The 57671-nt window shown below is 74.1% G+C and carries 43 protein-coding genes (2 of these 43 only partly in view); 23 read left to right on the top strand and 20 right to left on the bottom strand.

The features are described from left to right. The 10 genes from ABZ873_RS00880 to ABZ873_RS00925 all read left to right on the top strand — a co-directional run. Positions 1-108: the final stretch of a cytochrome P450 gene (locus ABZ873_RS00880; protein ID WP_360863506.1), read on the top strand. It extends 1107 nt beyond the left edge of the window; only the last 108 of its 1215 coding nucleotides appear in the window; its start codon lies off the left edge, out of view; its stop codon occupies positions 106-108. A 15-nt stretch (positions 109-123) separates the two neighbouring features. Continuing rightward, entirely contained in the window at positions 124-4065 is a 3942-nt protein-coding gene (locus tag ABZ873_RS00885; RefSeq protein ID WP_360863508.1) for an amino acid adenylation domain-containing protein, read from the top strand. Beyond that, positions 4065-4733 carry a 4'-phosphopantetheinyl transferase superfamily protein gene (locus ABZ873_RS00890; RefSeq protein ID WP_360863509.1) on the top strand — a complete coding sequence of 223 codons (669 nt, stop codon included), beginning with the start codon at positions 4065-4067 and terminating at the stop codon, positions 4731-4733. The genes ABZ873_RS00885 and ABZ873_RS00890 overlap by 1 nt, the downstream gene beginning before the upstream one ends. 12 nt (positions 4734-4745) lie before the next feature. Next, the gene (locus ABZ873_RS00895; RefSeq protein WP_360863511.1) at positions 4746-5807 is read left to right on the top strand and encodes a winged helix DNA-binding domain-containing protein; all 1062 of its coding nucleotides are present in this window, start codon (positions 4746-4748) and stop codon (positions 5805-5807) included. A gap of 90 nt (positions 5808-5897) precedes the next feature. Further along, a complete protein-coding gene (locus ABZ873_RS00900; protein WP_360863513.1) occupies positions 5898-7172 on the top strand; it encodes an MFS transporter in 1275 nt (424 codons plus the stop codon). A gap of 211 nt (positions 7173-7383) precedes the next feature. Continuing rightward, on the top strand, positions 7384-11469 hold the full coding sequence (locus ABZ873_RS00905) for an amino acid adenylation domain-containing protein (protein WP_360863515.1): 4086 nt from the start codon (positions 7384-7386) through the stop codon (positions 11467-11469). Next, positions 11462-14818 carry an amino acid adenylation domain-containing protein gene (locus tag ABZ873_RS00910; protein WP_360863517.1) on the top strand — a complete coding sequence of 1119 codons (3357 nt, stop codon included), beginning with the start codon at positions 11462-11464 and terminating at the stop codon, positions 14816-14818. The genes ABZ873_RS00905 and ABZ873_RS00910 overlap by 8 nt, the downstream gene beginning before the upstream one ends. Continuing rightward, complete coding sequence (locus ABZ873_RS00915; protein WP_360863519.1) at positions 14818-16221, top strand: condensation domain-containing protein; 1404 nt, start codon at positions 14818-14820, stop codon at positions 16219-16221. The genes ABZ873_RS00910 and ABZ873_RS00915 overlap by 1 nt, the downstream gene beginning before the upstream one ends. 85 nt (positions 16222-16306) lie before the next feature. Continuing rightward, on the top strand, positions 16307-17497 hold the full coding sequence (locus ABZ873_RS00920; protein WP_360863521.1) for an acyl-CoA dehydrogenase family protein: 1191 nt from the start codon (positions 16307-16309) through the stop codon (positions 17495-17497). Further along, a complete protein-coding gene (locus ABZ873_RS00925) occupies positions 17494-18624 on the top strand; it encodes an acyl-CoA dehydrogenase family protein (RefSeq protein WP_360863523.1) in 1131 nt (376 codons plus the stop codon). Before ABZ873_RS00920 ends, ABZ873_RS00925 begins: the two co-directional genes overlap by 4 nt. A 64-nt stretch (positions 18625-18688) precedes the next feature. Here the strand turns inward: ABZ873_RS00925 and ABZ873_RS00930 are convergent, their stop codons facing one another. The 6 genes from ABZ873_RS00930 to ABZ873_RS00955 form a co-directional block, all read right to left on the bottom strand. Next, on the bottom strand, positions 18689-19270 hold the full coding sequence (locus ABZ873_RS00930; protein ID WP_360863525.1) for a GNAT family N-acetyltransferase: 582 nt from the start codon (positions 19268-19270) through the stop codon (positions 18689-18691). Positions 19271-19330: 60 nt separating this feature from the next. Then, positions 19331-20410, bottom strand: a complete 1080-nt coding sequence (locus ABZ873_RS00935) for a GntG family PLP-dependent aldolase (RefSeq protein ID WP_360863527.1) — start codon at positions 20408-20410, stop codon at positions 19331-19333. After that, positions 20407-21096: a DUF2461 domain-containing protein gene (locus tag ABZ873_RS00940; protein ID WP_360863529.1), complete on the bottom strand. Its 690-nt coding sequence runs from the start codon at positions 21094-21096 to the stop codon at positions 20407-20409. The genes ABZ873_RS00935 and ABZ873_RS00940 overlap by 4 nt, the downstream gene beginning before the upstream one ends. Further along, on the bottom strand, positions 21093-22493 hold the full coding sequence (glyA, locus tag ABZ873_RS00945) for a serine hydroxymethyltransferase (protein ID WP_360863531.1): 1401 nt from the start codon (positions 22491-22493) through the stop codon (positions 21093-21095). Before glyA ends, ABZ873_RS00940 begins: the two co-directional genes overlap by 4 nt. Then, the gene (locus ABZ873_RS00950; protein ID WP_360863533.1) at positions 22490-25834 is read right to left on the bottom strand and encodes an amino acid adenylation domain-containing protein; all 3345 of its coding nucleotides are present in this window, start codon (positions 25832-25834) and stop codon (positions 22490-22492) included. Before ABZ873_RS00950 ends, glyA begins: the two co-directional genes overlap by 4 nt. Positions 25835-25923: 89 nt before the next feature. Further along, positions 25924-27783, bottom strand: a complete 1860-nt coding sequence (locus ABZ873_RS00955; protein WP_360863535.1) for a BTAD domain-containing putative transcriptional regulator — start codon at positions 27781-27783, stop codon at positions 25924-25926. A 211-nt stretch (positions 27784-27994) separates the two neighbouring features. Between ABZ873_RS00955 and ABZ873_RS00960 the strand changes: the two genes are divergently transcribed. Further along, a complete protein-coding gene (locus ABZ873_RS00960) occupies positions 27995-28201 on the top strand; it encodes a hypothetical protein (protein WP_360863536.1) in 207 nt (68 codons plus the stop codon). Between the two features lie 107 nt (positions 28202-28308). On the opposite strand, the gene ABZ873_RS00965 is transcribed toward ABZ873_RS00960, so the two are convergent. Beyond that, positions 28309-31353 (bottom strand): BTAD domain-containing putative transcriptional regulator, encoded by a 3045-nt coding sequence (locus tag ABZ873_RS00965; protein WP_360863538.1) that lies wholly within the window; start codon positions 31351-31353, stop codon positions 28309-28311. A gap of 141 nt (positions 31354-31494) precedes the next feature. Next, complete coding sequence (locus ABZ873_RS00970; protein WP_360863540.1) at positions 31495-31965, bottom strand: helix-turn-helix domain-containing protein; 471 nt, start codon at positions 31963-31965, stop codon at positions 31495-31497. A 386-nt stretch (positions 31966-32351) separates the two neighbouring features. Here ABZ873_RS00970 and ABZ873_RS00975 point away from each other — a divergent pair, with 386 nt between their 5' ends. Then, positions 32352-33854 (top strand): FUSC family protein, encoded by a 1503-nt coding sequence (locus tag ABZ873_RS00975; RefSeq protein ID WP_360863542.1) that lies wholly within the window; start codon positions 32352-32354, stop codon positions 33852-33854. Here the strand turns inward: ABZ873_RS00975 and ABZ873_RS00980 are convergent. Next, positions 33844-36159: an ATP-binding domain-containing protein gene (locus tag ABZ873_RS00980; RefSeq protein ID WP_360863544.1), complete on the bottom strand. Its 2316-nt coding sequence runs from the start codon at positions 36157-36159 to the stop codon at positions 33844-33846. The two genes, ABZ873_RS00975 and ABZ873_RS00980, sit on opposite strands and share 11 nt — an antisense overlap. A 162-nt stretch (positions 36160-36321) precedes the next feature. Between ABZ873_RS00980 and ABZ873_RS00985 the strand changes: the two genes are divergently transcribed. From ABZ873_RS00985 to ABZ873_RS00995, 3 genes are all read left to right on the top strand, one after another. Continuing rightward, positions 36322-36909: a GNAT family N-acetyltransferase gene (locus ABZ873_RS00985; protein ID WP_360863545.1), complete on the top strand. Its 588-nt coding sequence runs from the start codon at positions 36322-36324 to the stop codon at positions 36907-36909. 215 nt (positions 36910-37124) lie between these two features. Continuing rightward, positions 37125-38261 carry a nitric oxide synthase oxygenase gene (locus tag ABZ873_RS00990; protein WP_360863547.1) on the top strand — a complete coding sequence of 379 codons (1137 nt, stop codon included), beginning with the start codon at positions 37125-37127 and terminating at the stop codon, positions 38259-38261. Between the two features lie 54 nt (positions 38262-38315). Further along, complete coding sequence (locus tag ABZ873_RS00995) at positions 38316-39395, top strand: lactonase family protein (RefSeq protein ID WP_360863549.1); 1080 nt, start codon at positions 38316-38318, stop codon at positions 39393-39395. 86 nt (positions 39396-39481) lie between these two features. Here the strand turns inward: ABZ873_RS00995 and ABZ873_RS01000 are convergent, their stop codons facing one another. The 3 genes from ABZ873_RS01000 to ABZ873_RS01010 form a co-directional block, all read right to left on the bottom strand. Beyond that, positions 39482-40396: a hypothetical protein gene (locus ABZ873_RS01000; protein WP_360863551.1), complete on the bottom strand. Its 915-nt coding sequence runs from the start codon at positions 40394-40396 to the stop codon at positions 39482-39484. Positions 40397-40492: 96 nt separating this feature from the next. After that, on the bottom strand, positions 40493-41179 hold the full coding sequence (locus ABZ873_RS01005) for a uracil-DNA glycosylase (RefSeq protein ID WP_360863553.1): 687 nt from the start codon (positions 41177-41179) through the stop codon (positions 40493-40495). Between the two features lie 11 nt (positions 41180-41190). Next, positions 41191-42282, bottom strand: a complete 1092-nt coding sequence (locus ABZ873_RS01010; protein ID WP_360863555.1) for an exo-alpha-sialidase — start codon at positions 42280-42282, stop codon at positions 41191-41193. A gap of 246 nt (positions 42283-42528) precedes the next feature. On the opposite strand from ABZ873_RS01010, the gene ABZ873_RS01015 reads away from it, so the two are divergent. The 3 genes from ABZ873_RS01015 to ABZ873_RS01025 all read left to right on the top strand — a co-directional run bounded on the left by ABZ873_RS01015 (position 42529) and on the right by ABZ873_RS01025 (position 45479). Further along, positions 42529-43881: a wax ester/triacylglycerol synthase family O-acyltransferase gene (locus ABZ873_RS01015; RefSeq protein WP_360863556.1), complete on the top strand. Its 1353-nt coding sequence runs from the start codon at positions 42529-42531 to the stop codon at positions 43879-43881. Positions 43882-43959: 78 nt separating this feature from the next. Continuing rightward, positions 43960-45060 (top strand): NADH:flavin oxidoreductase/NADH oxidase, encoded by a 1101-nt coding sequence (locus ABZ873_RS01020; RefSeq protein ID WP_360863558.1) that lies wholly within the window; start codon positions 43960-43962, stop codon positions 45058-45060. A 65-nt stretch (positions 45061-45125) separates the two neighbouring features. Next, positions 45126-45479 carry a helix-turn-helix transcriptional regulator gene (locus tag ABZ873_RS01025; protein ID WP_360863560.1) on the top strand — a complete coding sequence of 118 codons (354 nt, stop codon included), beginning with the start codon at positions 45126-45128 and terminating at the stop codon, positions 45477-45479. A 34-nt stretch (positions 45480-45513) separates the two neighbouring features. On the opposite strand, the gene ABZ873_RS01030 is transcribed toward ABZ873_RS01025, so the two are convergent. Continuing rightward, complete coding sequence (locus ABZ873_RS01030; RefSeq protein WP_360863562.1) at positions 45514-46905, bottom strand: FAD-dependent oxidoreductase; 1392 nt, start codon at positions 46903-46905, stop codon at positions 45514-45516. A gap of 52 nt (positions 46906-46957) precedes the next feature. Continuing rightward, a complete protein-coding gene (locus ABZ873_RS01035; RefSeq protein ID WP_360863633.1) occupies positions 46958-47674 on the bottom strand; it encodes a DUF305 domain-containing protein in 717 nt (238 codons plus the stop codon). A 109-nt stretch (positions 47675-47783) separates the two neighbouring features. On the opposite strand from ABZ873_RS01035, the gene ABZ873_RS01040 reads away from it, so the two are divergent. After that, entirely contained in the window at positions 47784-49265 is a 1482-nt protein-coding gene (locus ABZ873_RS01040) for a hypothetical protein (protein ID WP_360863564.1), read from the top strand. A gap of 20 nt (positions 49266-49285) precedes the next feature. Here the strand turns inward: ABZ873_RS01040 and ABZ873_RS01045 are convergent, their stop codons facing one another. The 4 genes from ABZ873_RS01045 to ABZ873_RS01060 form a co-directional block, all read right to left on the bottom strand. Then, positions 49286-49924 (bottom strand): helix-turn-helix domain-containing protein, encoded by a 639-nt coding sequence (locus ABZ873_RS01045; RefSeq protein WP_360863566.1) that lies wholly within the window; start codon positions 49922-49924, stop codon positions 49286-49288. Between the two features lie 163 nt (positions 49925-50087). Continuing rightward, entirely contained in the window at positions 50088-50735 is a 648-nt protein-coding gene (locus ABZ873_RS01050) for a phosphatase PAP2 family protein (protein ID WP_360863568.1), read from the bottom strand. Between the two features lie 46 nt (positions 50736-50781). Next, entirely contained in the window at positions 50782-51720 is a 939-nt protein-coding gene (locus ABZ873_RS01055; RefSeq protein WP_360863570.1) for a M56 family metallopeptidase, read from the bottom strand. 97 nt (positions 51721-51817) lie between these two features. Then, on the bottom strand, positions 51818-52342 hold the full coding sequence (locus tag ABZ873_RS01060; protein WP_360863572.1) for a DUF5134 domain-containing protein: 525 nt from the start codon (positions 52340-52342) through the stop codon (positions 51818-51820). 130 nt (positions 52343-52472) lie between these two features. Between ABZ873_RS01060 and ABZ873_RS01065 the strand changes: the two genes are divergently transcribed. After that, positions 52473-53012 (top strand): GNAT family N-acetyltransferase, encoded by a 540-nt coding sequence (locus ABZ873_RS01065; protein WP_360863574.1) that lies wholly within the window; start codon positions 52473-52475, stop codon positions 53010-53012. 58 nt (positions 53013-53070) lie between these two features. Here the strand turns inward: ABZ873_RS01065 and ABZ873_RS01070 are convergent, their stop codons facing one another. After that, positions 53071-53763 carry a glycerophosphodiester phosphodiesterase family protein gene (locus ABZ873_RS01070; protein ID WP_360863575.1) on the bottom strand — a complete coding sequence of 231 codons (693 nt, stop codon included), beginning with the start codon at positions 53761-53763 and terminating at the stop codon, positions 53071-53073. Between the two features lie 418 nt (positions 53764-54181). Here ABZ873_RS01070 and ABZ873_RS01075 point away from each other — a divergent pair, with 418 nt between their 5' ends. Genes ABZ873_RS01075 through ABZ873_RS01085 form a run of 3 tightly spaced genes read left to right on the top strand, consistent with a single transcriptional unit; the run spans position 54182 to position 57449 of the window. Next, entirely contained in the window at positions 54182-55588 is a 1407-nt protein-coding gene (locus tag ABZ873_RS01075; RefSeq protein ID WP_360863577.1) for a DUF6421 family protein, read from the top strand. A gap of 26 nt (positions 55589-55614) precedes the next feature. Next, positions 55615-56376: an SDR family NAD(P)-dependent oxidoreductase gene (locus ABZ873_RS01080; protein ID WP_360863579.1), complete on the top strand. Its 762-nt coding sequence runs from the start codon at positions 55615-55617 to the stop codon at positions 56374-56376. Next, positions 56373-57449 (top strand): low specificity L-threonine aldolase, encoded by a 1077-nt coding sequence (locus ABZ873_RS01085; RefSeq protein WP_360863580.1) that lies wholly within the window; start codon positions 56373-56375, stop codon positions 57447-57449. The genes ABZ873_RS01080 and ABZ873_RS01085 overlap by 4 nt, the downstream gene beginning before the upstream one ends. Before the next feature lie 109 nt (positions 57450-57558). Here the strand turns inward: ABZ873_RS01085 and ABZ873_RS01090 are convergent, their stop codons facing one another. Then, positions 57559-57671, bottom strand: partial view of a lysophospholipid acyltransferase family protein gene (locus ABZ873_RS01090; RefSeq protein ID WP_360863582.1) — the 3' end only. The gene runs 610 nt beyond the window's last position; the window shows 113 of its 723 coding nt (coding positions 611-723); the start codon falls outside the window, past its right edge; it ends in the stop codon at positions 57559-57561.

A 57671-nucleotide genomic window follows, 5' to 3' on the forward strand; every position in this document is an offset into this window, starting at 1 on the left:
GACGGCTTCGAGCTGGCCGGGCCGGTCTCGTTCAACTCCTCCAACTTCACCTGGGGGATCAACAGTCTCCCCGTGCGGCTGCTGCGCAGCCGAGCCTTCGCGAAATAAGAAAGGGCCCGCACTGTGACCACCGCACTCGTCGACTTCAACCGCACGGACGCCGCGTTCCCCGCCACCGGGTACCCGCAGCTCCTCGCCGCACAGGCCGCCCGTACGCCTGAGGCCACCGCCCTCGCGCAGGGCGACCGCACCTGGACCTATGCCGAACTGGAGGCCGCCACCAACCGCCTGGCGCACGCGCTGATCGCCCGCGGGGCCGCGCCCGGCACCCGGATCGGGCTCTGCTACCCGCGCGGCGCCGACTACGTCCTCGGCTCCCTCGCCGTCCTCAAGGCGGGCGCGGCCATCGTCGCCCTGGACCCCGTCAACCCCGACGACCGGCTCGCCGCGATGATCGCCGACGCCGGCCCGCTGCTGGTGCTCACCCCCGCCGAACTGGCCCGCCGGATACCCGAGGGCATCGAGCGGGCCGAGGTCGCCACCGCCGGCCGGGGCCTGCCCGACAGTGCGCCCCCGGCCGTGACCGGCCCCGACACCATCAGCCACCTCATCTACACCTCCGGCTCCACCGGCACCCCCAAGGCCGTCCTGGAACGCCACGGAGCCCTCACCAACCTGGTGCACTGGACCACCCGCGCCTACGGGGTCCGCCCCGGCGACCGCGCCTCCTGGATGTCCACCCCCGGCTTCGCCGTCCAGATCATGGAGTGGCTGGCCTACCTGCCCGCCGGGGCCGCGATCCACATCCCCGAGGCCGGGCAGGCCCAGACCCCGGAGCAGATCCGCGACTGGCTCGCCGCCGAGGGCATCACCCACACCATGCTGGTCGCCGCCCTGGCCGAGCCCGTATGGGGCCTGGAGTGGCCCGCCGGGAGCGCCCTGCGGATCATGGTGACCACCGCCGAGCGCGTCCACAGCTGGCCGCCCGTCGACACCTCCTTCCGGGTCGTCATGACCTACGGCACCACCGAGACCACCAACGTCCTGTCCTGCCTGGACCTCGGGGCGGGCATCGACCACACCAGCCAGGCCACCCCCGAGGAGGTCCGCGCCTGCCGCCAGGTCCCCGTCGGCGTGCCCATCGCCAACCTGCGCGTCCACCTCCTCGACGAGGACGGCCACCCGGTCCCCGAGGGCGAGGTCGGCCGCCTCCATGTCTCCGGCGCCGGCGTCGCCGCCGGATACCACGGCCGCCCCGAGCTGACCGCCGCGAAGTTCCTCCCCAACTTCCTGCCCGGCGACCCGCACCCCGTGCTCTACGACACCGGCGACCTCGCCCGCCGCCGCGAGGACGGGGCCGTCGAACTGCTGGGCCGCTCCGACTCCCAGGTGAAGATCCGCGGCTTCCGCGTCGAACTCGGCGAGGTCGAGACCCACGTCGCCCGGCTGGAGGGCATCGCCGAGGCCGTCGTCACCGCCCAGGAGCGCGGCCCCGGCGACAAGCGCCTGATCGCCTACGTCTCCCCGGCCGCCGGGGCCGGACAGCCCGACCCGGCCGCGGTGCGCGCCGAAGTCGCCCGTACGCTGCCCTACTACATGGTCCCCGGCTCCGTCGTCGTCCTGCCCGCCCTGCCCCGGCTCGCCAACGGGAAGGTCGACCGGCGCGCACTGCCGCAGCCCCCCGAGGGCCGCGAGGCGGTCGGCGCCGGCTACGAGGCCCCGCGCAACGAGATCGAGGACGGACTCGGCCGGCTGTGGGCCGAGGCGTTCCGCACCGAGGCCGTCGGCATCCACGACAACTTCTTCGAGCTGGGCGGGCATTCGCTGCTGGCCTTCCAGCTCATCGACGAGATCCGCCGCCGCTACGGCGTCGAGCTGAGCCTGTCCGACCTCTCCACCTGCCCCACCGTCGCCGAGCTGGCCACCCTCGTCACCACCGGCCGTAGTGGTGCCCGCGGCTCCTTCGGCGGGCTCCCCGCGATCGTGCCCGACCCCGCCGCCCGCTTCGAGCCCTTCCCGCTGACCGAGAGCCAGCAGGCGCTGTGGATCGGCCGCGGGGGCCTCGTGGAACTGGGCAACGTCGGCTGCCACGGCTACTTCGAATGGGAGAGCGCGCGGCTCGACGTACCCCGCTTCACCCGGGCCTGGCACCGGCTCGTCGAACGCCACGACGCCCTGCGCACCCGGGTCCTGCCCGACGGCACCCAGCAGGTCTTCGCGGAGATCCCCGCCTACGAGATCCCCGTCACCGACCTCGGCGGCCTCGACGAGCCGGCCCGCCGGGCCGAACTGGCCGACCTGCGCGAGCGGCTGTCCCACCAGGTGCTCGACGCCGACGCCTGGCCGCTGTTCGACGTCCGGATCAGCCTGCTCGGCGGTGGCCGCGCTCGCATCCACCTCTGCCTGGACTTCCTCGTCGCCGACGCCTGGAGCTACTTCCAGGTGCTCATCCCCGACCTGGTCGGCTACTACGTGGAACCGGACGCCGAGCTCCCCCCGCTGGAGCTGACCTTCCGGGACTACGTGCTCGCCGTCGGCAACACCCTGCGCGACAGCGAGATCTACCGGCGCTCCGAGTGGTACTGGCGCGACCGCCTCGCCACCCTCCCGCCCGCCCCCCAGCTCCCGGAGCGCCCCGCCGACGCTCCCGAGCTGCCCGTCCGGTTCGAACGGCGCAGCCATGTCGTCGCCCCCGAACTGTGGGCCCGCATCCAGGAGCGGGCGCACGCCCGCGAGGTCACCCCCTCCGGGGTGCTCGCCGCGGCCTACGCCGAGATCCTGGGCCGGGCCAGCGGCCAGGCCCGGTTCACCATCAACCTCCCGCTCTTCAACCGCCTCCCGCTGCACCCGCAGGTCAACTCCCTGCTCGCGGACACCACCACCACGCTGCTGCTCGCCGTCGAACAGACGGAGCACACCTTCGCCGGACGCGCCCAGGCCGTCCAGCGCCGCCTGTGGGCCGACCTGGAACACCGCTATTTCAGCGGGGTGCAGGTGCTGCGCGAGCTGACCAAGCTGCGCGGCTCCCTCGCCCCGGCCATGCCCGTCGTCATGACCAGCCTGGCCGGACACCCGCCGCAGTACGAGGAGACCGAGCTCGGCGCGCCCGTCTACGGCATCTCCCAGACCCCTCAGGTCTCCCTGGACTTCCAGGTCTTCGAGAAGCCCGACGGCCTCACCTTCAACTGGGACCACCTGCCCGCCGTCTACCCCGACGGGCTCATCGACACCATGTTCGCGGAGTTCACCGCACTGCTGGAGGCCCTGGCCGAGGACGCCGCGTGGGAGCGGCCCTCCGCGCCGCCCGGCCAGCGGGACGAGGCGCCCGCCCCGGCCGGGGAGCGGGACACCGGCGACGCCTGGGAGCGGTACTGGGCCGGGATCCGGCGCACCGGCCGCGGCGGCGACGTCATCTGGGACGCGGACAGCGGCGAGGAGTTCCACTGGCTGCTCGGCCAGGCCCGGCGCCACTTCGACAGCGGGCTCCCACTCATCGACCTGGGCTGCGGCAACGGCCGCTACAGCCGCGAACTCGCCCCGCACTTCCCGTCCGTGGTCGGCGTCGACGTCTCCGCCAGCGCCATCGAGCACGCCCGGCGCGAGGCGGAAGGCGTGGCGAACGTCGACTACCTGGCGATCGACATGACCGACGCCGCACAGGCCGCCGCTCTGGGGGAGGGGCCGTACAACATCTTCGTCCGCGGCGTCTTCCACGTCCTGGACACCGAGGCCCGCGCCCGGCTCGCCACCGTCGCCGCGCGGCTGCTGGGCAGTGAGGGCACGCTGATCGTCCACGAGCCCGACTACTCCAGCAACTCCTTCGGCTACCTCGGCTTCGTGGGCGGCAAGCGCGGCCGCGCCGAGGACCTGGTGGGCCCGCTGGAGGCGGCCGGCGTACGGCACTCGCACCGCTTCACCCGGCCCGAGCTGGCCGAGGCGTTCGGCGCGGAGGACTGGGAGGTGGTCGAGGACGAGGCGATCGAACTGCACGCCATCGACCCCCGCTCCGACTCCGACGCCCTGCGGCTGCCCGGCTACTACGCCGTGCTCCGCCGCAGGCGCTGATGGCGGTACCGGACCGGGCCGGCCTCGCCCTGGCCGGGCCGTCCGGAGCGGTGCTGGCCGCGGCCGGGGACGTACGGGAGCTGCTGACCCGTACCGAACGGGACCGGGCCGACGCCCTCCGGTCGGCCCGCGACCGGGCGGACTTCCTGGCCGCGCACGCCCTGGTCCGGCTCTGCGCCGGGCGGCTCCTCGGCCGCCCGGCGCGGGGCCTCACCGTCGTGCAGCGCTGCGAGGGCTGCGGCGGCCCGCACGGCAGGCCGCGGCTGGCCGAGGCCCCCGGCACCGGGATCAGCCTCGCGCACAGCCGCGGCTGGGTCGCGGCGGCCGCCGCGCACGGCCCGGTGGGCGTGGACGTCGAGGCATGGGAGGGAGAGGAGGAGCAGCCGCCGGACTGGCGGACGGTGGAGGCCGCCTGCACCGCGGAGGAACTGGCCGCCGTACGGGCGGACCCGCACCCCCGGCGCGCCTTCCTGCGCCAGTGGGTGCGCAAGGAGTCCCTGGTCAAGGTCGGGGCGGGCACGCTGGACGAGGCGGCCCGCCTCGACCTTCCCGTGTACGGGCGCCGACCGCCGCACTGGCGCGGCTGGCAGCTGCTGGACTGGGAGGGAAAGGGGGCCGTCGGATGTGTGGCGGCCCGCGAGGAGATGCGGCTGCGGCTGCTCGGCTGAAAGACTGGGAACGTGGAACGACGTACGACCGAACGGCTGCTCAGGGCACGCGCACAGGCGATCGGGGGCGGGGTCCGGGAGGACTCCGTCGCGGCCGTCCTCGACCGGGTGCTGGCCGTCCAGGCACAGGACCTGCCCGCGGCCGAACTGGGCCTGCGGGTACGGGCCCACGGGCTGACCCGCGAGGCGGTCCGCCACGCCACCGACACCGAACGCAGCGCCGTACGCGGCTGGTTCATGCGCGGCACCCTCCAGCTCGTACCCGCCGCCGACGCCCGCTGGCTGCTCGCCCTCTTCGGACCGCTCCACCTCGCCGCCGGCACCCGGCGGCTGCGCGAACTGGGCCTGGACGAGGCCCTGTGCGCCCGCGCGGAACGCCTCATCGCCGACGCCGTCGCCGACGAGGGCCCGCTCACCCGCGCCCAGCTCACCGCACGGCTCACCACCCTCGGGGTGGAGCCGAAGGGGCAGTCCGCCTTCCACCTGATCCGCCGCGCCGCACTGGCCGGGATCATCTGCCACGGACCGCAGCGCGAGGACGAGGCCACCTTCGTGCTCCTCGACGACTGGCTGCCCGCCACCGGCCCGCTGCCCTTCACCGGGGCCGCCGCCGAACGCGAACTCGCCCGCCGCTACCGGCTGGCCCACGGCCCCGCCGACGCCCAGGACTTCCTGCACTGGTCCGGCCTGCGCACCGGCTCCGGGAAGAGCGCCTGGGCGGCCCTGCCGCAGGCCGTCCCCGAGGACGCGCCCCCGCCCGGGGAGCCCGACGTACGCCTGCTGCCGGCCTACGACAACTACCTCGTCGGCTACCGCACCCGCGACCTGTCGGTACCCTCGGAGCACGAGCGCCGGGTCTGGCCCGGCGGCGGGCAGATCCGGGCCACCGTCCTCGTCGACGGGCTGGCCGTCGGCACCTGGTCGGGCGGCCGCCGGGGCACTCCGGTCACCGTCGAGCCCTTCCCCGGGGCCGCGCCCCCGAGCCCCGCCGAGGCCGCCGGGATCGCCCGCGAGAGCGCCGACATCGCACGCTTCTCCAGCGGATCTCATCGCCTGTCTACACAGGCCCTATAGTCCCCGGATTCATAACCGGCCGCTAACTCCCGGTGCCTACCGTCAATGCCGTCCCGACAATTCCCTACCCAATCAGAAAAGGGCGTCGACATGGCACTCGGTCGGCATTCCGATTTCAATCGCCTGTGGTTCGGGCAGACCGTCAGCAACTTCGGCGACAAGATCTCCCTCCTGGCCCTGCCGACCCTCGCGGTCGTGGTGCTGGACGGCGGAGCCTTCGAGGTCGGCGTGCTCGGCGCGCTGCGCTTCCTCCCGTTCCTGCTGCTCGCCCCGTTCGCGGGGCTCGTGGCCGACCGGGTCTCGCGGCGCACCGTCATGATCGTCGCCGACCTGGGCCGCTTCCTGGCCCTGGCGACGATCCCGCTGGCATTCGCCCTCGATTCCGTCAGCATGGTCCACGTCTATCTCGTGGCCGCCCTCACCGGTGTCCTCACCACCTTCTTCGAGGTCTCCTACCAGTCCTGGCTGCCGCAGCTCATCGGCACCGAGAACCTCATCGAAGGAAACACCAAACTCCAGATCAGCCGAAGCGTCGCGGAAGCGGTCGGCGCCGGAGCCGGCGGCGCGCTCATCCAGCTGCTCGGCGCGGCCCGCGCCATCACCGCCGACGCCTTCACCTTCCTGATCTCGCTGCTCGCCCTCCTCGTCATCCGCCACCGGGACACCCGCGAGCGGACCGAAGAGCGCAAGGCGTCCGCCAAGGCCGAGATGAAGGAGGGCATGAGGACCCTCTTCGGCAACCCGGTCCTGCGCGGCCTGTTCACCGCCAACGTCGTGGTCAACCTCGGTGCCGCGATGGGTGACGCCCTCCTGATCGTCTACGCCTACAAGGTGCTGGACCTCAGCCCCGGCCAGGTCGGTATCGCCTTCGCCGTCATGTCGGTCTTCGTCATCGTCGGCGCCGTGCTCTCCGAGGTCGTCTCCAAGAGCCTGTCCGTGGGCCGCCTGCTGGTGATCACCGCCGTGGTCCTCGGCGCCGGCTACATCCTGGTCCCGACGGGCGGCGCGATCGGCGGCTTCGTCGGACTGATCGTGGTCCAGGCCGTCATCGGCTTCGTCTCCCCGATGTTCGACATCCACGTCCTCAGCCTCGTCCAGGGGGTCACCCCGAACGAGCAGATGGGCCGCGTCAGCGGCACCGCCCTCTCCGCGGTCTACGGCGCCCTGTCCCTCGGCTACTTCGCGGGCGGCGCGCTCGGTGAGGGCATCGGCCTGACCGGCGGCCTCGCGGTGGCCGGTGCCGTGACCGTCGTCGGAGGACTGACCCTGCTGGCCGGACCGGTGGCCAAGATCAAGGAAATGCCCGCCGGCGACCCCGCAGAGGAGGGATCCCCGGCCCCCGACGAGGCCAGGATCACCGCCTGAGGCTCCGGCCCCACGGGAGCGGATGCCCCCCGACCGGCATCCGCTCCCGGCACACGCCACCGCCCCGCATCCCGCATCCCGCGCACGCCCCTGCCCGTACGCCCCCCACGCACGCCCCGCGCACCGACGCACCGCCCCCGCACGCCCCGCGCCGCGCTCCCGCGGCGCGTCCTGCCGTACTCCCTCTCCCGAAGACGCACGGAGGCTCAAGGTGAGCGAGTCCCTCGCCGAACGCATAGCCGCACTGCCGAAGTCCCGCCGGGCACTGTTCCAGGCCCTGACGGGCCGGTCCGGCGGGCGCGCCGCCGTACGGGAGGACCCCGAGCCGGCACCCCGTGACCCCGCCGCCCCGCCCGTACTCTCCTTCGCGCAGCGCCGCCTGTGGTTCATCGACCAACTCCAGCCCGGCAGCCCCGCCTACAACGTGCCGGTCGCCACCCGCATCAGAGGCCCGCTCGACGTTCCCGCCCTGCACGCCGCGCTCCAGGACATCGTCGACCGCCACGAGGTCCTGCGCACCGTCTACACCTACCGCGAGGGCGCCTCCGAGGCCGTGCCCCGCGTCGTGGACGGCTTCCGGCTGCCCCTGCCGCTGACCGAACTGCCCGGCGAGGACGCCGTACGCCCCTTCTACGACGCCGACGCGGGCGCCCCCTTCGACCTCGCCGGAGCCGTCCCGCTGCGCGCCCGGCTGGGCCGGATCGGCGCCGAGGACCACGTCCTCGTGCTCAACCTGCACCACATCGTCACCGACGGCTGGTCGATGCGGATCCTCTACGCCGAACTGGAACGGGCCTACGCCGCCCGCACCGGCGCCCCCGCCGAGGCCGGTGCCCCGCTCGCCCTCCAGTACGCCGACTTCGCCGCCTGGCAGCGCGAGCGGGTCAGCGGGGACCGGCTGGAGCGGCTGACCGCCTTCTGGCAGGAGGAACTGGGCGGGGCCGCACCCGTGGACCTGCCCACCGACCGGCCGCGGCCCCCCGTCTTCGGGCACGCCGGAGCCTCCCGCTACATCGACCTGCCGCCCCGGCTCATCGCCCGGCTGCGCGAGTTCGGCAAGTCCGAGGGCGCCACCCTCTACATGACGATGCTGGCCGGCTTCGCCGCCACCCTGCGCCGCTGGACCGGCCAGGAGGACATCGTCGTCGGCACCTCCGTCTCCGGCCGCGACCACCCCGCCTTCGGCGAGCTCATCGGCTTCTTCGTCAACACCCTGCCGCTGCGCATCAGAACCGGCGGCGACCCCGGCTTCGCCGAACTGGTCCGCGCCACCCGGCACACCACCCTCCAGGCGTACGCGCACCAGGAACTGCCCTTCGACCTCATCGTCGACGCCCTCGGCCTGCCCCGGGACCCCAGCCGGCCGCCGCTCACCTCGGTGATGTTCCTCCTGGACGAGACCCCGGACACCGCCCCCGGCCTCGCCGGCCTGGCCACCGAGCCCATCGACTTCTCCTCGCACGCCACCAAGTACGACCTGATGATCAGCGTCCACGACACCGGCACCGCCGTGCGCGCCCTCGTGGAGTACCCCACCGACCTCTTCGACGCCGCCACCGTCGACCGGCTCCTCGGCCACTTCCTCACCACCCTCGAAGGCGCCGTCGACCGGCCGGCCGCCCCGCTGTCCGCGCTGCCGCTGCTCACCGACGCCGAGCACCGCGCCGTCCTCGACGACTGGAACGCCACCCGCGCCCCCTTCCCGCAGGACGCCTGCCTGCACCAGCTCTTCGAGCAGCACGCCGACCGGCGGCCCGACGCCCCCGCCGTGGTCCTCGGCGGCCTCGGCGGCTGGAGCGTCAGCTACCGGGAGCTGGAGGAGCGCGCCAACCGGCTCGCGCACCGCCTCACCGAAGCCGGCGCCGGACCCGGCCGGACCGTCGCCCTGTGCCTGCGCCGCGGCCCCGCCCTGGTCACCGCGATCCTCGCCGTCCTCAAGGCGGGCGGGGCCTACGTACCGCTCGACCCGGACTACCCCGCCGAACGCCTCGCGCTGCTGCTCCAGGACGCCGCGCCCCCCATCGTCGTCTCCGACGCCGAACTCATCGGCCGGCTGCCGCTGCCCCCCGGCACCGAGCGGGTCCTCCTCGACGCCGACCGGGCCGCCCTCGCCGAACGGCCCGCGACCCGGCCCGAGGTGCCCGTCACCTCCCGCGACCTGGCCTACGTCATCTTCACCTCGGGCTCCACCGGCACCCCCAAGGGCATCGCCCTGGAGCACCGCGGCGTGGTCAACAACCTCCTCGACCTCAACCGCTCCTACGGCATCGGCCCCGACGACTCCGTGCTCGCCCTGTCCTCGCCCAGCTTCGACATGAGCGTCTACGAGACCCTGGGCATCCTCGCCGCGGGCGGCACGCTCGTCCTGCCCGACCCCGCCGCCGCCAAGGACCCGGCCCACTGGGCCGACCTCGTCCAGCGCCACGGGGTCACCGTCTGGAACTCCGCCCCCGCCCTCCTCGGCCTCCTCGTCGACCAGCTCGAACACGCCGGCGGGCCCGCCCTGCCCACCCTGCGCACCGCCTTCCTCGGCGGCGACTGGATCCCCGTCACCCAGCCCGACCGGATCCGCGCCTTCGCCCCCGGCCTGGCCTTCGTCGCCCTCGGCGGGGCCACCGAAGCCTCCATCCACTCGGTGGAGTTCCGCGTCGGCCGGGTCGACCCCCGCTGGACCAAGCTCCCGTACGGGCGGCCCATGGCGAACCAGCGCACCTACATCCTCGACCCGCACGACCGCCCGGTCCCCGTCGGCGTCCCCGGCGAACTCCACCTCGGCGGCACCGGGCTGGCCCGCGGCTACCTGAACCGGCCCGAGCTGACCGAGGAGAAGTTCGTCCACGTCGCACTGGAGCCCGGCCGCACCGAACGGCTCTACCGCACCGGCGACCTCGCCCGCTACGGCGCCGACGGCACCATAGAACTCCTCGGCCGCACCGACTTCCGCATCAAGCTCAACGGGCTGCGCATCGAGCCCGGCGAGGTCGAGAGCGCCCTGCTCGCCCGCCCCGGCGTCCGCGAGGCCGTCGTCACCGCCCGCCAGGACACCGGATCCGCCCGCCTGATCGGCTACGTGGTCCCCGAGGACGGCGCCGGACCCGACCCCGCCGCCCTGCGGAGCGCGCTCGCCGCCGTCCTGCCCCCGCACTGCGTCCCCGCCGAGGTGGTCCTGCTCGACCGGCTCCCGCTCAGCCCCAACGGCAAGGTCGACCGCAAGGCCCTGCCGGCCCCGCGCCCCGCCGCCCCCGCGCCCGGCCGGAGCCCCGCCCCCGCACCCGCCGGGGCCGACCCCCTCGCGCTGCGGATCGCCGCCGTCTGGGCCGAGGTGCTGGGCGTGCCCGACGTGGGCCCCGGTGAGGACTTCTTCGCCCTCGGCGGGGACTCCTTCGCCGCCGTCCGCGCGGTGCGCGCCGTCGCCGCCGCCCTGCCCGGCACCGGCGCCGCCGCCCTGCGCGTCGTCGACCTCTTCAGCAACCCGACCCCGGCCGGGCTGGCCTCCCGTACCGCCGAACTCAGCGGCACCGCGGCCGAATCGCACCGGCTGCTGCACCGGCTCACCCCCGAACGGCCGCCCGGCACGGTCGCGTTGACCCTCGTCTGCTTCCCGCACGGCGGCGGCGACGCCATCGCCTACCAGCCGCTCGCCGCCCACCTGCCCCCGCACATCGAGCTGCTGGCCGTCTCCCCGCCCGGACACGACCCGCTGCGCCCCGGACCCATGCTCCCGGTGCCCGAGTTCGCCGAGCTCGCCGCCGCCGAGATCGCCCGGACCGTGCGGGGACCGTACGCCGTGTACGGGCACTGCGCCGGAGTCGTCACCGCCCTGGAGACCACCCACGTCCTCGAACGCCTCGGACAGCGCCCCCTCGCCCTGGACCTCGCCGCCGCCCTCCCCGAGGAGGACCCGGAATACGCCCTGGAGATGGAGCGGACCTCCGGCGACGACGACCTCGTCGCCTACCTGACCACCATGGACGGCTTCGACGGCGTCCTCGACGACCGTGACCTCACCGCGGTCCTGCGCATGGTCCGCCACGACATGACCGAGGCCGCCCGCTTCTTCGCCCGCACCCCGGCCGGCTACGACCGCCCCCTCACCACCCCGCTCACCTGCATCATCGGCGACGCCGACGACGCCACCGAGGGCTACGAGGAGGGCTACCGGGCCTGGGGCCGCTACGCCGCCGACGTCCGGCTCTCCGTACTCCCCGGCGGCCGCCACTACTTCGCCAAGCACCTGCCCGACCGCCTCGCCGACCTGCTCGCCGACCTGCACCGCAACGGAGGAACCCATGTCTGATCTCGCCGAACGGCTCGGCCGGCTGCCCCAGGGGCAGCGCTCCCGGCTGCTGGGCCGGATGCGCAACCAGATGACGGCCGGCGTGGGCCGCCGCGTCGAACTCAAGCGCGCCGACCACGGGCCGCGCTCGCGCTCCTCCTTCCAGCAGGAGCAGATGTGGTTCGTCGACAAGCTCGGCGCCGGCAAGGCCCGCAACAACATAGCCCTGTCCATATCCCTCGGCGGCCCCCTCGACCGGGCCGCCCTGCACGAGGCCCTGAACGCCGTCGTCGCCCGCCACCAGGTGCTGCACAGCAAACTCGTCGAGATCGACGGCGTCCCCTGGCAGGAGCCCGTGCCCTCCTACGTGCTCGGCATCCAGTCCACCGACCTGTCCGGCAGCGAGGACGCCGACCGCGAACTGGCCGAGCTCACCTCCGCCACCTCCGCCGCCCCCTTCGACCTGGCCGCCGCCCCGCCCGTCCGCGCCCACCTCGTACGCCTCTCCCCGGACCGGCACGTCCTGCTCTGGGTCGTCCACCACATCGCCTGGGACCCGGGCTCCACCCGCATCTTCACCGAGGAACTGACCGCCAGCTACGCCGCCGCGGCCGCCGGACGGCGCCCCGAGGCCGCCCCGCTCGCCGTCGAGTACGCCGACTTCGCCGCCTGGCAGCGGGCCAAGCTGGAGAACGACGAGCACGGCCGGGCCCTCGCCGCGAAATGGCGCCAGCTCCTGGCGGGCGCCGTGGCCACCGAGGTCATGCCCGACCACCCGCGCGGCCCCGAGACCCGCGGCGACGGCAAGGGGCTGGCGCTCACCCTGGACCAGAAGCTGCTGGACCGGCTCACCGAACTCGCGGACGCCAGCAGCACCACCGTCTTCACCACCCTGCTCGCCGCCTTCAACGCCCTGCTGCGGCACTGGACCCGGACCGAGGACGTCGTCGTCGGCACCGCCAGCGCCTCCCGGCCGCACCCCGACCTGGAACAGGTCATCGGCTGCTTCGTCCAGATGATCACCCTGCGCACCGAGGTCACCGACGGGCTCACCTTCCGCGAGCTCGTCACCCGCACCGCGGCCTCCGTCATGGACTCCTTCACCAGCAGCGAACTGCCCTTCGAGCAGGTTGTGGAGGCCGTCCGCCCGGTCCGCGACCCGCTGCGCCACCCGCTCTTCCAGATCGAGTTCACCTCGCTGGGCCGCTGGGGCACCCACCGCGCCGAGGCCGCCGACGTCGCCTTCACCATGGACCAGCTCCACGACGGCGCCGCCAAATTCGACATGAGCTTCCTCGTCGGCGAGAACGACGGACTGGAGCTCTCCCTCGAATACAACACCTCCCTCTACCGCCACGGCACCGCCAGCGCCCTGCTCACCGCCTTCCGGCAGGTCCTCGAACAGGTCGCGGACAACCCCGACCTGCGCGTCGGCGACATCAGCCTGGTCGAGGAGCCCGCCGCCTCCCGGCACGCCCGCGAACTCTCCCGCGGCGGCCCGCTCGACGAGGCCGCCTGGACCACCACCCTGGACCGCGCCTTCCGCGAGCGCGCCACCATCCACCCCGACGCCCCCGCCGTCCGGTACGGCTCCACCCGCCTCGACTACGCCGCGCTCGACCGCTGGTCCGAGGCCATCGCCCACCGGCTGCGCGACCGCGGCGTCGGCCACGGCGACCCCGTCGCCGTCTGCGTGGCCCGCGGGCCCGCCGCCGTCGCCGCCGTCCTCGGCGTCCTCAAGGCGGGCGCCCACTACCTGCCCGTCGACCCGGCCGCCCCCGCCGAGCGGACCCGTACCGTCCTCACCGACGCCAAGGTCCGCCACGCGCTCGTCGACGAGTCCGCCCAGCTGCCCGTCCCGCTGGAACGGGTCAACACCGGCACCGCGGCCCCCGTACGGGAGGTCCCCTCCCTCGCGCCCAGCTCCACCCCCGGCGACCTCGCCTACGTCCTGCACACCTCCGGCAGCAGCGGCACCCCCAAGGGCGTGATGATCGAGCACCGCTCGGTCACCCACTTCTCCCGCACCATCGCCAAGGCGTACGAGATCACCGCCGGGGACCGGGTCCTGCAGTTCGCGCCGCTCACCTTCGACGTCTCCGTCTTCGAGGTCTTCACCACCCTGCTCGCCGGCGCCACCCTCGTCATCGCCACCGACGAGGAACGCCGCGACCCCGCCCTGCTCCAGACCCGGATGCGCGAGGACGCCGTCACCGTCGCCGAACTCCCGCCCGCCCTGCTCCCCCTGCTCGACCAGGCCGCACTGCCCGAGCTGCGCCTGGTCTCCGTGGGCGGCGAGGCGTTCCCCGGCCGGCTCGTCGCCGAATGGACCGCCGGCGAGCGCCGCTTCGTCAACGGCTACGGCCCCACCGAGGCCACCGTCGCCGTCACCCTCATGGACTGCACCGGCAGCTACGACCGCAACCCGCCCATCGGCCGCCCCATGCCCGGCCACCAGGCGTTCGTCCTCGACGAGCGGCTGCGCCCGGTCCCGCCCGGCGTCCCCGGCGAACTGTGCGTCGCCGGGCCCGGGGTCTCCCGCGGCTACCTCGGCCGCCCCGACCTCACCGCCGAGCGCTTCGCCGACAACCCGTACGCCGACGGCCCCGAGACCGCCCGCCTCTACCGCACCGGCGACCTGGTCCGCTGGCTGCCCGGCGGGAACCTGGACTTCCTCGGGCGCACCGACCGCCAGCTCAAGGTCCGCGGCCACCGGATCGAGCCCGGCGAGGTCGAGGCCGTCCTCACCGGCCACCCCTCCGTGCAGCAGGCCGTGGTGGTGGCCCAGCCCGCCGCGGGCGGCGAACGCATGCTGGCCGCCTACGTCACCGTCGAGCAGGTCGGCGCCTACGCCTCCGAGGTCGCGGACGCCGAGAACCTCCGCGCCTACACGGCCGGCCGGCTCCCCGGCTACATGGTGCCGGTCGTCGTCGTCCTGGACGAGCTGCCGCTCACCCCGCACGGCAAGGTCGACACCGCCGCCCTGCCGCTGCCCACCGAACAGTCCGGGCAGGGCGGCACCCCGCCGCGCGACGCCGTCGAGGAGCAGATCTGCCGCGACATCCTCACGCCCCTGCTGGAATGGCAGAACCCGGACGTGGAGGGGGACTTCTTCGCCCTCGGCGGCAGCTCCCTCCAGGCCACCATCGTCGTCTCCCGGGTCCGCGCCCTCTTCGGCATCGACATCGCCCTCGCCGACTTCTTCGGCCGCCCCACCGTCTCCGGGCTCGCGGAACTCGTCCGCACCGCCCAGGCGGAGGCCGCCGGCGAACAGGACCGGCTGCTCGCGGTGTTCGAGCAGATCGAGAACATGAGCGACGAGGAGGCCGCCGCCCTCCTCGGCTCCCTCCAGCACCCGGACGGCCCCTGATGGCCGAACCGGCCGGACTCGAAGGGGCCCTCACCGCCCTCCCCGAGGCGAAGCGCGAGCTCGCCCGCCTGCTGCTGGCCGCCCGGCGGCCCGTACCCGGCCACCCGGTCCCGCGCTCCGGCGCGGGGCCGGTCCCGCCCACCGCCCTCCAGACCCGGCTGTGGCGCCGGGAACGGACCCGCCCCGGGGTCGCCACCGGCTCCCACGCCCTCCGGCTGACCGGCCCCCTCGACCCGCGGCGGCTCACCGACGCCCTCACCGGGGTACTGCGCCGCCACGAGGCCCTGCGCACCCGGCTGACCCTCCCGGCCACCGGCCGCCCGCTGCTGCACGTCGACGCGGAACCGGTGCTGCGCCTCACCCGCGCCGACCTCACCGCGCACTCCCCGGCGGCCGCCGCCGAGCGCGTGGCCGCCGAGGTCACCGACAGCGCGGCCACCGCACTGGACCTGGAATCCGGCCGCACCAGCGCCTTCCGGCTGCTGCGCACCGCCCCCGACGAGCACGTCCTGATCCTCGCCTCCCACCTCGCGGTGTTCGACGGCTGGTCCTCCGGGGTGTTCCTCGCGGACCTCGCCACCGGCTACCGCGAGGGCCCCGGCGGCCTGGAACCGCCCGCGCTCCAGCTCCCCGACCACGCCGACTGGCAGCACCGCTGGCTCACCGGACCGGACGGCTCCGCCGAACTCGCCCGCCGCCGCGCGGTGTTCGCCGCCGACCCGCCCGCGCCCCGGGCGCCCGGCGGCTTCGCCCGCGGACACCTGGCCGTACGGCTGGCCCGCGGGCCCGTGGCGGCCGGGCTGGAGCTGGGCGCGGCCGAGGGGGCCACCCCGTTCATGACCCTGCTCGCCGCCCTCGCCGTGGTCCTCGCCCGCCGGGAGGGGCGTACCTCCGTGGTGATCGGCACCCCGGCCGCCGGGCGGTTCGCCGCCGCCCTCGAAGGCGCCGTCGGGCAGTACACCACCGTGGTGCCCATCCGGCTCGACCTCGCGGGCGGGCCCTCCTTCCGCGAGCTGCTGCACCGCACCCGCACAGCGGTGGCCGAGGCCCTGGCCCACCAGCGGCTGCCCGTGGACGTCCTGTTCGGGGACGGCACCCCGCCCCCGTACAGCGTCCTCTTCGCCCTGCACAACTACCCGGCCGTACCCCTGGACCTGCCGGGCGTCGAGGTCGGCCAGTTGCCCGGGCCGCCCGCCCGCCACCTGGAGCTCTACAGCCCCGACCCGGCCGCCGCCCTCGCCTGCGTCGGCCTCGTGGAACGGGACGGCGAGATCGGCGGCACCGCCGAGTACAACCGGCACGCGGCCACGCCCGAAGACGTGCGGGGCCTGCTCACCGGGATCGAGGAGGTGCTGGACACGGCCGTCACCGCGCCCGCGTCCCCGCTCACCGCCCGGCCCTGAACCGGGGGGCCGGACCCCCGCCGGCCCCCCTCCCGCCGACCACGCCCGCCCCCGGAACCACCCCGACCCGCCAAGGGAGTTGCCCGTGCTCACCACCGAGTTCTACCGCGCGCCCGCGGACTGCGGGCTCGTACGGAGCGGGGCCGACGTGCCCCGCACCCTCATGCGGGCCCTGCGCGAGGACATCCACGACATCCTGGTGTCCGCCCCCGTCGCCGAGGCCCGGCGCACCCGCGACCCGCGCCCCGTCCACCGGGCCCTCGGCGCCCGCGGCCTGCTCGCGCCCCAGTGGCCCGAGGAGTACGGGGGCCGCGGCATCAGCCAGGTCGCGGCCGCCGTACTGGTCGAGGAACTGGCCATGCACGATGTCCCGGACCTGCTGCACACCCTCACCGTGCAGATCGTCGGCTCCACCCTGCTCAATGTCGCGAGCCCCGCGATGAAGGCCCGCCACCTGCCCGGCTTCGCCGACGGGACCTCCTTCGGCTGCGTGCTGTTCAGCGAACCGCAGGCCGGCTCCGACCTCAACATCCTCTCCACCCGCGCCGTCCCCGACGGCCACGGCGGCTGGAAGCTCTACGGCACCAAGGTGCACTCCCTCTTCGCCCGGTTCGCGGACTACGGACTGTGCCTGGCCCGCGGCGAGGACGACGCGTTCAGCCTGTTCCTCGTCCCGCTCGCCCAGCCCGGCGTCACCATCCGGCAGATCCCCGGCATCGGCGACGACGCCTTCCACGAGGTCGCCCTCGACGGCGTCGCCGTCACCGCCGAGGACGTCGTGGGCTCCCTCGGCCAGGGCTGGGCCATCGTGGTCAAGACCCTCGCCTTCGAACGCACCGGACTGGACTACTACGTCAAGGCGCTGCGCTGGTACCGGGCGGCGGTGGAGCGGCTGGAGGCCCACACCGACCGGCTGGAGGCCGGCCAGCACGACCAGATCGGCCTGGCCAAGCTCAACGCGCGGCTCCTCGCGGCCGGCACCCTGGTCCGCCGCGTCCTCACCCGCCTCGACCGGGGCGAGCTCAACGAGGACGAGGCCGCGGCCGCCAAGTGGTACACCACCGAACTCGCCGCCGAGGTGGCCTGGTGGGCCGCCGAACTCGACGGCGACACGAGCATGACCCTCGACGACCCGGAGGTCGACGGGGTGGCACACCCACTGGATTCGGCGATGCGTGAAGCCCCGGGGATGCGGATATCCGGCGGCACCGCCGAAATGATGCTGGAGACGCTGGCCCGGCTGCGTCTGGACTCAGGGGCGGAGGTACGGCCGTGACGACCCAGGCGGTCAACGGGAGCGGTGCGGACGGCGCGGAGCGCTGGCGCGAACGGGAGGACGAGGACTCGCTCTTCCGGCAGCTCCGGCTCACCGTGCGGCAGGGGCTGGAGGTCGACGGGGACACCCCCGGCGGCGCCTGGGAGGCGCTGACCCAGGTCGGCGCCTGGGAGTTCGCCCTCCCCATCGAGCAGGACGGCCTCGATCTCGGCCAGGCGGTCCTCGCCATGGCCTGCGAGGAGGCGGGCAACGCCATGCAGCCCGTCCCGCTGGCGGACACCCTCCTCGCCCTGGACCTGCTCTCCGGCCTCGGCCCGCTCGCCCCCGCCGGCACCGACGCCCTACTGGACCGGATCCGCGCCGGGGAGCTCCCGCTCGCCGTCCCCGGCCGGCTGCCCGATCCGCGCGGCGCCGTACCGCCCGGCATCGCCTGGAAGCCCGACGGCGACACCGGGGCCGTCCTCCTCACCGGCACCGGAGGCCCCTTCGCCGCGGGTGTGGAGCCGGGCGCCCTGCTGGTGCTGGCGAGCGGCCCGGACGGGCCCTGCGTGGCCCTCGTCGGCCTGCCCGCGCCGGGGGTCCACGTACGCCCGCTGCGCGACCACGGCGGCGGTGCCGTCTCGGGGGCCGTCTTCGACGAGGCCCGGATCCCCGCCGCGTCGGTCCTGCTGCGCGGGCTCGCCGCCGAACAGGCCCTGGCCCGCGTCGGCCTGCGTGCCGCCGTCCACCAGGCGTCCCTGCTCGCCGGGATCACCGCGGCGGCCCTGACGGCCGTCGTCTCCCGGATCCGCGGCCGGCAGCAGTTCGGCCAGGCCCTGGTCAAGCACCAGGGGCCCCGGCTGCGCGTGGCCGGGCTGCTGGCCCGCCTCGACGCCGTGCGCTGGGCCGTGGGCGACGCCGCCCGGGACCTCGACGCGGGACGGCTCACCCCCGGGGAGGCCGCCGGGCTGATCGCCCTCACCGCGGAGACCACCCTCGACGTGACCCGGGACGCGGTCCACCTGCACGGGGCCTCGGGCCTGGTGCGGGACGGCCTGGTGGCCGGCTGCTACCGGCGCGCGGCCTGGGAGGCCCTGCGCTGCGGGCGCCCCGCCCAGCTGTGGGACACCGCCGCGCACACCCCCTGAGCGGTGCACGGGGAAGGGGCCCCCGCCCTGCGGGAGCCCCTTCCCGGTACCGTCCGGCCCGTCCTCAGACCAGGTCGCGGCGCATGATCCAGCGGTGCCGCTTGTCGCTCTTGGCCTCCGTGCGCCGGAGCCTGCGGAAACCGGCCCGCTCGAACATGTCCATCGTCCCCACATAGGCGAGGGTCGGGTTCACCCGGCCGCCCTCCGGGTCCACCGGATAGCCCTCCACGGCGGGCGCGCCGTGCGCCCGCGCGTGCTCGACGGCCCCCTCCAGCAGACCCGAGGCGACCCCCTTGCCGCGGTGCTCCTTGCGCACCACGAAGCAGGTCACCGACCACACCGGCACCTCGTCCACCGGGGTGATGGTCTTCGAGGAGATCAGCCGGTCCAGCTGGCGGCGCGGGGCCACATTGCACCAGCCGGCCACCTCGCCGTTCAGGAACCCGAGGACCCCGGGCGGGGGATCGGCCTTCTCGGTCAGGGTGCGCAGGTGCTCCCCGCGCTCCTCCGCGGACATCCGCCCGTATTCACCGGTGCTCAGCCGCCAGGCCATGCACCAGCAGGTGTGCGCGCTCTTCTTCGGCTGGAGCACCAGACGGACGTCGTCCCACAGATCCGCCGTGGCGGGCCGGACTTCTAAACTCATGCCGCTACTTCGCTCTCTTCCGCTGCTCACAGATATTCCGTGCCCACAGATGTCCCGTGCTCACAGATGTCCCGCGGGCGCGGTGTTCCGCGTCCGCGGGGCGACTTCGGTCATCACGGCGGCCAGCACCCCGACGGCACGCCGGCACGCCTCCCGCCCCACGTCCAGATGGGTGACCAGCCGGACGGTCCCCGGACCGGGGGCGGTCACCCGTACTCCTTCCTGCGCGGCCCGTGCGACGACCTCGTCGGCGCGGGGCACCTCGACGAGGACGATGTTGGTCTCGGGCGGGCGCACGGCGAACCCGGCCTCCCGCAGCCCGGCCGCCAGCAGCCGGGCATGGTCGTGGTCCTCGGCGATCCGCTCCGTGTGGTGCTCCAGGGCGTAGAGCCCCGCGGCGGCCAGGATGCCCGACTGGCGCATGCCGCCGCCCAGCCCGTGGCGGAGTTTCCGCCCCCTGGTCAGGTGTTCGGCCGGCAGCAGGAGCACCGACCCGACCGGCGCGCCCAGCCCCTTGGACAGGCATACGGAGAGCGTGTCGGCGTTCTCCCCGTACTGCCGGGCGGAGGTGCCCGTCGCGGCCATCGCGTTCCAGATCCGGGCGCCGTCCATGTGGACGGCCAGGCCCAGCTCCGCCGTCAGCTCCCGGACCGCGCGCAGCGTCTCCAGCGGGTGGACCGTGCCCCCCGCGCGGGTGTGGGTCTGCTCCACCTCCACCGCCCGGGTCCCGAGGGTGTACGGATTTCCGCGCCGCACCACCCCCGCCAGCAGCGCCGGGGTGATCACCCCGCGCTCGGCCGCCACCGTACGGGTCTGGATGCCGCCGTAGCGGGCCGGGGAGCCCTCCTCGTGGGCGAGGACGTGCGCCTCCGCGTCGCAGACCAGCTCCTGGCCCGGCCCCACCAGCAGCTGGAGGGCGATCTGGTTGGCCATCACCCCGGACGGGGTGAACAGGGCCCCGTCGAAGCCGAAGAGCCCGGCCAGCCGCTCCTCCAGGGCGCGGACGGTCGGGTCCTCCCCGAAGAGGTCGTCACCGACCTCCGCGGCGGCCATCGCGGCCCGCATGCCCGGACCGGGCCGGGTCACCGTGTCGCTGCGCAGGTCGGCCGGTCCGGCCGGGACGGAAGAACCGCTGTTCATGACGGGAGGTCAACTCCTTGGTCGCGGGGCCGTGGGGTCAGTTCGCGGGCGGCCGCCCAGTCCAGCAGGGGCCGCACCAGCCGCCAGGTCTCCCGTACGAGGTCCCCGGCGCGCGGCGTGTGCAGCCCGTCGGCCGGGCCGAAGCGGCGCCCGGCGTCGATCGTGCGGTGGCGCAGCAGCTCCAGCCGCGGGTGGTCGGCGGGGACCCCGCGCGGGCGGGACCGGAGCCGGTCGCCGCCCAGCACGAAGCCCCGTTCCACCAGCCGCGCGGCGATCGCCGCCAGCTCCGCGCCGCCGTCCTCCTCCAGGACGGCGGCGCGGTAGCGGGCCACCTCGGCGCCGGCGTACGGGTACCAGCGGCCCGAGGCGTACAGCCCCTCCCGGTCCAGGTGCACCCACAGCCCCAGACAGGGCAGTACGTCGAGATAGGCGCCCTGGTACGTCTTGTACGGGGACTTGTCGTGCGACATCCGGGTGTCCCGGACCGGGCCGAGCATCCTCACCCCGTCCGGCCCGGCCAGGTCCCCGAAGTCGGCGGTCAGTTCGGCGGCCAGCTCCTCCATCGGCGCGCGTACGTCACGCTCGTACCGCTCGCGGTGGCGCAGCCGCCACGCCTCCTTGCTGTTGTCCGCCGCGAGGTCCTCGTACAGGCGCGGTGCCGAGGGCGGGAAGCCGCCGAAGGTCACGGCAGGTACCCCGGCAGGGGGTGGGCCGCGCACAGCTCGGAGACCCGCGCGCGCACGCGGGTGCGCAGCGCGTCCGGCAGGGCGCCGCCCGGTGCGGCCAGCGCCGTCAGCACGTCCGCGACCAGGTCGGCGCATTCGGCGGCCACCGTCCGGTCCATCCCGCGCGCGGCCAGTGTGTTGGTGCCCAGCCGCAGCCCGCCCGTCACCCGGACCGGGGTGGTGTCCCCGGGGACCCGGTTGCGGTTCACGACGATCCCGCAGGACTCCAGCGCCTCCTCCGCGATATCGCCGGTGACCCCGCTGCCGCGCAGGTCCAGCAGCACCATATGGGTGTCCGTACCGCCCGTGACCAGGCGGAACCCCCGGTCGAGCAGCCGTTCCGCGATGGCCTGCGCCCCGTCGGCCAGCCGTTTGGCGACCTCCGCGAAGTCCGGGCTGGCCACGAAGTCCAGCGCGCGGGCCTTCGCTGCCACCGAGGCCAGGTCCGGGGTGCCCTGGGTGAAGGGGAACACGGCGCGGCGCAGGGTTGCCGCCAGGGTGCCGCGCTCGGGGCCGGGCCGGCGGGCCTCGCGGCCCAGCAGGATCAGGCCGCCGCGCGGGCCGTAGAGCTGCTTGTAGGTGCTGGTGGTCGTCACATGGGCGTGGTCGACGGGGCTCTGGTGCAGTCCGGCGGCGACCAGGCCCGCGATGTGGGAGATATCGGCCAGGAGGTAGGCGTTGGCCTCGTCCGCGATCTCCCGGAAGCGGGCGAAGTCGATGCTGCGCGGGTAGGCGCTGGCCCCGCACACGATCAGCTTCGGGCGGTGCTCCAGGGCCAGTTCGCGGATCTGGTCGTAGTCGAGCAGCCCGTCCGGGGTCACCCGGTAGCCGTGGGCCCGGTAGTAGCGGCCGGTCACCGAGGCGGGGGAGCCGTGGGTGAGGTGGCCGCCGCAGTCCAGGTCCAGGCCGAGCAGGCTGTCGCCCGGACTCAGCAGGGCCGTGATCACGGCCAGGTTGGCGGAGGAGCCGGAGTGCGGCTGCACGATCGCGTCCCGCGCCCCGAAGGCGGCGCACGCCCGCTCGATCGCCAGGCGCTCGATCTCGTCGGCGATCCCGCAGCCCGCGTGGTAGCGGTTGCCCGGATAGCCCTCGGCGGTCAGGTTGCCGAGCGCGCTGCCCTCGCAGGCCAGCACCGACGGGTCCGCGACACTGGACGCGGCGACCATCATCAGGGTGTCGCGCTGACGCGCCGACTCCCGGGCCAGCAGCGTGTACAGAGCCGTGTCGCGCTCTCTGAGCCGGCTGTTGGCGTGTGCCGCGAAGTCCACCAGATCGGGATCGGGCGCACGGCCCGGCCCCTCCTGGAGTCCGCCCCCGTCCAGCGGGTCGGTGACCGGTGCGGGCAGGGTGAGGCTCATGACTGTCCCCTCTCGGAATCGTCCGTGCTGACCGTGCCGGGCGCGTTCTCGCCCTCGTCCGCTTCCGCGTCCGCGTCCGCTTCCCCGTCCAGGGCGCCGAAGGCTTCCGCGGCGGCGACCGCCTCCGCGCCGTGCTCCGCGTCCGCGGCGATCTTCCCGGCCAGGTCCGACACCACCGGGTTCTGGAAGACCGTCTTGACGGGGACCGGCACGCCCAGGAGCTGCCCCAGCAGACCGGCCAGCCGGGTCCCGCTGAGGGAGTCGCCGCCCAGGGTGAAGAAGTTGTCCCCGGGCGCCACCCCGTCCAGCCCGAGGATGTCGGCCACCGCCGCGCACAGGACGAGCTCCAGCGCGCTGCCCGGCCCGTCCGCCTCGTCCCGTGCCACCGCCTCGTCGGCGGACTGCTGCCGTCCGGCGGCGGAGGTCAGCGAGAGCCGGTCGACCTTGCCGTTGCGGGTGAGCGGCAGCTCCTCCAGCACGCTCAGCGCCGCCGGCACCATGGAGGAGGGCAGCTGCGCGGCCAGCCGCTCCAGCACCCGGGCGGACAGACCGGCGTCCGCCGCGGCCGAGGCCACCACGAAGGCGTGCAGCCGCCGGACCCCGTGGGCACTGGCCGGGGCCACCACCACGGCCGCCCGGACCTCGGGGTCCTGGCGCAGCGCGGCCTCGATCTCGCCCAGCTCGATCCGGTGCCCCTGGATCTTCACCTGGAAGTCGTCGCGGCCCAGGATCTCGATACTGCCGTCCGGCAGATAGCGGCCCAGGTCACCGGTCAGATAGGCGCGTTCGCCGGTCTCCGGGAGGCGTACGAAGCGGCTCGCGGTGCGTGCCTCGTCGTTCCAGTAGCCGAGCGCGAGGCCCACGTCACTGGCCACGGCCATCTCCCCGACCACCCCGAGCGGGCGCTCGTGGGCCGTCGCGTCGACGACGTAGTACCGCTGGTTGGTGATCGGCTTGCCGTACGGGATGCTCGTCCAGGCCGGGTCCACCTCGCCGATCGGCTGGAACAGCGACCAGCAGATCGTCTCCGTCGGCCCGCCCGAGCCCACCACCTGGATCCGCGGGCTCTGCGCCCGCAGCCGGTCCGGCAGCGTCAGCGGGATCCAGTCGCCGGAGAGCACCGACAGCCGCAGCGACTCCAGCGGCCGTCCGCCGCCGCGCCGCTCGCACACCTCGGCCTCGCCCACCAGCAGCTCCATCAGCACCGGTACGGAGTTCCACAGCGTCACCCGCTCCGCCCGCACCAGCTCCGCCCACACCTCGGGCTCGGCGTGCTCGAACGGGGGCGGTAGCACCACGGTCCCGCCCTGGGTCAGCACCCCGAACACGTCGTAGATCGAGGCGTCGAAGTGCAGCCCCGAGATGGCCAGCAGCCGGTCCTCCGCCCCGACCCCGAAGCGCTCCGCGACATCGCGGATCAGGTTGACCACCCCGATGTGGTCCACCATCACGCCCTTCGGCTCACCCGTGGAACCCGAGGTGAAGATGGTGTAGGCGAGGTCCGCGGGGGTCTGCGCGGTGTCCGGCCGGGTCGCGGGGCCCGTCTCGAAGTCCTTGTCCACGCGGTAGCGGCGAGCCGTGGGCGGCCAGCTGATCCGCGGTTCCAGCGAGGACTGGGTCAGGATCCGGTCGGCCTTCGCCTCCGCCAGCAGCCGGCGCAGCCGCTCCGGCGGCACCGACGGGTCCAGCGGCAGATAGGCGGCGCCGGCCGCGAGGATCCCGTACACGGCCGCGTACTGCTCCCAGCCCTTCTCCATCACCACCGCGACCAGCTCGCCGGGCTTCGCCCCGTGCTCGCGCAGGGTGTGCCCGATCCGCCAGGCGTAGGAGGCCAGTTCGGCGTAGCTCAGCCGCCGCCCGGCCGCTACGACGGCCTCCGCGTCCGGGGTCAGCTCCGCCTGCCGGGCGAACAGCTCGTGCAGGGTGACGTACGGGATCTGCCCCGCGGTGTCGTTGACCCGGCGGCGCAGCTCCCGTTCGGCCGGGGGGATCAGGTCGAAGCGGGCGGTGCGCAGGCTGTCCGGGTCCTCGGTGAGCCGTTCCAGCAGGTCCACATAGACCCCGAAGGCGGCGTCGACGAAGCCGGGTGCGAAGGCCCCGTCCACGAAGTCCCAGATGACGCGCAGCTCACCGGCCAGCTCGCGCAGCTGCACGTCCAGGGAGACCTGCGGGGTCTGCGAGATCGAGTACACCTCCCGGCCCAGGTCGGTGACGGGCCTGCGCACCGGGTAGTCGAGCAGGCTGGTCACGACGACCGGCATCCCCGCCTGCGCGCCCACACCGTGCAGCCGGGTCAGCTCGCGCAGCACGCGGACCCCGTTGAAGGAGCCGTGTTCCACATCGCGGGCCAGCTGGTCGCGCAGGGCGTGGGCCCGGTCCAGGAAGGTGGCGCCGGAGCCGTCGACGGCGAGCATCACCGCGTTGGTGAAGTCACCGAGCACGCCGGTGATGTCCGGGTGCACGGCGGGCCGCTGGAAGACCGGGTAGTTGATGGTGAAGTCGGACTCCTCGGCCCAGGCTCTGATCACCTCGGCGAAGGCGGCGGTGAGCAGCACCGACGGGGTGAGCCCGGCCTCCCGGGCCCGTGCGGAGAAGCGCTGCCAGGCGGCGGGGGAGAGGCGGTGCTCGCGCCGGTCGAAGCGCACCTCGCCGGCCTTGCCGTCGCCGGGCCCGCCCTGCGGCAGGGAGGGGGCCGGCGGCAGGCCGGGGACGCGGTCCAGCCAGTAGGCGCGGGCGGCGCGGAACGCCTCGGTGTGCGGCAGGGCGTCGGCGCGCCAGCGGGCGTACTCGGCGAAGTCGATGCCGGGCTGCGGCAGTTCGGCCTCCGGGTTCTCGTACAGGTCGATCAGCTCGGGGAAGAGCACCTGGAAGGCGCTCGAGGCGTCCAGCACCTGGAGGTCGATGCCGAGGTGCACCCGGCCCAGGTCCTCCGGGCCGCCCAGCCGGATGATCCGCAGGTCGAACAGCGGCCAGCTGCCGACGGGGAAGACCACATGGCTCATCTCCTCCCGCAGCGCGGCGAGATGCTCCCGCGCGGCCTCGGCGGGCAGGCCGCGCAGGTCGGTGACCGGTATCTCGAAGGGCAGCGGGTCCGAGGGCACCCACTGGGTGCCGTCCGTGCCGCCGATCGCGCGCAGCATGTCGTGGCGGGCGACGACCTTGCGCCAGGCGGTGGCGAAGCGCTCCGGGTCGAGACCGGCGCGCTCCCACTCGAAGTAGCCGTAGCAGCCGATACCGCCCAGCTCGACGGCTTCGCCTCGCCCGATCATCAGTGCCTGCTGCGTCTCGGTCATCGGGAAGGACGCGGCACTGTCCGCGCGAGCGGGCAGGAGCTCGGTCATGGTCCAACTCCATTCGGTGGTACGGCCGGCGGCGTAGGAGGCCGGGGGTGGAGGGGGGCCGGAAGGGCCCGCCGCGGGGCAGGGCGAGGCTAGGGGCGGGGGGTTAGCCGCCGGTTATGTTCCGGGCGGGCGGCGGCGGCGCCCGGCGCCGGAGCGCGCTCGTCCAGGGAGAGCGCGAAGAGCCGGACCAGCGGGTGGAACAGATAGCAGGGCTGGCCCCACTCGTCCGCGCCGCTGACCTCCAGCAGGGCCGCGTCGGCCAGGGCTTCGAGCAGCCGCTCGGCCTCCGGCTCCGGCAGGTCCAGGGCCGCGGCCGCCGCGGCGGCGGGGAACGGCCGCGGCCCCAGCCCGGCCAGCGCCGGGAACGCCGCCCGCACCTCCGCCTCCAGGGCCCGCCAGGACGGCAGCAGCGAGGTGTGCACGTCCAGGTCCCCCGAATGCAGCTCGCGCAGCCGGGTGGCCGGGTCCGCCAGCCGGCGGGCGATCCGGTCGGGGGTGGAGTGCGGCCGGGCCGCGATGCGCGTCCCTATGATCCGCAGGGCCAGCGGCAGACCGGCGCAGTGCTCGACGATCGCGGACGCCGCGCAGGGCGCCGCCGCCACCCGGGCGGGACCGGCCGCGGCGGCGAGCAGTTCCAGGGAGTCCCCGGGCTCCAGGGGCGCGAGGGCCACGGTGTGCGCGCCGGCCACGGTGGGAAGGGCCGTGCGCCCGGTGACCAGGACCGCCGGCTCCGGGGTGTTGGGCAGCAGCGGGCCGAGCTGGGCGGCGCCCGAGGCGTTGTCCAGGACGATGAGCAGCTGTCTTCCCCGGGTCCGCTCCCGGTACAGGCGCACCAGCTGGTCCTGGTCGTCCGCCGCCGGTACGTCCTCCGCCGGACCCAGCGCCCGCAGCAGCCGGCGCAGCACCCGGGCGGGGTGGCGCGGGGTGCCGTCCGGGGCGCGCAGGTCGGCGTACAGCTGCCCGTCGGGGAAGTGCCGCTGGCAGCGGTGGGCCGCGTGCACGGCCAGCGCGGTCTTGCCGAGCCCGGCCATACCGGTGACCAGGACCCGGCGGGGCCGTCCGGGGCCCTGCCCGTCGGGGGTCAGGGCCCGGCACACCAGCTCCAGTTCGGGCTCCCGGCCCGTGAAGTCGACGGTGTCCGGGGGCAGCATGGCCGGGGTCCCGGCGGGCGGTGCGGAGGGCCGGGTGCGGGCGCCGGTCCGTACGGTGCGGGCGGCGGGCGGCTGCCGGTCGAGGGTGCCCTCCAGCAGGGCCCGGTAGGTGGCCTGCAACTCCTCGCCCGGGTTCACGCCCAGCTCGTCGGCGAGCACGGCCCGGCCGTGGTGGTAGAGGTGGATGGCGTCCGCCTGCCGCCCGGACCGGCACAGGGCCGTCATCAGCTGGCAGCGGATCCGCTCACGCAGCGGGAACTCCGCGACGAGCCCGGTCAGTTCACCGGTGACCTGCTCGTGCCGGCCGAGGGCCAGGTCCGCGGCGATACGGTGCTCCAGGGTGGCGGCGCGGGCCTCCACCAGCCGCGGGGCCTCGGCGTCGGCGAGGTATTCCGTGGCGTTGGCGAAGGGCTGCCCGTTCCACCGGGTCAGCGCCTCGCGCAGCAGCTCACCGGCCTTTTCGTAGTCCTCGTTGACCAGTGCCTCGCGGCCGTCGAGCGCCAGTGTCTCGAATTCGTTCAGATCGAAACTGGCATTGCCGATGCACATGGCATATCCCGGCGGCCGGCGATCGATCAGGACCCCGTCGCCGAGAATCTTGCGAAGTCGCGAAATATAGGTGTAGAGCTGTGCGCTGACCGTCGCGGGCGGCGCCCAGCCCCAGAGCAGCCGGCACAGCCGGTCGTCCGAGACCACCTCCTCGCGGGCCAGGAGGAGCGCCGCGAGCACGGTGTGCAGCTTCGCCCCGGAGAACGCGGCCCGCTGGCCGTCCTGCCGTACCTCTACTGGCCCGAGCACTCGGAATTCCATCTACCGCCCCATCCGTGATTCATGGGAAGAATCTTTGAACGAAGCTAGAGGACGCCGTTGTCTCCTCGATATCGTGGCGATTTCATGGGGGACCTGGGTCACGAAATCGATGGAACACGGAAGAGAAAGGAGCCCTCCCTACTGTTCCATTCGTGCCGCAGCGAGCGGCAGTGATGATCCACCGAGAGGGGAATCCGAGATGCGCAGCACCCGGACGGCGAAGACGGCCAGGACCGCGGCGACCTGCCTGGTCGTTCTCGCAGGGATGTTCGCGGGGTCGGGGGGCGCGCTCGCCGCCACGGGGACGGGTGCGGGGGACGACGACATGCCCTGGGGCGTCGTCAAGCCGCTGGAGCCGGCGCACCCCGGCTCCGCCCGCTACAACGCCGACATGCCCTGGGGCTGACCACCCCGCGACACCCCCCGCACCCCCGCTCCCCGCCCCTCGCGGCGCTGTTCCGCGAAGCCGCGAAGCCGCGAAGGCGCGAGCCGCCAAGGCCCCCCGGAGCGCCGCTAGTCGGCCGGGTCCGACAGCAGGACCGTCAGTTCCTCCGGGGTGAAGGAACGATGCGGCGGCCCCACGGCGTCCCCACCGCCCGGCCCGTCCGCCACCCCCTGCACCGCCGCCAGCAACCGGGCCGCCTGCGCCCGCCACGGCTGCGCGCCCACCTCCCCGAAGGCCGCACAGGCCCGCCGGAACCGCTCCGCCGCCTCGGCGCACTGCCCGCCGAGCGCGTCCACGCACCCGAGATCGGTCTCCACCCGCGCGTACAGGAACCGGTCCGCCAGCTCGTCGGTGATCTCCAGGGCCTGCCGCAGCGTGCGCTCCGCCGCGCTCAGCAGGCCCTGGCTCCACTGCGTCTGCCCGAGCCCGCGCAGCGCGTGGGCCTCCCCGACCCGGTCGCCCTCCCCGCGGGTGAGCCGTAGCACCGCCTCGAACGCCTCGCCCGCCTCGCCCCGTTCCCCGGCACGCAGCCGGACCTCGGCGAGCCGGTACACGCTCTGCGCCTCGGCGCGCACCGATCCGGTACGCCGGCTCAGCGCCACCGCCCGCTCCGCGAGGGGCAGCGCCCCGCTCACATTGCCCCGGTCCAGCTCGATCTGCGCCTGGAAGCCCATCAGATGGGCCTCGTTCCCGGTGTCGCCGGAGGCGTGGAAGCCGCTGAGCGCCGCCTCGCAGTACTCCAGCGCCCGCTCCCAGTCCCCCTGGAAGCGCGCGCACATCGCCAGGTTGCGCTGCGCGAGCGCCGCCCCGCCCGCGTCCCCGGTGTGGCGCAGCAGCCGCAGCGCCGCCATGTTCCAGCCCTCGGCCTGCTCGTAGCGCCGCTGGTAGATCGCCAGCGAGCCGAGGCTGCGCAGCATCGTCGCCTCGCCGGGCTCGTCGCCGGTGCGCCGGGCCGCCGCGAGCGCCTGCTCGGCGCTGCGCTGCCAGTCCTCCAGATAGTTCTTCGTCTCGAAGTGCGGCACCGCGCTCTGCGTCAGCGTCCAGGCGTACCAGGCCCGCCCGGTCTCCGCCGCGTGCGCCACCAGGTCCGTCACCGCCGTGCGCTCCGACTCGAACCACTCCATCGGCGCCCCCACCAGCTCGTCCGCGAGCCCGCGCAGGAAGTCCGGGGCGGGCGCCTGCGCCCGGCTCACCGGGAACCGCCGGCCGTCGATCCGCCGGTGCGCCTCCTCCGCCAGCCAGAGCCAGGCCGCGAAGGCCCGCTCCAGCGCGGCGTCGGTGTCCCCCTCCGGCTCGTCGGACTCGGCCCGCTCGCGGGCGAACAGCCGCAGCAGGTCCTGGAAGCGGTAGCGGGCGGCCCGGCCCGGTTCCGCCTCGGCCACCTCCAGCAGCTGGGCGTCGACCAGCTGGTCGATCAGCTCCTCCGCATGCCACACCGTGGTGTCCAGCACGGCGGCCCCCGCCCAGGCGGCGAAGTCCGCCGTGCGCAGCAGCCCGAGGCGCCGGTACATCCGGGCGGCCTCCGGCGGCAGGTCCCGGTAGGTCAGCCGGAAGCCGGCCCGGACCCCGCCCTCGCCGGGGCTGAGCACATCGAGCCGCCCGCGCTGGTCGCGCAGCCGCTCCACCAGGCTCCGTACGCTCAGGTTCGGCTTGGCCGCCAGCCGCGCCCCCGCGATCCGCAGCGCCAGCGGCAGGCAGTCGCACAGCGCGCTCAGCTGCTCCACCGCCACCGGGTCGCTGCCGAAGCGGTCCGCCCCCGCGAGCTTGATCAGCAGGGCGGTGGCCTCGGTGGGCTCCAGCATCCGCAGCCGGATGCTGAGCGCGGTGTAGTCACCGGTCAGATCGCCCAGGCTCTCCCGGCTGGTGGCCAGCACCACGCTGCGTCCGCCGCCCGGCAGCAGGGGTCTGAGCTGCGGGAAGGAGCGTACGTTGTCCAGCACGATCAGCGTCTTGCGGGTGCTGAGCAGGCTCCGGAAGAGCGAGGCCCGCTCGTCGGCGTCGGCCGGGATCTGCGGCGCGCCGATCCCCAGGGCCCGCAGGAAGCGGTCGAGGACGGCGGCGGGGGAGACCGGCGCGTGCTCCTCGTCGTAGCCCCGCAGGTCCGCGAAGAGCTGGCCGTCGGGGAACTGGTCGGCCACCTGGCTCGCCCAGTGCACCGCCAGGGCCGTCTTGCCCACCCCGCCCACGCCCACGATGGTCGCCAGCGCCGGGGTGTGCGGGTTGTAGGGCTCCTTGAGCAGCCGGTCCAGGGAGGCCATCTCCCGCTGCCGCCCGGTGAACGCCATGACCCCGGCGGGCAGTTGCGCCGGAATGGTCTGCAGGGCCGTCGGCGCGGGCGCCGCCACGGCCGGGGGCCGGGTCAGCTCCGGTGAGTCCCGCAGGATCAGGTCGTGCAGCTGCCGCAGCCCCGGACCGGGTTCGATCCCGAGCTGCTCGGTGAGTAACCGCCGGCCGTTGAGGAACACGTCCAGGGCCTCGGCGCGCTGCCCCGACCGGTACAGCGCCAGCATCAGGTGCTCACGGCACTGCTCGCGCAGCGGGTGCCGGGCCACCAGCTCGGTCAGCTCGCCGGTCAGGGCCCGGTGCCGCCCCAGCTGGAGCATCAGCCCCGCCCGTTCCTCGATCAGCGTGAGCCTCATCTGCTCCAGCCGGGTCGCCTCCGCCTCCAGCCGGGAGCCGGGCGTCTCGTCGAGCGCGGAGCCCCGCCAGATGCTCAGCGCCTCCTCGAAGAACGCGCACGCCTCCTCCGTCCGCCCGTACCGCGCGGCCTCGCGCCCCTGCTCGGCGCGCTCCAGGAACTCCTGCACGTCCACCCGGTGCTCGCCCTTGGCGAGCAGATAGCCCGGGGGAGAGGTGATCAGCAGATCGGTCACGCCCGCCTGCTTGAACGTCTTGCGGAGCGTGGCCACGCAGATCGCGATCTGGTTGCGGGCCGTCGCCGGAGGCGAATCCGGCCAGACCGTGTCCACCAGGGTGTCGACCGACACGACGCGGTCGGCATAGAGGACGAGCATCGACAGGACCGTCGCCTGCCGCCGGCCGTTGATCCGCAGCGGGCCGTCATCTGTCTGGACGATCAGTGGTCCCAGCAGTCTGAAGACAAACCTATTCACAGGTCCCCCGCACTCTGAAGCCCCCGCGTCAGGCGCGAACGGTACCGCAAAGACGATTCCTCGGTGCAGTCAATACTTGGGAAAATGGGCGGCGGTTTCCGGCCAACTTGTCCGTATGGCCGTAGACGTGGAGGCCCGTTCTCACGCAGAGTCGTCGGTTCCGGCCGCGGACAGCGCGCCCGACAGCCCCCGCAGGACCTCCGCCGTGCGCCGCACCTCCTCCTCACCGCCCAGCCGCTCGCACAGCGCCCGCGCCAGCTCGGCCAGACAGGAGTCGATCTCCCGCTTCGCCCCGGTCCCGCGCGCCGTGGCCGCGAGCAGCTTGGCCCGCCGGTGCGCGGGATTCTCCCGGTAGACCGCGAGCCCCTGGCGCACCAGCAGATCGGCTATGCGCTGCACGCTCTGCCGGGAGGTCCCCAGCCGCCGGGCCGCCTCCGAGACCGACAGGGGCTCCTCCGCCACCGCACTGAGGACCTGCCAGCGCGCCGCGCTCAGCCCGCTGGGCAGGGCGAGCCGGTCCAGGGCCGCCGTGAACCGCCCGTTCAGGCGGAAGACGGCCACCGCGGCCCGGCTGAACGCCTCCGCCTCCCCCGACTCCACCGTCCGCGCCAACGCCGGTCCCCTTCCGTACGTCGTCCGGGTCAGGTGCCCTCCGGGTCGCTGCACGATAACAGCGCGTGCTCACCCGTACGAGGGTCGTGCGCGGCCCGGACCACGCGGGCGCGGGCCGCTGGGCCGTTGGCCGGGCCATGGCCCACGCACGGCGCCCGCGAGTGGGCCAATGGCCCAGTCGCCCGAGGCTGAGTTGAGCCAGTGGGCCTCCGGATGCTTATCTGTGGCCTATCCATGTACTTACGGCGCCGCGCAGCGCCGGACGGCAACGAAGCCGGATCCGGACCGCGGCGCCTTCGCCGTGCCCGTCCACCGCCCACCACCCCAGGGCGGCCGCAGGCCGGCGCGCACCACTGCGAGGGGGGCGGCACGCCGCTGTGAAGAGGATGTTCGTAGCTCCGGACCCCGGGCTCCTGCGGCTCAGGAACGCCGCCCGCGCCGTGATCGGCATCAGCGCCGCCGTCGCCCTCGCCGAACTGTGCGGTCTCTCCCTGACCGCCTCCATCACCGGGGGCCTCGCGGCCCTCCTCGCGCTCTTCACCGTCACCGACGCCACCGTGCGCCGCCAGGCGGTCACCACCGCGCTGCTGCCGCTCGCCGGCTTCCCCGTCCTCGCCCTCGCGACCGCCCTGCACGGGGTGACGCCGCTGCGCGACGCCGCCTTCGTCCTCGTCGTCTTCTGCGGGGTCTACGCCCGCCGCTGGGGCGCGCGCGGACACGCGCTCGGGATCTTCGCGTTCATGAACTTCTTCATCACGCAGTTCCTGCACGCCCTCCCCGGCCAGCTCCCCGAGCTGTACGCCGCCGTCGGCCTGGCCCTGCTCGCCTCCGCCGCCGTACGGTTCCTGCTCTGGCCCATCGAACGGCGCACCCCGCCGCCCGCCGCCCCCGCCCCGCTGCCCGGACAGCGCCTGGCCCGGCACACCACCCGCCAGGCGTTCCAGGCCACCCTGGCCTGCGCCGTCGCCCTCTCCGTCGGCCAGGTGCTCTCCGAGGACCGCTGGTACTGGGCCGTGGGCACCGCCTGGTGGATCTTCGTCAACACCGCCTCCCGGGGCGAGACCCTCGTCCGGGGCTTCCGCCGGGTGCTCGGCACGGTCGTCGGCGTGGCCGCCGGCGTACTGATCGCCATCCCACTGGACGGCGCGCCCGTGCCCACCGCCCTCCTGGTCGCCGCGTGCGTGTTCGCCATCTTCTACACCGCCGCGGTTTCGTACAGCTGGATGATCCTGGCCGTCACCCTGATGGCGGGGCTGCTCTACGGACTGCTCGGTGTGCTGGATCCGGCACTGCTCGTACTGCGCCTGGAGGAGACGGCCGTCGGCGCGGTCTGCGCCGCCCTCGCCGTGGTCCTCGTACTGCCCGTCACCACCCACGCCACCAACGACGCCTGGATCCAGCGCGCCCTGCACTGCGTGCACGCCGCCACCGCCGAGGCCACCGCCCGGCTCGCCGGCTCCCCGACGGCGGACCCCGCACCGCACGCCGCCGAGCTGGAGACCCTGCTCGCCCGGGTCCGGATGGCCCTCGCCCCGCTGGTGCACCCGCTCAGCCCGTTCCGCCACCGCAGGGCCCGGGCCGGACAGGTCGTCGCCCTGCTCGACGACTGCGCCCGCGAGGTGCGCGGCCTGGTGGCGATCACCGCCGACCCGGACGCCGGGCACGACGCCCGCCTCGCCGCCGCCTGCTGGCGCGTGGAGGACGCCGTCCGCGCGCTGACCGCCGGCGAGCGGGCCCTCGACGGGCCGGGGGAGGCCGAGGGCACCGGCCCGCACACCGCCGCCTCCCTGCCCGCCCTCGCCCACCTGGAGGGCCTGGAGCGCGCCCTCGCCGGACTGGCCACGCCCCTGGGCAGCGACCCGCGCGCGCCCTACACGATCAGCGCCTGACCCCGTCGGGGGAAGCGAGCTCCCGCAGTCCGCCCCCGGCCGGCCCGTCCGGCAGCCGGCCGGGGGAGTGGACCAGCCCCAGGGCCTGCGTGGCCCGGGTGAGCGCCACGTACAGATCGCTCGGCCGCAGCTCCGCCGGCTCCACCACGACCACCGTGTCGAACTCCAGCCCCTTCGCCTGCCGCGGGTCCAGCAGCACGACCTCCCGGGTCAGATCCGGCTCCGCCCCCGCCCGTACCCCCGGCAGTACGGCGGCCAGCTCCCCGTGCAGCACCCGCGGCGCGATCACCGCGAGCCGCCCCTCGGCCGGCCGCTCCCGCCGCACGGCCTCCGCGGTCGCCGCCGCCAGGTCACCGGCGGCCAGCGCCCACGGCCGCACACCCGTCGCCCGTACCGAACGCGGCGGCTCGAAGCCCGGGTCGCGCTCGCGCAGCACCGCCGCCGCGACCTCCATGATCTCCGCCGGCGTACGGTAGTTCACCCCGAGCCGGACCAGCTCCCAGCGCTCGCCCACGTACGGCGACAGCATCCGCTCCCAGGAGCCGCAGCCCGCCTCGTCCCCGGTCTGCGCCGGATCCCCGACCAGCGTCATCGACCGCGTCGGGCAGCGCCGCATCAGCAGCCGCCACGCCATCTCCGACAGCTCCTGCGCCTCGTCCACGATCACGTGCCCGAAGGCCCAGGTGCGGTCGGCGGAGGCCCGTTCGGCGGTGGAGCGGTGATCGGCCTCCTCGTGCCGCTCGGCCATCCGCTCGGCGTCGATGATGTCGTGCGCGGCCAAGAACTCGCTCTCCTCGTCCTCGAACTCGTAGGACTCCGAGCCGGCCGACACGTCCAGCACGCCCTGCGCGTACGCGATGCGCCGCTGCCGCAGCCGCTCCTCGGCGGCGCGCCGGGCGCTGTCGTCCTCCCCGAGCAGTTCGGCCGCCTCGTCCAGCAGCGGCACATCGGCCGGGGTCCAGTCCGGCCGGGCCGAGGGCGCCCGCCGGATCAGCGCCGCCTCCTCCTCGGGCAGGTGCGTGGGCTCCGCCAGGAAGTCGGTGACGAGCTGCTGCGGAGTGAGCGAGGGCCACAGCGAGTCGATCGCCTCGTGCACGGCCCGGCTCGTGGCGATCTCCTTGCCGAGCTGGGCGACGTCGTCCGGGCCGAGCAGGTTCGGACCGCCGTACGGATCGGCGCCCAGCCGGTCCGCGAGCTGCGCGGTCAGGGCGTCGATGATCCGGAAGGCGAAGCCGGGGCGGGCCTGGTTGTGCGGCAGACCGGTGGCGCGCGCCCGGTCCCGCGCCTCGTGGGCCATGGTGCGGTCCAGCAGCAGGGTGCCGTAGTCGTCGTGGTCGATCTCCAGCGCCGCCTCGGGCACCCGGTCGGACTCCTCCCCGCAGCCCGCCGGCACGCTCTCCGGCAGCCGCTGCCGGTCCGCCACCACCCGGGCGAGGACCCGCGCCATCGCCGCCCGGCCCTTGACCGCGGCGGCCCCGGGACGGTCGGTCCCGGTGGCGTGCACGCCGGGGAACAGCTCGCCCGGGGTCGACAGCAGGACGCCCGTCTCGCCGAGCGCCGGGAGCACCCCGCCGATGTAGCCGAGGAAGGCGGGACCGGGCCCGACGATCAGTACGCCGCGCTTGGCCAGCAGCTCCCGGTGGGCGTACAGCAGGTAGGCCGCGCGGTGCAGGGCGACCGCCGTCTTGCCGGTGCCCGGCCCGCCCTCGACGACCAGCACCCCGCGATGGGAGGAGCGGATGATCCGGTCCTGCTCGGCCTGGATGGTGCGCACGATGTCGTGCATGCGGCCGGTGCGGGCGGCGTCGAGGGCGGCGAGCAGCACGGCGTCCGCGTCGGCGCCCTCGTGGCCGGTGCGCTCGGCGTCGGTCAGGTCCAGGATCTCGTCGTGCAGCGCGGTGACGGTCCGGCCGCGGCTGCTGATGTGGCGACGGCGGCGCAGGCCCATGGGGGTGTGGCCGGTGGCCAGGTAGAAGGGGCGGGCGACGTCCGCGCGCCAGTCGAGGACCAGCGGGGTGCGGTCCGCGTCGTCCGCGCGGATCCCGATGCGGCCGATGTGGTGGTCCCGGCCGTCCGAGAACTCCAGCCGCCCGAAACACAGGCCGTTCTCGCCGGCATTCAGGGCGGAGAGCAGACCGGCCTGCTCCGCGACCACGACATCCCGCTCCAGCCGGGCCTGAAAGCCGGTCCCGACATCGCGCAATGCGGCTTCGACCGCACGTTCGGCCTGGTCACGCCGGTCGTCGAGGCGCCGATAGAGGTCGTTGACGAATTGCTGCTCTTTACGGAATTCCTCGGTTGACAATTCCACTCCTGCCGCGATACAGTGTCTTCGTAAGCTGGTCCGCGACGTGGTAAACCTGGTGATCGGCACAATGCACCGGTCAAGTCGCGAACTCTTCAATATACGCTCTTCTCTCCCTCGGCAGCGAATTCCGCCGGGGGATTTTTTGCGTACGGTGGATCCATGAGCACCGCACACGGCTCCGCCGACGCAGTCGTCTACCGCCTCGCCCGGCCCGAGGACGCGGGCGCCATCGAGGCCCTGGACAGCTCCTTCACCACCGCCACCGTCTTCGAGGCGACCGCCGACGGGACCGGGCTCGGCTTCCGGATCCGCGAGGTCCCCGTGGACCCGCCCGTGCACAAGGCGTTCCCGCCCGAGGAGCACGACGAGCAGGGGCTCGCCCGCGCCACGGGCCCCGACGCGGCCGCCGACGCGCGGACCTTCGTGGCCCTGGACGCCGGCGAGCTCTGCGGGTTCGCCGCCGTCGGGTACTCCGCGTGGAACCGGCGGCTGACGGTCGAGGACCTGGAGGTGGCACCCGGCCACCGCGGCCGGGGGATCGGCCGGGAGCTGATGGAGCGGGCCGCCGCCTTCGCCCGCGAACGGGGCGCGGAGCACCTGTGGCTGGAGGTCAGCTCGGCCAACGCCCCGGCCGTGCACGCCTACCGGGGCATGGGCTTCGCCTTCTGCGGTCTGGACACCGCCCTGTACGAGGGCACCCCGGCCGCGGGCGAGCAGGCGCTGTTCATGAGCCGCCCCTGCCGCTGACCGTGCGGGCGGACCGGACCCCCGCAACGCGGCCGCATCGTACGCGTCTTCGACTCCCGAACGCAGCTCATTCCCCGAAGATCACTCGGAGGGGTGTTCTCCTGCCACCCGTGGTACAGCGCTGACCTGCGAGAGGTACAACAGGTCTTTGTTCGGTGCACATTCATACGGCATGTACAGGGTGGATCTGGTCGGACAGGGGGTAACCCGGCGGAATGGAAATCCTTCAACAGCGCTCCACCACCGCTCAGGTGTGGCAGGCGGCAGAGGAGTTCATCCGGCTCTTCCACAGGGAGACCCCGGGCGCCGGGGACCCGCGCGACCGGCTCGCGGCCGTCCGGGCCGAGCTTTCGGACACCGGGACCTACGCGCACACCCCCGAGGAGCTGGTCCACGGGGCCCGCGTGGCCTGGCGCAACAGCAACCGCTGCATAGGCAGGCTCTACTGGAACTCGCTGCGGGTCCGCGACCGGCGCACCGTCGCCGACGCGGACACCATCGCCGCCGAGTGCTTCGAGCACCTGCGGGAGGCCACCAACGGCGGCCGGGTCCGGCCCACGATCACGGTCTTCGCCCCCGAGACCCCCGACCGCCCCGGCCCGCTGATCTGGAGCGAGCAGCTGGTGCGGTACGCCGGATACGGCGACCACCCCTCCGTCACCGTCGGCGACGCCCGCAACGCCCCGCTGACCGAGGCGCTGCTCCGGCTCGGCTGGCCCGGCGGCGCCGGAACCCCCTTCGACCTGCTCCCGCTGGTGGTGCAGGGCGTGGACGACAAGCCCCGCTGGTTCGACACCCCGCGCGACGCCGTGCTGGAGGTGCCCATCGGCCCTCCGGAGGGCGCCGGCTGGCAGGACTGGGGGCTGCGCTGGCACGCCGTACCCGCCATCTCCAACATGTGCCTGGAGATCGGCGGCATCCACTACTCGGCGGCGCCCTTCAACGGCTGGTACATGGGCACCGAGATCGGCGCCCGCAACCTCGCCGACACCGACCGCTACAACCTGCTGCCCGCCGTCGCCCGCCGGCTCGGCCTGGACACCTCCAGCGACCGCTCGCTGTGGAAGGACCGCGCACTGGTCGAGCTCAACCGGGCGGTCCTGCACTCCTTCGACCGCGCCGGGGTCACCATCGCCGACCATCACACCGAGTCCCGGCGCTTCCTGTCCCACATGGAACGCGAGGAGCGCAAGGGGCGCGAGGTGGGCGCCGACTGGTCCTGGATCGTGCCGCCCATCTCCGGCTCCGCGACCCCGGTCTTCCACCGCACCTACGAGGACACCCCCAGCAGCACGGCCTACGTCCACCACTCCGGGGCACGGGAACGGGCCCAGGGGCGGGATTTGGTCTAGACCTTCTGTTACCGTCGGCTCCGAACGATCCGACAGTGGTGAGAGGGGCCTCCTGTGGGCGACGCGGACAGCACGGACCGAAGCGGCGAACACCGGGCCTACATCGGTTCGTTCACCTCGGGGGGCGGCCGCGGCGTGACCGTCGCGACCGTGTGTGCGGCGACCGGGGCGCTGACCCCGCTCTCGGTCGCCGCCGCCGAGGACCCCTCGTACCTCGCCCTCGCCCCGGACGCGGGGGTGCTCTACGCCGTCAACGAGACGGAGCGCGGCGCCGTCTCGGCCTTCCGGACCACCGCTGGCGGCCTCGCACCGCTCGGCGCGCCCGTCCCGGTCGGCGGCTCCGGCCCGACCCACCTCAGCCTCGCCGGCGGCCGGCTGCTCACCGCCAACTACACCTCGGGCAGCCTCAGCAGCCTGCCCCTGACCGCCGAGGGCGCTCCCGCCGGCCCGGCCCGCGTCCTCACGCACCGGGGCTCCGGGCTCGACGCCGACCGCCAGGACGCCCCGCACGCCCACCAGGTGCTGCCGGACCCCAGTGGCCGCTGGGTGCTCGGCGTGGACCTCGGCACCGACACCGTGCGGGTCTGCGCGCTCGACCCCGGCAGCGGGGAGCCCGCGGTGCACACCGAGACCGTGCTGCGCGCCGGGACCGGCCCGCGGCATCTGGTCTTCCATCCCGGCGGCGAGGTGGCCTACGTACTGCACGAGCTGGAGCCGCAGATGACCGTCTGCCGCTGGAACCCGACCGCCGGGCGACTGGAACCGGTCATGGAGGTTCCGGTGGCCTCAGCGGGCGCCTCCGGGGCCGTACGGGCCTACCCCTCGGCCGTGGTCGCCTCGCCGGACGGGAGATTCGTCTGGGCCGCGGTCCGCGGCGCCGACACCCTCGTCACCTTCTCCCTCGCCGACGGCCCCGAGAAGCCGCTGCTCACCGGCACCGTGGACTGCGGCGGACAGTGGCCGCGGGACCTCGCCGCCGACCCCTCCGGGCGTCGGCTGTACGCGGCCAACGAGCACTCCGGAGACGTCACCTGGTTCGACGTGGACCCGCTGACCGGGCGGCCGCACCGGGCCGGTTCACTGGCCGTGCCCGCCGCCACCTGCGTGCTCCTCGGCCGTTCCGGATCCGCCTGAGCGGAACGGGCCCGCCGGGTACGGAAAAGGCCCCCGCCGACCTCGGGAACCGGGTCGGCGGGGGCCTTCGCGTCGTGACGACGGGGTCAGTGCGCGGGCGACGCCTGGGCGATCCCGAGCGCCGCGGTGTACTGGGCGACGGCCAGCTTGCCGAGCGCCGGGTAGGCGCCGAGCACCTCGGCGGTCGCGCAGTCGGCCTCCTTGCACGCCGTCTCCAGCAGACCTTCGGCGGCCTCCGGACCGATCACGTACGGCGCCAGCGCGAGCTGCGTGGAACCCTCGCGGCGCAGCTGCTCGGCGACCGCGGCCACCGAGCCCTCCTGGTCCAGCGCCGCCGCCTGCACGGGCACGGCGAGCCGGGCGGCGAGCAGCATGCCGGTGATCCCGGCGGCCTGCACGGCCTCCTCGCCGCCGGTGGTGGCGAGGACGATGCCGTCGGCGGCGGTGGTCACGGTGAACAGGCGGGCGCGGTCGGCGCGGGCCAGGCCGGCCTCGGAGAGGCGCACGTGCAGGCCCTCGGCGAGCAGCGGGTGCGGGCCGAGGACGTCGGCCAGCTCGGCGGCGGCGGAGGAGTCCATCAGCGCCTGGCGCATCCGGCGCAGCAGATCGCTGTCCGGACCGGCCAGCAGCGGGACGACCACGGCGTCCGGGCCGGCCGGCGCGGGCACCTCGTGACCGGCGGCGCGGGCGAACTCGGCGCGCGCGGTGCGGTCGGCCGCGACGGCGCTCAGCACGCCGGACAGGGACGGGAACTCGGAGGCGTCGTCACCTTCGAGGAAACCGATGCGGGCGTCGAGGCCCGGCAGCTCGGAGCGGCCGATGCTGATGATCTCTTCCGCCAGCCCCCGCGAGGCGGCCGACGGCGCTCCGGGCACGGCGATTACCAGCGCGGGCGCGCCCTCGGGCGCCGCCGCGGGCTCGGGCCGGCGGTGCCGTCCGGTCGGGCGGGGTCGCGGCATTCGTACGGGCAGGCCATTTGCGGGGCCATTGGGGGAGCTCATGGCGCCGCATGCTACTGGCTTATCGGAAGAAGGTGTTCGGGCAGGGCCTTCCGCTGCCGCATCTGTCCGTATTTATACGGTGAATTACAGATACGTTCAGCTGACGGACGGCAAGCGCCAGTCGACAGGCTGTGAATCCTGGCCCACCAGCAGCTCGTTCGTCCTGCTGAACGGCCTGGAGCCGAAGAAGCCGTAGTCGGCGGACTTGGGGGAGGGGTGCGAGGACTCCACCACCGGCAGCTCGCCGAGCAGCGGCCGCAGATTGCGCGCCGCCCGCCCCCACAGAATGGAGACCAGCGGCTTCCCGCGCGCGGCGAGCGCGCGGATGGCCTGGTCGGTGACGGCTTCCCAGCCCTTGCCCTGGTGCGCGTTCGACCGGCGGGGCGCGGTCGTCAGCGAGCGGTTGAGCAGCAGGACGCCCTGCCGGGTCCACGGGGTGAGGTCGCCGTTCGCGGGCCGGCCGGTGCCGATGTCGCGGTGCATCTCCAGGAAGATGTTGTCCAGGCTCGGCGGTACCGGCGACACCTCGGGGGCCACCGAGAAGGACAGCCCGACCGCGTGCCCCGGGGTGGGGTACGGGTCCTGGCCGACGATGAGCACCTTCACCTCGTCGAAGGGCTGCTGGAAGGCGCGCAGTACGTGGGCCCCCGCGGGGACGTACCTCCGCCCCGCCGCGATCTCGGCGCGCAGGAAGTCGCCCATCGCGGCGATCTGCCCCGCCACCGGCTCCAGAGCCCGGGCCCAGCCCGGCTCGACGATCTCGTTCAACGGTCTTGCTGCCACGGTGGATCACTCTACTGGCCGATCGTCGCCGCCCGCACGCAGAGGACGTCCGGCAGGTGCTCGGCCAGCAACTGCCAGCTGTCGCCGTCGTCGTGGCTGGCGTACAGCTCGCCGTTGCGGTTGCCGAAGTAGATGCCCGCCGGGTCCGCGTCGTCCGTGCACAGCGCGTCCCGGAGCACCGTGCCGTAGTGGTCGGAATCCGGCAGTCCGCGGCTGAGGGGCTCCCAGGTGGCGCCGGCGTCCCGGGTGCGGAAGACCCGGCAGCGGTGCTCGGCCGGGACCCGGTCGGAGTCGGCGTTGAGCGGGAAGACGTAGGCGGTGTCGGGCCGGTGCGGGTGGGCGGCCACCGCGAAGCCGAAGTCGGAGGGCAGTCCCCCGCCGATGTCGGTCCAGCGGCCCCCGGCGTCGTCGCTGCGGTAGACGCCCCAGTGGTTCTGGAGGTACAGCCGGTCCATGTCCCCGGCGTCCCGGGCGATCTTGTGGACGCACTGGCCGAACTCCGGGTTCGGATCGGGCAGGAACACCGCCGAGACCCCGTCGTTGGCGGGCTTCCAGCTCGTGCCGCCGTCCTCGGTACGGAACACCCCGGCGGTGGAGACGGCCACCGTGACCGTGTCCGGGTCGCGGGGGTCGGTGAGCACCGTGTGCAGCCCCTCGCCGCCCCCGCCCGGTACCCACTTGTCGCGGGTCGGGTGCTCCCACAGCGGGCGGACCAGCTCGAAGGACTCGCCCCGGTCCGCGGAGCGGAACAGCGCGGCCGGCTCCGTACCGGCGTAGACCACGTCCGGGGCCTCGGGGCCGGCCGGCTGGAGCTGCCAGACCCGCTCCAGGGAGGCACCGGTGTCCTGGGGGAACTTCACGGCGGCCCTGGCCGGTTCCCGCCAGGTCTCCCCGAGGTCGTCGGAGGTGAAGACCGAGGGCCCCCAGTGCGCGCTGTCGCCGCCCGCGAGCAGCCGGGGGGCCGGTCCGCGCCGGTCGACGGCGACGGCGTAGACGGCCTGGGCGTTGAAGTGGGGCTCGCCGAACTCCCAGGGCCCGTCACCCCGGCGGCGGCCGATGAACAGCCCCTTGCGGGTTCCCACGAGCAGCAGTACGTCGGCCATGGCCGCCACCTCCGGACCTCGTCGTCCCTGCGCGGGGCGGTCGCCGCGTGATGGAACGGCCGGCCCCCGAACAGCGTCTTCCGGCCAGTCTGCACCTCCCCGCTGACAGCGGCCCGGCGCACGACACGGGCCGGGCCGTGGCTGATCGACACCGATCATTCACAAGCCGGAAATGATTGCTGCTTGCATCCAGGTGTTCGCTGTCGATTGACTTCGGACACCGTTGTCGCACGTGAGAGGACGTACGTGGCCACCGAGTACCTGTCACCGCTCGACCTCGCCTTCTGGCGGATGGAATCCGCCGGCCACCCCATGCACCTCGGCGCCCTGGCCGTCTTCCGCTCCGCGCCGGGCGCCGGACCGGGCGGCGGACCCGGCTCCGGCTCCGGCGCCGCCGAGCACGCCGCCGAACTGCTCACCGCCCGCTGCGCCGCCGTGCCGGGCCTGCGCCGCCGGATCCGGGACGTGCTGCTGCCGCTGGGCGCGGCCGCCTGGAGCCCCGACCCGGACTTCGATCCGGCCCGGCACGTCTTCCTCACCCGTACGGACCGGGGCCCGCACGAGGCGGCCGGACCGCTGATGGCCCGCCCGCTGGACCCGGAGCTGCCGCCCTGGGAGGCGCATGTCCTGGCCGGGCCGGATCCGGAGTCCTTCGCGGTCCTCTTCAAGTTCCACCACGCCCTCGCCGACGGCCTGGGCGCGCTCGCGCTGGCCGCCGCCCTCTTCGACGAGGGGCAGGAGCTCCGCCCGCCCGGCCGCCCCCTCCCCGAGCAGCGGGGCGGCTCGCCGCTGGGCCGGATCCCGGCGGCGCTGGCGGCGCGGGTGCGGGAGGTGGGCCAGGCCCTGGAGATCGGCGCCGCCGTGGCCCGCGCCGGGCTGCCCTTCGGCGTACCGCCGGCGCTCGCCGCCGATCCGGCCGCCGCGGGGAGCCGTACGGTGGCCGGGCTCGCGCTCGACCTCGACGAGGTCAACCTGATCCGCAAGGGGGCCGGGGGCACGGTCAACGATGTGCTGATCGCCCTCGTCGCGGGCGGGCTGCGGCGCTGGCTGGCCGGACGCGGCGACCCCGAACCGCTGGGGGCGGGGCCGCGCGCCCTGATCCCGGTGTCCCGCCGCCGCGGGCCCGGCGGCGCGGGCGACGCGCGCAACCGGCTCTCCGGGTACCTGCTCCGGCTGCCGCTGGCCGAGCCCGATCCACTGCTCCGGCTGGACCGGGTCCGCGTGGCGATGGACCGCAACAAGGACGCCGGACCGGCCCGCGGCGCGGGGGCCGTGGCCCTGCTCGCGGACCGTGTCCACCCGCTCGGCCACCGCCTGGGCGGGCCGCTGGTCGCGCAGGCCGCCCGGCTGCTCTTCGACATCCTCGTCACCAGCGTCCCGCTGCCCGGCCTCACCTTCTCCCTCGGCGGCAGCCGGGTCCAGGAGGTGTACCCGCTGGCGCCGCTGGCTCGCGGGCAGTCCCTCGCCGTGGCGGTCTCCACGTACAAGGGGACGGTCCACTACGGGCTGGTCGCCGACACCTCCGCCGTCCCGGATCTGGCGGAGCTGGCGGGGGCGCTGCGAGCGGAGCTGGACTCGCTTGTACGAGAGGTCTCGTAGTACGAGAGGATTCGTAGTATGGTGGTTCTCGTACTAGCCGCTGCCCGCGGCGACCCCCGGTGACCTCTGGAGAGCCCGATGAGTGCTGCCCCCGCCGCTTTCGCGGCCCTGTTCACGCCGTACACCCTGCGTTCGGTCACCATCCCGAACCGGGTGTGGATGGCCGCGATGTGCCAGTACAGCGCCGAGCCCTCGGGCCCCGGGGCGGGCACGGCGAACGACTGGCACTTCACGCACTACGCCGCCCGCGCGGTCGGCGGCACCGGCCTGATCGTCCAGGAGGCCACCGCCGTCTCCCCGGAGGGCCGGATCTCCCCGTACGACCTCGGCATCTGGAACGACACCCAGGTCGAGGCACTGCGCCGGATCACCGGCTTCCTCAAGGCGCAGGGCACGGTCCCCGGCATCCAGCTCGCCCATGCCGGGCGCAAGGCGTCCACCGACCGCACCTGGACCGGCGGCGCCCCGGTCGGGCCGGAGGCGCACGGCTGGCAGCCGGTCGCCCCGAGCGCCGTGCCCTTCGCCGAGGGCCACCCCGTACCGCACGAGCTGACGGTGGAGGAGATCGGCGCGGTCACCGGCCAGTTCGCGGCCGCCGCCGAGCGGGCGCTCGCCGCCGGCTACGAGGTCGTCGAGATCCACGGCGCCCACGGCTACCTCATCGGGGAGTTCCTGTCCCCGCACAGCAACCGGCGCACCGACGCCTACGGCGGCTCCTTCGAGAACCGCACCCGCTTCGCCCTCGAAGTCGTCGACGCCGTACGGGCGGTGTGGCCCGAGGAGCTTCCCCTCCTCTTCCGGATCTCCGCCACCGACTGGCTGGAGGAGAACGGCTGGACCGCCGACGAGACGGTCCGGCTGGCCCGGCGGCTCCAGGAGCACGGCGTGGACCTCCTCGACGTCTCCACCGGCGGGCTCGCGCCCGGGGTGCGGATCCCCGTCGAGCCGGGCTACCAGGTGCCGTTCGCGGCCCGCGTGAAGGCCGAGACGAGCCTCCCCGTGGCGGCCGTCGGGCTCATCACGGAGCCGGAGCAGGCCGAGAAGATCCTGGCCAACGGTGAGGCCGACGCGGTCCTCCTGGGCCGCGAGCTGCTGCGCGACCCGTACTTCGCCCGCCGCGCCGCCGACGAACTGGGCGTGTCGCCCCGTACGCCCGAGCCCTACCACCGCTCCTGGTGATCGCGGCTCCTTCGACACCTCTCGTACCATGGGGGCCGGACAGGCCGAGTGAACGGAGCAGGGACATGACCGACCGGGACAGCTCCCGCACCCTCCCTCACCCCGCGACGGAGGAAATCCGCCTGGAGGGCGTCCTGCACGCCCTCTCCGACCCGGTCCGGCTGTCCATCGTCCGCGACCTGGCGGCCTCGGCCGATGACCTGTCCTGCTCCCACTTCGACCTCCCGGTCACCAAGTCCACGACCACCCACCACTTCCGCGTCCTGCGCGAGAGCGGCGTGGTCCGCCAGGCATACCGGGGCACGACCAAACTCAACGCCCTCCGCGAAGAGGACCTGAACACCCTCTTCCCGGGCCTCCTGGCGAGCATCCTCACCTCGGCCCAGGCCGAGGCCGCCCGTCTCGGGGCCGGGGCCTGAGCCGTCCGCTGCCGCATCCCACGGTGTTCACTGGCTACGGCCGGGGCGTGCGGGAGGCGGCCAGGAGGGTCGGCCAGTCGGGGATCTTGACCGGGCCGTGGGCCGGGGAGCGGTGCAGGGCGCGGCCCAGTTCCGCCTCCGCCGCCTCCACGGCCAGCCAGCCCGGCCATTCCACCGGCCGCAGGCCGGCCGCCCGCAGGCCGGCCGCCCGCAGCGCGTCCAGCGGGTCCCCCGGCAGCTCGCGCCGCGCCAGCGCCCCGGCGTCCTGGAGCAGCGAAGACACCGTCTCCTTCGCGCACGGCCGGTTGGTGCCGATCACCCCGCTCGGGCCGCGCTTGATCCAGCCCGCCACGTACTCCCCGGCCGATGCCCGGCCCGCGCGCAGCACCCGGCCCGCCGCGTGCGGGACGGTGCCCCGTACCGGGTCGAACGGCAGCCCCTCCGGCGGCACGCCCTGGTACCCCACCGAGCGCAGCACCAACTGCGCGGCCAGGTCCTCGTACCGGCCCGTGCCCGTCACCCCGCCCCGCCCGTCCGGGGCGGTCCGCTCGCAGCGCACCGCGCGTACCCGCCCGTCGGGGCCGCCCAGGATTTCCACCGGCCGCAGGTAGAACCGCAGCGCGATGCTCCGCCCCTGCCCGCCGGGGCCTTCGGCCGCCCAGCCGCGCAGTGCCTCCAGGTTGCGCCGGGCCACCGCGGGCAGCGCGGCGGCCGCGCCCGGGTCGGCGTACGCGGGGTCCAGGGCCAGTTCGGCCGGGTCGGTACGGATGCCGACGCCCGGCAGGGTGCCCAGCTCGCGCAGTTCCTTCGTGGTGAACCGGCCCTGCGAGGGCCCGCGCCGGGCGATCATCGTCACCGCGCGCACCCGGCTGTCCGCGAGCGCCCCGAGCGCCGGCTGCGGCATGTCCGTAGGCGCCAGCTCCGCGGCGCCCCGGGCGAGGATCCGCGTCACGTCCACGGCGACATTGCCCGCCCCGACGACCACCGCGCTCTCCACCCCGCCCAGGCCGAAGCTCTCGCCCGCCGCGTCCGGGTGCCCGCTGTACCAGGACACGAAGGCGGTGGCGGAGCGCACCCCGGCCAGCTCCTCGCCCGGGATGCCCAGCATCCGGTCCCGCGCCGCGCCCACGCAGTAGACGACGGCGTGGTACAGCTCCAGCAGCCGCGCGGTGGGCAGGGCCGCCCCGCCCACCTCGACATGCCCGAGGAAGCGGATCCGGTCGTCCTCCAGCACCGTGCGCAGGCTGCCCTGGAGCGATTTGATCTTCTCGTGGTCGGGGGCGACGCCGTAGCGGACCAGCCCGTAGGGCGCGGGCAGCCGGTCCAGCACGTCGACGCGTACGCCGGGCACCTCGCGCTGCTCCACCAGCGTCTGGGCCGCGTACACCCCGCTGGGACCGGATCCGACGACGGCGACACGAAGCACGGCGGAACTCCTCCCGCAGGTGGTCCCAGCATGACACCGGGCCCCGGGGCCGTCAGCCCATGGCACGCATCCGGTGGATCTCGGCGCTCTGCGTGGCGACCACCTCGGTGGCCATCTCCTCCACCGCCACGTTGTTGCCCCCGGCGAGCGCTTCGCCCGCCATGGTCAGGGCGCCCTGGTGGTGGGCGGTCATCAGCCGCAGGAAGAGCTGGTCGAAGGCGGCGCCCCGGGCCTCGGCCAGCTCCTTGAGCTGCTGCTCCGTCGCCATACCGGGCATCGCGCCGTGGTCGGTCCCGTGGCCGGCCCCATTTTCGGCCCCGTGGTCGGCCCCGCCGTGGTCCCCCGCACCATGGCCCCCGCCACCGGCCGCCGGATCCGGATACCGGGCCTGCCATTTCTCCATCGCGCCGATCTCCGGCTTCTGCCCGGCCGTGATCCGCTCCGCGAGCCGCTTGACCGGATCGGCCCCGGCCCGGCCGGGGGCGAGCGCGCTCATCGTCAGCGCCTGCCGGTGGTGCTCGATCATGCGGCGTACGTAGGAGCGGTCGGCGGCGTTCGGGCTGTCGTCCGGCCTGGCCTTCGCCGCCTGCTCGGGTGTGAGATGGCGGGCCTGCTCGCCGGGCCTGCCCGGCGCGACCACCGCCGCCCGCCCGTCGCCTCCCGCCCGGTCGCCGCCTTCGTCGTCCTGGCAGCCGGAGAGCGTCAGCAGGAGGGCGGCGGCGGCCAGGACCGCCGCAGCGCCGCGGACGGGCCGTGCCGATAAGGCCATGCGGCCCCTGAGGTCTTTTGCCATGTCCATGGAAAGGAAGATACTGCCGGGGTCCTGGTTCCGTTCCCCCGCGGGCGGAACCGATCGCGGGCTCCCATGGGAGGGCACTGTGACCTCGTTACACACCAGGAGAGTGCGGAACAGGCGGGTGGGGGTGGCCGTCGCGGCGGCCGGTCTCCTCACCACGCTCCTGGCAGCCGGACCGGCGGCCGCCACTCCCGACCCGGGGGACCTGACCCCGGGCCACGGCAACCACCAGAGCACGGGCATGTCCGAGGGCGCGGAGCTCGCCCCCGGCGAGATCCCCGGCCAGGACGAGATCGTGCACAGCGCCAACATCAAGCCGCTCGCGAACATCCCCGCGGCCGACCCCACGCGGATCAACACCGACCTGGCCTTCCAGGGCCGGTACGCCTACGCGGGCAACTACAACGGGTTCACGATCTACGACATCGGCAACCCGAAGGCGCCGAAGACCGTCACGGAAGTGCTCTGCCCCGGCGGCCAGAACGACATCTCCGTCTACGGCGACCTCCTCTTCCTCTCCACGGACTCCTCGCGCAGCGACGACTCCTGCAACAGCGTCTCGCAGCCCGCGACGGAGAAGTCCTCGTGGGAGGGCATCAAGATCTTCGACATCAAGGACAAGAAGAACCCCCGGTACATCAAGTCCGTCGAGACCGCCTGCGGCTCGCACACGCACACCCTGGTCCCGGGCGACCGCGACCTCTACCTCTACGTGGCCTCGTACTCCCCGAGCGAGGCGTTCCCCGACTGCCAGCCTCCGCACGACGGCATCTCCGTGGTGAAGGTGCCCAGGAAGTCCCCGACGAAGGCCGCCGTCGTGGCCTTCCCCGTGCTCTTCCCGGACGGCGGCAACCCGGGCTCGCCCACCAACCCGGGCGTCTCCAAGACCACCGGCTGCCACGACATCACCGTGCTGCCGTCGAAGAAGCTGGCCGCCGGCGCCTGCATGGGCGACGGCATCCTCTTCGACATCAGCAAACCCGAGCAGCCGCGCGTCATCGACCGGGTGCAGGACAATGTGAACTTCGCCTTCTGGCACTCGGCCACCTTCAACGAGCGTGCGAACAAAGTGGTGTTCACCGACGAGCTCGGCGGGGGCGGCGGCGCCACCTGCAATGAGGCCACCGGTCCGAACCGGGGCGCCGACGGCATCTACGACATCACCGGCCGCGGCGACCAGCGCAAGCTCTCCTTCCGCAGCTACTTCAAGATCCCCCGCCACCAGGCCGACACCGAGAACTGCGTGGCCCACAACGGCTCGCTGATCCCCGTCGGCGGCCGCGACATCATGGTCCAGGCGTGGTACCAGGGCGGCATCTCCGTCTGGGAGTTCACCGACTCCGACCGGCCCCGCGAGATCGCCTACTTCGAGCGCGGACCGCTCACGACGGACCGGCTCGGCCTCGGCGGCTCCTGGTCGGCCTACTACTACAACGGCCACATCTACTCCAACGACATCGTCAAGGGCCTCGACGTGCTCCGGCTCGACGACCGGCGCACCGACGGCGCCAAGTGGGTCCGCATGGACCAGCTCAACGTCCAGACCCAGCCCGACTACCGCTGAGCCCTGTGACGCCTGAGGCGTCAGGGACCCCAGAGGGATGACGGAAACGTTCCGCCGGGCGGCCCGCCGTCCGGCGGAACGCCGAGCTCCCAGTCCAGCCCGTAGCGCTGGAACAGCTCGGCGCGCAGCCGGGCCGAAGGCATCGGCGCCCCGGGCAGCAGCACCGCCACCACCGCGCCCATCAGCAGCGCCCGCAGCAGCGGATAGTCCGCCTCCACGTCCGCCGAGCCGTAGCGGGCCAGGGTGTCCCGCAGCAGTTCGGCCAGCCGCTGCTGCTCCGGGCACCGTACGAAGCCCTCCGCCGTCAGGATGCCCGCCATGTGCGTGCGCATCAGCAGCGGCTGCTCCCGGGCCAGCCCGAGCACCGCGTCGATGGCCCGCGCCAGCCGTTCGCGCCCGTCGTCGGCGCGGGGCTCCCGCTCCAGCGCCGCCGCCACCGTGAGGTGCATCAGCCGGTGCACCGCCGACTGGAGCAGCTGCCGCTTGCCCGGGAAGTAGTACGAGACCAGGCCGCGCGCGGTGCCCGCCCGGTCGGCGATGTCCGCCAGGGTCGTGGCCTCGTACCCGCGCTCGGCGACCAGTTCGACCGTCGAACGCAGCAGCCGCTCCCGGGAACGTCTGCGCAATTCTTCATTGACCGAGGCGCTGCGCGGGGACATGCTTACTCCTGCGTTGACTGGCTCCCGGCCAATATACTCAGCGCACGGCGTCGCCTGCTCTGGGTGACACGGGGGATCATCCAGGGCAGGCGCTCCGCACCGGCCCCGCGCCCGCACCACACACCGCGCACACCGCACGCAGCACACGCGCCACACGCGGCACTCATCGCTCGACCGCCTCCCGCCGGCCGCGTCCACGTACCGGCACGCAGGCCGCGAGCACCACCACAGCCACACCCAGCAGCCACCCGGCCAGCACGTCCGAGAACCAGTGCACGCCCAGGTAGAGCCGGGTGAAGCCGACCCCGAGCACCGAGACCGCCGCCAGCACCCACGCCACCGGGGCCCACTTCGGGGCGGGCCGGGGCAGCAGCCACAGCAGCAGCCCGCACACCACCGTCGCGGTCATCGCATGGCCGGACGGATAGGCCGCGAAATGGGCCGAGTCCACCGGGTCCGGCCACACCGGACGCTCCCGCCCCACCGCCGCCTTCATCCCCTGTTGCACCACCGAGGCGGCCAGCGCGGCCACCGCCACGCGCAGCGCGCGGTCCCGGTCGCCGTGCCACCACAGCAGCACGCAGGCGACGGCGGCCAGCAGGCGCATGGTCCACGGGTCCCACACCCAGTCCGACAGCACCCGCATCAGGTGGGTGGTCCCCGGGTGGGTGACGGCGTGCGCGTGCAGGTCCCGGGCGAGCTGTCCGTCGTACGTCAGGAGCGGCTGCCAGCCCGTCACCACCAGGCCCGTCAGGAGCAGCGCGAGCAGCCCGCAGCAGATACCGGTCAACCGAAAGAGATCGTTCCGCATACGCCGATCCTCGCACCGGCCGCCGCCGTCCTGCGGCAGGGCGCTCCTACCGCAGGGCGCTCAGCCCCGGTACGAAAGCCACCAGCAGCGGCACCGCCGGCACCAGCGTGGCCAGCGCGGTCAGCCGCAGCCGGCGGCCCGGCGACAGCCGGGGAACGGCCGACAGCAGCCGGCGTACCCGCTGGGGCACGTGCGCGTGTTCGGGGGAGGAGGCGCCGAACACCCCGCGGTCCTCGTTGAGTCCGACGAGGGCCAGCGCGACCGTCAGCCGCCCGAACCGCCGGGAGGCCACGTCGTCGGCGGCCAGCTCCACCAGCCGGTACATCTCCGCCTCGAACGCCGCGAACACCGGCACCTGCGGGAAGGCCCGGGACAGCGCCCGCGAGCAGTGCAGCAGCCAGTCGTGCCGGGCCGCCGCGTGCCCCTGCTCGTGCGCGAGCACCGCGTCCAGCTGGCTGCCCTTGAGCCGCCCCAGCGCGGCCGTGGTCACCACCAGCTGCGGGGCGGTGCCCGGCAGCCACCAGGCATCCGGCCGCGGACCCTCCAGTACGACGAGCCGTACGCCCGCCGGGTCCTCCCCGGGCAGCAGCGGGGCCCGTACCAGCAGCTCGCTGCCCTGGGCGCGCCGCCGGGCCCGTGCCCGCAGCACCTCGCCGGTCAGCATCGCCCCGGTCCACAGGCCGCCGCCCGCGAGGGCGAGGGCGGTGCAGGCCGCCCAGGCTCCGCCGGAGGCGCCCAGCGCGTAGGCGTCGACCACGCCGTGCGGGGCGGCGGCGAAGAGCCGGTCCCGGACCGCGAGCCAGGCGTCCGCGGCGCTGAGCAGCATCGACAGCCCCAGGCACAGCAGCACCGCGCCCACCACGCACTGCCATGCCCACAGGGCCACGACGGGTTCTCGCTCGGACCACCGGGCCCGGGCCAGCAGGCGGGGTGCGAGCACCGCGGTCAGTGCGCCGAGCAGCAGGAGAGCGCCGGGGACCATCATGGTCACCAGCCTATGAGCGGGGGAGTGCCCACGGGTACGCGCCGGAGGCATTGGTGACGCAGGACACGTCGTGGCGCCTCCCTGCCGCCGGGGGCCGTCACATGGTGAGCAGCATGGCCAACATGCCCAGTCCCATGGCGAGTCGGCAGGCCCGGACGAACTCGCCGTCGCCGCAGCTTTCATCACCGGGGACGGCCGGACCGCCCGCGGTGATCAGCCGTGTACCGCCGAGCACCACATAGCCCGCGTAATAGAGGAGAAGGGCCCCGGTCAGCAGCGGCGGCACCGCCGAGCCGTGCCCGGTGCCCGGGGCCAGCGACAAACAGGCCATCGTCAGGGAGCCCACCAGGTGGTGCGCGTGGTGCGTACCGTGCCGCAGCAACCAGAGCGCGTGCAGGGCCGCCGCGCAGAAGACCGCCCCCAGCACCGGCATCCGCCACCCGCCGCCGCTGCCCAGCGGCAGGGCCATCAGCGCCATCCCGAAGGCCATCACCGCCTCGCCCGCGGCCGCCCCGCCCGGCCCGCGCACCCGGCGCAGGCAGTACGCACCGCTCACCGCGCAGAGCAGGACCAGCAGCCAGGAGGGGAGGGAGGCGGAGACGGACGTGGCGGAACCGTGCACGGCGGAACCTCCCGGTTCGTCGGCGTCACCGGAAACGTTCCCTTCTCCTACGGCGCTCACGCGGGCGCGGGATAGGCTCTCCCTGCCGCACCAGGCATGTCATATGCCACCGCACTGAACGGAGCGCCCGATGCCCACCGCCCAGCCCGCAGCCCTGAGTTTCCGCAGCGCCGTGGAGGCGGACGTACCGGAACTCGTCGTTCTGGTGGAGTCCGCCTACCGGGGTGACGCGAGCCGGGCCGGCTGGACCACCGAGGCCGACTACCTGGACGGCCAGCGCACCGACCCGGCCGGGGTCCGCGCCGTCATCGAGAGCCCGGACTCGGTCCTGCTGGTGGTGGAGCGCTCGGGCGAGCTGGTCGCCTGCTGCCAGCTCGAACACCGCGGCGACTACGTCTACTTCGGCATGTTCGCCGTCCGCCCCGGCCTCCAGGGCGGCGGCCTCGGCAAGGAGATCCTGGCCGAGGCGGAGCGCCGCGCCCGCGAGACCTGGGGCGCCGCGGAGATGCGGATGACGGTGGTGAACGTACGGGAGGAGCTCATCGCCTACTACGTGCGCCGCGGCTACCGGCGCACCGGCGAGCTGAGCCCCTTCCCCTACGGCGACGAGCGCTTCGGCATCCCGCTCCGCGACGACCTCGCCTTCGAGCTGCTGGTCAAGGCGCTCTGACCGCCCGCGACCGGTAAGGCACCGGTCGGGCACCGATCAGGCACCGGCCGGGCACCCGTCAGGCGGTGAACCGGCCCGTGCTGCGGATCTCCGGGAAGTCCGTGACCACGCCGTCCAGGCACAGGGCGCGCGCGAGCCGCAGCAGGTCGAGGGTGTCGACGCCCAGCCCGGTCATCCGCAGGCCGGCCGCGTGCGCCGCCTCCACCGCCGCCAGGGTGACGAGGCGGACGTCCGTGGCCACCGTCGCGGCCCCCACGGCCTGCGCCCGGTGCACCACGCCCTCGGTGTCGCCCACGCGGGGGGAGGCGTACAGGGTGGTCCGGACGCCCGGCAGCAGCCGGGCCGTCTCGGCGAGCACCACCTCGTGGGCGGAGCCCACCTCCACCCGCGAGGCCAGGTCCCGGCGCCGGAGCAGCGCGGCGAGCGCGGCCACCGACGCCTGGTCGCCGACGGAGACCAGGAGCGGGGAGTGGACCGCGTCCAGCACCTCGTCGAGGACGGGGACCCGCTCGCCCTGTCCGGCGTCCAGTGCGCGCAGCTCGTCGAGGGTGAGATCGGCGACGGCCCCCGAGCCGTCGGTGGTGCGGTCCACGTCCGGGTCGTGCACGGCGACGAGGGCGCCGTCCTTGCTCAGCCGGAGGTCCAGGGCGATGACGTCCATGCCGGAACGTTCCGCTCGGAGGAAGGACCTCAGGGTGTTCTCCGGCTCCACACCCATGACCCCGCGGTGACCGATGGTGAGGAAAGTCAAGGTTCTCTCGCTTCCGTCGACGGCGGCTCCCCGCGCGGTCGCGCTGTCCCGGCCCGGCCGCGCGCGCGTAGAGGTCGCATGCTAGTGCGCCTCCCCCGCGAAGGGACCGGGCGTGCACGGGCTCGCGAGCGCCCCACCGACCGCTTCCCGCCAGGGCCGCCCGGCCGGGCGCGGCCACTTCCGCTTCTGCCGCGTCACCCGGGCGTGGGCGTGTTCCCCACAGCTTGACGTTCCGTGTCCGGGCGGGGCCGCGGCTTCGTTTTCGGCCAGGCCCGTGAAGCCACTCCGCCCGGACGGACGGGAAGACTTCCGGTGAGGTGGGGGGTACCACAGGATAATTTCCCGAGATCCCTCTTGAGCAGGAGAGGCTGCCCGCTTACGCTGTGCGGACGTGAGGTTCTCCTGTGGAGGAAGTGACATGACGGAAACTCTTGTGCCGGGCACCGGCGGGGCCGTGATAACCGCTGGGGCGCGGGTGGTCGACCACCCCGCGTGGCCCGAGCTCAAGGCCGCCGTGGAGGAGATCCGCCCCTGGCAGTCGGCGGACGGTTCCATCGACTTCGCGGCCGAGGGCGAGCACGCCCGTGCCACCGTCAACGCCGCCGTCGAGCGCGTGATCACCGCGGTGGAGACCCTGTCCCCGTTGCTCCCGCACGCCGCCGACTACCACAAGGCCCTCATCGCCGACCTGCGCAAGTGGGCCGCCGAGGGCTTCGGCGTGCCGGACTTCCTGGACTCGCTGATGGCCTTCCAGCCGGCCGCCGAGCGCGCCGACGGCCTCCAGCACCTGGTCGTCTTCCCCATGTACACGCAGAACGGCAACCCGGACCGCAACCTGGAGGCCGTCGCGCTCAAGATGGTGTGGCCCGAATGGCTCGCCGAGCTGGAGCGCACCCGGTACGACAACCCGCTCTTCCTCGGCATCACCTTCGAGGACTTCACCCCGGGCTACGACACCAACTCCGCGGTGCTCTTCCCGGAGACCATCGCCGTGCGCGAGGCCCCCGAGCGCTTCACCTGGGGCGGCATCTTCTGCGACCGCGAGGCGGCCCGCTACCGCAAGGTCACCGAGGCGGCCGTCGACATCCTCGGCATCGAGCTGCCCGAGGACATCGCCCGCATGGTCGAGGACCAGGAGCGCTGCGAGAAGGCGTTCGTCCTGTGGGACATGGTCCACGACCGCACCCACAGCCACGGCGACCTGCCCTTCGACCCCTTCATGATCAAGCAGCGCCAGCCGTTCTGGATGTACGGCCTGGAGGAGCTGCGCTGCGACCTCACCGCCTTCAAGGAGGCCGTGAAGCTGGAGTCCGAGGGCAACGAGCACGGCCGTGACGTGCAGTACGCCGTCCTCTTCGACCGGATGTTCCGCTTCCCGGTCTCCGGCGACCGCAACCGCAACTACGACGGCCTCGGCGGCCAGCTGCTCTTCGCGTACCTCCACAAGCACGACGTCGTGCGCTGGACGGACAACAAGCTGAAGATCGACTGGATGCGCGCCCCGCAGGTCACCAACCAGCTGTGCGCCGAGATCGAGGACCTGTACCGCGCGGGCATCGACCGCCCGAAGCTCGTCCACTGGTTCAAGGCGTACGAGCTCGTCTCCACCTACCTGGCCCCGCACCCGGGCTCCAAGTGGGCCAAGGGCCCCGACGCCCTCGACATGAGCCAGCCGCCGCGCAAGCTCGTGGACGACGTGCTTCCGGACGAGTTTCCGCTCAGCATGTTCTATGAGGCCCTCGCCAAGAAGCTCAAGGGCGTGATCGCCTCCACCAAGGGCATCACCGCTCTCAACGCCGAGAGCACCGAGCGGGGCGCCGCGTGAACGACCGCCCTCAGGAGGCTGCACGCATGAACGGCTCCGGAAACGGCAACGGACAGCTCAACGGAGCGGTGGTGGCGGTGGCCGGGGCCGGCGGCCCCGCCGGCCGCGCCGCGCTGATGCGCCTCGCCGAGGCGGGCGCGGTGGTCGTCGCCTCCGACGCCGACCCGGCGCGCCTCGCCGAAGCCGTGGACGCCGCCCGCTACGCCCACGGCGGCTCCACCATCACCGGCGACACCGTCGACCTGCTCGACCTGGAGGCCACCAAAGCCTGGGCCGGACAGATCGAGAAGGAGTTCGGCCGGGTCGACGGCCTGGTCCACCTGGTCGGCGGCTGGCGCGGCAGCAAGACCTTCACCGACGTGGACCTCGCGGACTGGGCCTTCCTGGAGAAGCTCCTCATCCGCACCGTCCAGCACACCTCGCTCGCCTTCCACGACGGGCTGCTGCGCAGCGACCGCGGGCGCTACGTGCTCGTGAGCCAGTCCGGCGCGCACAAGCCGGTCGCCAACAACGCCGCCTACAACGCGGGCAAGGCCGCCGCCGAGGCGTGGACCCTGGCCATGGCGGACTCCTTCCGCAAGGCGGGGGGTGACGAGGGTCCCGCCGCGGCGGCTGCGATCCTGGTCATCAAGGCACTGGTGCACGACGCGATGCGCGCCGAGCGTCCCAATGCGAAGTTCGCGGGCTTCACCGACGTGAAGGAGCTGGCCGAGGCCATCGCCGACGTCTGGGAGCGGCCCGCCACCGATGTGAACGGACAGCGTCTGTGGCTCACTCCGCAACCGTGAGAAACGATGCCGGGAAGACCGACGCCCGGCGCCACCACGACCCCGCGGTGCGTGGTTTCGCCAGCGACAACTACGCCGGCGTGCACCCGGAGATCCTGGCCGCCGTCGCGCTCGCCAACGGCGGCCACCAGGTCGCCTACGGCGAGGACGAGTACACCGAACACCTGCAGAAGATCATCCGCAGCCACTTCGGCCCGTACGCGGAGGCTTTCCCGGTCTTCAACGGCACCGGCGCGAACGTCACCGCCCTCCAGGCGATGACCGACCGCTGGGGCGCGGTGATCTGCGCCCGCACCGCCCACATCAACGTGGACGAGGGCGGCGCCCCGGAGCGCATGGCGGGCCTGAAACTGCTCACCGTCGCCACCCCGGACGGCAAGCTCACCCCCGAGCTGATCGACCAGGAAGCCTGGGGCTTCGAGGACGAGCACCGGGCCATGCCGCAGGTCGTGTCGATCACCCAGAACACCGAACTGGGCACGGTCTACACCCCGGAGGAGATCCGGGCGATCTGCGAGCACGCCCACGGGCTCGGCATGAAGGTCCACCTCGACGGCGCCCGGATAGCCAACGCCGCGGCCTCGCTCGACGTCCCGATGCGTGCCTTCACCAACGCGGTCGGCGTGGACGTGCTCTCGTACGGCGGCACCAAGAACGGCATGATGTTCGGCGAGGCCGTCGTCGTGCTGAACCCGGACGCGGTCCGCCAGATGAAGCACATCCGCAAGATGTCGATGCAGCTCGCGTCCAAGATGCGGTTCGTGTCCGTCCAACTGGAAGCCCTGCTCGCCAAGGACCTGTGGCTGCGCAACGCCCGGCACGCCAACGAGATGGCGCAGCGCCTCGCGGCGGGCGTGCGCGAGACGGACGGCGTGGAGATCCTCTACCCGGTGCAGGCGAACGCGGTCTTCGCGCGGCTGCCCCAGGAGGTCTCGCGGCGCCTGCAGAAGCGCTACCGCTTCTACTTCTGGGACGAGCCCGCGGGCGACGTCCGCTGGATGTGCGGCTACGACACCCAGCCGGAGGACGTCGACGGCTTCCTCCAGGCCCTCAAGGAGGAGCTGGCCCGCTAGGGCCTGTCCGCCGAAAAGCCCACCACCCACCGTGCATCCCCGGGACGCACGGTGGGTGGCGCTGTTCTGCGGGCCGTCGGCGCGGCCCGTCGGCGCGGGGCGGAGGGGGTCAGCCCGCCTCGCGGACCTGGGCCGCGGTGGGCGCCGTACCGCCCAGGTGGGCCGGCAGCCACCAGGAGTCCTCGGTGCCGCGCGGCTTCTCCGGGTAGGCCCGCTGGGCGG

It is taken from the genome of Streptomyces sp. NPDC047014 (assembly GCF_040644195.1).
In the GTDB taxonomy this organism is placed as follows: Bacteria; Actinomycetota; Actinomycetes; order Streptomycetales; family Streptomycetaceae; genus Streptomyces.

Excerpts from the sequence above, each read along its gene's own strand:
- ABZ873_RS00890 (WP_360863509.1), top strand. The coding sequence starts at position 4,065 with ATGGCGGTACCGGACCGGGCCGGCCTCGCCCTGGCCGGGCCGTCCGGA.
- ABZ873_RS00900 (WP_360863513.1), top strand. The coding sequence starts at position 5,898 with ATGGCACTCGGTCGGCATTCCGATTTCAATCGCCTGTGGTTCGGGCAG.
- ABZ873_RS00910 (WP_360863517.1), top strand. The coding sequence starts at position 11,462 with ATGTCTGATCTCGCCGAACGGCTCGGCCGGCTGCCCCAGGGGCAGCGC.
- ABZ873_RS00915 (WP_360863519.1), top strand. The coding sequence starts at position 14,818 with ATGGCCGAACCGGCCGGACTCGAAGGGGCCCTCACCGCCCTCCCCGAG.
- ABZ873_RS00930 (WP_360863525.1), bottom strand. The coding sequence starts at position 19,270 with ATGAGTTTAGAAGTCCGGCCCGCCACGGCGGATCTGTGGGACGACGTC.
- ABZ873_RS00935 (WP_360863527.1), bottom strand. The coding sequence starts at position 20,410 with ATGAACAGCGGTTCTTCCGTCCCGGCCGGACCGGCCGACCTGCGCAGC.
- glyA (WP_360863531.1), bottom strand. The coding sequence starts at position 22,493 with ATGAGCCTCACCCTGCCCGCACCGGTCACCGACCCGCTGGACGGGGGC.
- ABZ873_RS00950 (WP_360863533.1), bottom strand. The coding sequence starts at position 25,834 with ATGACCGAGCTCCTGCCCGCTCGCGCGGACAGTGCCGCGTCCTTCCCG.
- ABZ873_RS00960 (WP_360863536.1), top strand. The coding sequence starts at position 27,995 with ATGCGCAGCACCCGGACGGCGAAGACGGCCAGGACCGCGGCGACCTGC.
- ABZ873_RS00975 (WP_360863542.1), top strand. The coding sequence starts at position 32,352 with ATGTTCGTAGCTCCGGACCCCGGGCTCCTGCGGCTCAGGAACGCCGCC.
- ABZ873_RS00985 (WP_360863545.1), top strand. The coding sequence starts at position 36,322 with ATGAGCACCGCACACGGCTCCGCCGACGCAGTCGTCTACCGCCTCGCC.
- ABZ873_RS00990 (WP_360863547.1), top strand. The coding sequence starts at position 37,125 with ATGGAAATCCTTCAACAGCGCTCCACCACCGCTCAGGTGTGGCAGGCG.
- ABZ873_RS01000 (WP_360863551.1), bottom strand. The coding sequence starts at position 40,396 with ATGAGCTCCCCCAATGGCCCCGCAAATGGCCTGCCCGTACGAATGCCG.
- ABZ873_RS01010 (WP_360863555.1), bottom strand. The coding sequence starts at position 42,282 with ATGGCCGACGTACTGCTGCTCGTGGGAACCCGCAAGGGGCTGTTCATC.
- ABZ873_RS01020 (WP_360863558.1), top strand. The coding sequence starts at position 43,960 with ATGAGTGCTGCCCCCGCCGCTTTCGCGGCCCTGTTCACGCCGTACACC.
- ABZ873_RS01025 (WP_360863560.1), top strand. The coding sequence starts at position 45,126 with ATGACCGACCGGGACAGCTCCCGCACCCTCCCTCACCCCGCGACGGAG.
- ABZ873_RS01035 (WP_360863633.1), bottom strand. The coding sequence starts at position 47,674 with ATGGCCTTATCGGCACGGCCCGTCCGCGGCGCTGCGGCGGTCCTGGCC.
- ABZ873_RS01045 (WP_360863566.1), bottom strand. The coding sequence starts at position 49,924 with ATGTCCCCGCGCAGCGCCTCGGTCAATGAAGAATTGCGCAGACGTTCC.
- ABZ873_RS01050 (WP_360863568.1), bottom strand. The coding sequence starts at position 50,735 with ATGCGGAACGATCTCTTTCGGTTGACCGGTATCTGCTGCGGGCTGCTC.
- ABZ873_RS01055 (WP_360863570.1), bottom strand. The coding sequence starts at position 51,720 with ATGATGGTCCCCGGCGCTCTCCTGCTGCTCGGCGCACTGACCGCGGTG.
- ABZ873_RS01065 (WP_360863574.1), top strand. The coding sequence starts at position 52,473 with ATGCCCACCGCCCAGCCCGCAGCCCTGAGTTTCCGCAGCGCCGTGGAG.
- ABZ873_RS01075 (WP_360863577.1), top strand. The coding sequence starts at position 54,182 with ATGACGGAAACTCTTGTGCCGGGCACCGGCGGGGCCGTGATAACCGCT.
- ABZ873_RS01080 (WP_360863579.1), top strand. The coding sequence starts at position 55,615 with ATGAACGGCTCCGGAAACGGCAACGGACAGCTCAACGGAGCGGTGGTG.